The 53,554-nt window shown below is 72.9% G+C and carries 64 protein-coding genes (2 of these 64 only partly in view); 39 read left to right on the top strand and 25 right to left on the bottom strand.

What is annotated here, in order from left to right; all coding sequences use genetic code 11:
- Positions 1-256, top strand: partial view of a ribonuclease domain-containing protein gene (locus tag ACZ7OH_RS42345; RefSeq protein WP_400890394.1) — the 3' portion only. It extends 149 nt beyond the left edge of the window; only the last 256 of its 405 coding nucleotides appear in the window; the start codon falls outside the window, past its left edge; the stop codon is at positions 254-256.
- Positions 257-286: 30 nt separating this feature from the next.
- On the opposite strand, the gene ACZ7OH_RS42340 is transcribed toward ACZ7OH_RS42345, so the two are convergent.
- On the bottom strand, positions 287-790 hold the full coding sequence (locus tag ACZ7OH_RS42340) for a MarR family winged helix-turn-helix transcriptional regulator (protein WP_470286062.1): 504 nt from the start codon (positions 788-790) through the stop codon (positions 287-289).
- Positions 791-874: 84 nt separating this feature from the next.
- Here ACZ7OH_RS42340 and ACZ7OH_RS42335 point away from each other — a divergent pair, with 84 nt between their 5' ends.
- Together ACZ7OH_RS42335 and ACZ7OH_RS42330 are read left to right on the top strand one after the other, a co-directional pair.
- On the top strand, positions 875-1,246 hold the full coding sequence (locus ACZ7OH_RS42335) for a DoxX family protein (protein WP_470286061.1): 372 nt from the start codon (positions 875-877) through the stop codon (positions 1,244-1,246).
- A gap of 31 nt (positions 1,247-1,277) precedes the next feature.
- Positions 1,278-1,973 (top strand): SDR family NAD(P)-dependent oxidoreductase, encoded by a 696-nt coding sequence (locus ACZ7OH_RS42330; RefSeq protein WP_470286060.1) that lies wholly within the window; start codon positions 1,278-1,280, stop codon positions 1,971-1,973.
- A 3-nt stretch (positions 1,974-1,976) separates the two neighbouring features.
- On the opposite strand, the gene ACZ7OH_RS42325 is transcribed toward ACZ7OH_RS42330, so the two are convergent.
- Positions 1,977-2,594 carry a TetR/AcrR family transcriptional regulator gene (locus ACZ7OH_RS42325; protein WP_470286059.1) on the bottom strand — a complete coding sequence of 206 codons (618 nt, stop codon included), beginning with the start codon at positions 2,592-2,594 and terminating at the stop codon, positions 1,977-1,979.
- Positions 2,595-2,651: 57 nt separating this feature from the next.
- Here ACZ7OH_RS42325 and ACZ7OH_RS42320 point away from each other — a divergent pair, with 57 nt between their 5' ends.
- A complete protein-coding gene (locus ACZ7OH_RS42320) occupies positions 2,652-3,533 on the top strand; it encodes an alpha/beta fold hydrolase (RefSeq protein WP_470286058.1) in 882 nt (293 codons plus the stop codon).
- Here the strand turns inward: ACZ7OH_RS42320 and ACZ7OH_RS42315 are convergent.
- The 4 genes from ACZ7OH_RS42315 to ACZ7OH_RS42300 are packed head-to-tail and all read right to left on the bottom strand — an operon-like array spanning position 3,518 to position 7,395.
- Complete coding sequence (locus ACZ7OH_RS42315; protein ID WP_470286057.1) at positions 3,518-4,537, bottom strand: MBL fold metallo-hydrolase; 1,020 nt, start codon at positions 4,535-4,537, stop codon at positions 3,518-3,520. The two genes, ACZ7OH_RS42320 and ACZ7OH_RS42315, sit on opposite strands and share 16 nt — an antisense overlap.
- Entirely contained in the window at positions 4,534-5,280 is a 747-nt protein-coding gene (locus tag ACZ7OH_RS42310) for an SDR family NAD(P)-dependent oxidoreductase (protein WP_470286056.1), read from the bottom strand. Before ACZ7OH_RS42310 ends, ACZ7OH_RS42315 begins: the two co-directional genes overlap by 4 nt.
- 22 nt (positions 5,281-5,302) lie before the next feature.
- Positions 5,303-6,061 (bottom strand): SDR family NAD(P)-dependent oxidoreductase, encoded by a 759-nt coding sequence (locus ACZ7OH_RS42305; RefSeq protein ID WP_470286055.1) that lies wholly within the window; start codon positions 6,059-6,061, stop codon positions 5,303-5,305.
- Positions 6,058-7,395: an MFS transporter gene (locus ACZ7OH_RS42300; protein WP_470286054.1), complete on the bottom strand. Its 1,338-nt coding sequence runs from the start codon at positions 7,393-7,395 to the stop codon at positions 6,058-6,060. The genes ACZ7OH_RS42305 and ACZ7OH_RS42300 overlap by 4 nt, the downstream gene beginning before the upstream one ends.
- A gap of 201 nt (positions 7,396-7,596) precedes the next feature.
- On the opposite strand from ACZ7OH_RS42300, the gene ACZ7OH_RS42295 reads away from it, so the two are divergent.
- From ACZ7OH_RS42295 to ACZ7OH_RS42210, 18 genes are all read left to right on the top strand, one after another.
- Positions 7,597-8,385 (top strand): enoyl-CoA hydratase/isomerase family protein, encoded by a 789-nt coding sequence (locus ACZ7OH_RS42295; protein WP_470286053.1) that lies wholly within the window; start codon positions 7,597-7,599, stop codon positions 8,383-8,385.
- 22 nt (positions 8,386-8,407) lie between these two features.
- On the top strand, positions 8,408-9,400 hold the full coding sequence (locus ACZ7OH_RS42290) for a phosphotransferase family protein (RefSeq protein ID WP_470286052.1): 993 nt from the start codon (positions 8,408-8,410) through the stop codon (positions 9,398-9,400).
- Positions 9,397-10,164 (top strand): SDR family NAD(P)-dependent oxidoreductase, encoded by a 768-nt coding sequence (locus tag ACZ7OH_RS42285; RefSeq protein WP_470286051.1) that lies wholly within the window; start codon positions 9,397-9,399, stop codon positions 10,162-10,164. The genes ACZ7OH_RS42290 and ACZ7OH_RS42285 overlap by 4 nt, the downstream gene beginning before the upstream one ends.
- Positions 10,161-11,351: an acyl-CoA dehydrogenase family protein gene (locus ACZ7OH_RS42280; RefSeq protein ID WP_470286050.1), complete on the top strand. Its 1,191-nt coding sequence runs from the start codon at positions 10,161-10,163 to the stop codon at positions 11,349-11,351. The genes ACZ7OH_RS42285 and ACZ7OH_RS42280 overlap by 4 nt, the downstream gene beginning before the upstream one ends.
- On the top strand, positions 11,348-12,139 hold the full coding sequence (locus tag ACZ7OH_RS42275; protein WP_470286049.1) for an SDR family NAD(P)-dependent oxidoreductase: 792 nt from the start codon (positions 11,348-11,350) through the stop codon (positions 12,137-12,139). The genes ACZ7OH_RS42280 and ACZ7OH_RS42275 overlap by 4 nt, the downstream gene beginning before the upstream one ends.
- Positions 12,136-12,549 (top strand): Zn-ribbon domain-containing OB-fold protein, encoded by a 414-nt coding sequence (locus tag ACZ7OH_RS42270; protein WP_470286048.1) that lies wholly within the window; start codon positions 12,136-12,138, stop codon positions 12,547-12,549. The genes ACZ7OH_RS42275 and ACZ7OH_RS42270 overlap by 4 nt, the downstream gene beginning before the upstream one ends.
- Positions 12,542-13,687, top strand: a complete 1,146-nt coding sequence (locus ACZ7OH_RS42265) for a thiolase family protein (RefSeq protein WP_470286047.1) — start codon at positions 12,542-12,544, stop codon at positions 13,685-13,687. Before ACZ7OH_RS42270 ends, ACZ7OH_RS42265 begins: the two co-directional genes overlap by 8 nt.
- 9 nt (positions 13,688-13,696) lie before the next feature.
- Positions 13,697-14,986, top strand: a complete 1,290-nt coding sequence (locus ACZ7OH_RS42260; RefSeq protein ID WP_470286046.1) for an acyl-CoA dehydrogenase family protein — start codon at positions 13,697-13,699, stop codon at positions 14,984-14,986.
- The gene (locus ACZ7OH_RS42255; protein ID WP_470286045.1) at positions 14,983-16,041 is read left to right on the top strand and encodes an acyl-CoA dehydrogenase family protein; all 1,059 of its coding nucleotides are present in this window, start codon (positions 14,983-14,985) and stop codon (positions 16,039-16,041) included. The genes ACZ7OH_RS42260 and ACZ7OH_RS42255 overlap by 4 nt, the downstream gene beginning before the upstream one ends.
- 1 nt (position 16,042) lies before the next feature.
- Positions 16,043-17,359, top strand: a complete 1,317-nt coding sequence (locus tag ACZ7OH_RS42250) for an FAD-dependent oxidoreductase (protein WP_470286044.1) — start codon at positions 16,043-16,045, stop codon at positions 17,357-17,359.
- Between the two features lie 58 nt (positions 17,360-17,417).
- Positions 17,418-18,059, top strand: a complete 642-nt coding sequence (locus ACZ7OH_RS42245) for a TetR/AcrR family transcriptional regulator (RefSeq protein ID WP_470286043.1) — start codon at positions 17,418-17,420, stop codon at positions 18,057-18,059.
- Positions 18,060-18,136: 77 nt separating this feature from the next.
- A complete protein-coding gene (locus ACZ7OH_RS42240) occupies positions 18,137-18,529 on the top strand; it encodes a nuclear transport factor 2 family protein (RefSeq protein ID WP_470286042.1) in 393 nt (130 codons plus the stop codon).
- On the top strand, positions 18,526-18,897 hold the full coding sequence (locus ACZ7OH_RS42235; protein ID WP_470286041.1) for a hypothetical protein: 372 nt from the start codon (positions 18,526-18,528) through the stop codon (positions 18,895-18,897). The genes ACZ7OH_RS42240 and ACZ7OH_RS42235 overlap by 4 nt, the downstream gene beginning before the upstream one ends.
- Before the next feature lie 26 nt (positions 18,898-18,923).
- Positions 18,924-19,244, top strand: a complete 321-nt coding sequence (locus ACZ7OH_RS42230; protein WP_470286040.1) for an EthD family reductase — start codon at positions 18,924-18,926, stop codon at positions 19,242-19,244.
- Positions 19,241-20,740 (top strand): class I adenylate-forming enzyme family protein, encoded by a 1,500-nt coding sequence (locus ACZ7OH_RS42225; protein ID WP_470286039.1) that lies wholly within the window; start codon positions 19,241-19,243, stop codon positions 20,738-20,740. The genes ACZ7OH_RS42230 and ACZ7OH_RS42225 overlap by 4 nt, the downstream gene beginning before the upstream one ends.
- Positions 20,722-21,756, top strand: coding sequence for an alcohol dehydrogenase catalytic domain-containing protein (locus tag ACZ7OH_RS42220; RefSeq protein WP_470286038.1), 1,035 nt, complete (start codon positions 20,722-20,724; stop codon positions 21,754-21,756). The genes ACZ7OH_RS42225 and ACZ7OH_RS42220 overlap by 19 nt, the downstream gene beginning before the upstream one ends.
- An 18-nt stretch (positions 21,757-21,774) precedes the next feature.
- On the top strand, positions 21,775-22,467 hold the full coding sequence (locus tag ACZ7OH_RS42215; protein ID WP_470286037.1) for a nitroreductase family protein: 693 nt from the start codon (positions 21,775-21,777) through the stop codon (positions 22,465-22,467).
- A gap of 85 nt (positions 22,468-22,552) precedes the next feature.
- The gene (locus ACZ7OH_RS42210; RefSeq protein WP_470286036.1) at positions 22,553-22,954 is read left to right on the top strand and encodes an ATP-binding protein; all 402 of its coding nucleotides are present in this window, start codon (positions 22,553-22,555) and stop codon (positions 22,952-22,954) included.
- Between the two features lie 61 nt (positions 22,955-23,015).
- Here the strand turns inward: ACZ7OH_RS42210 and ACZ7OH_RS42205 are convergent, their stop codons facing one another.
- The 3 genes from ACZ7OH_RS42205 to ACZ7OH_RS42195 form a co-directional block, all read right to left on the bottom strand.
- Positions 23,016-23,171, bottom strand: coding sequence for a hypothetical protein (locus ACZ7OH_RS42205; RefSeq protein WP_400890448.1), 156 nt, complete (start codon positions 23,169-23,171; stop codon positions 23,016-23,018).
- A gap of 125 nt (positions 23,172-23,296) precedes the next feature.
- The gene (locus tag ACZ7OH_RS42200; RefSeq protein ID WP_400890450.1) at positions 23,297-24,562 is read right to left on the bottom strand and encodes a fatty acid desaturase family protein; all 1,266 of its coding nucleotides are present in this window, start codon (positions 24,560-24,562) and stop codon (positions 23,297-23,299) included.
- Between the two features lie 16 nt (positions 24,563-24,578).
- Entirely contained in the window at positions 24,579-25,676 is a 1,098-nt protein-coding gene (locus tag ACZ7OH_RS42195; protein ID WP_470286035.1) for a ferredoxin reductase, read from the bottom strand.
- 168 nt (positions 25,677-25,844) lie between these two features.
- Here ACZ7OH_RS42195 and ACZ7OH_RS42190 point away from each other — a divergent pair, with 168 nt between their 5' ends.
- Positions 25,845-25,994 (top strand): hypothetical protein, encoded by a 150-nt coding sequence (locus ACZ7OH_RS42190; protein ID WP_400890456.1) that lies wholly within the window; start codon positions 25,845-25,847, stop codon positions 25,992-25,994.
- A 96-nt stretch (positions 25,995-26,090) separates the two neighbouring features.
- On the opposite strand, the gene ACZ7OH_RS42185 is transcribed toward ACZ7OH_RS42190, so the two are convergent.
- The 4 genes from ACZ7OH_RS42185 to ACZ7OH_RS42170 are packed head-to-tail and all read right to left on the bottom strand — an operon-like array spanning position 26,091 to position 29,231.
- Positions 26,091-27,020: a DODA-type extradiol aromatic ring-opening family dioxygenase gene (locus ACZ7OH_RS42185; protein ID WP_470286034.1), complete on the bottom strand. Its 930-nt coding sequence runs from the start codon at positions 27,018-27,020 to the stop codon at positions 26,091-26,093.
- On the bottom strand, positions 27,020-27,931 hold the full coding sequence (locus ACZ7OH_RS42180) for an alpha/beta fold hydrolase (protein WP_470286033.1): 912 nt from the start codon (positions 27,929-27,931) through the stop codon (positions 27,020-27,022). Before ACZ7OH_RS42180 ends, ACZ7OH_RS42185 begins: the two co-directional genes overlap by 1 nt.
- Positions 27,928-28,428 (bottom strand): cupin domain-containing protein, encoded by a 501-nt coding sequence (locus ACZ7OH_RS42175; RefSeq protein ID WP_470286032.1) that lies wholly within the window; start codon positions 28,426-28,428, stop codon positions 27,928-27,930. The genes ACZ7OH_RS42180 and ACZ7OH_RS42175 overlap by 4 nt, the downstream gene beginning before the upstream one ends.
- A gap of 11 nt (positions 28,429-28,439) precedes the next feature.
- Complete coding sequence (locus ACZ7OH_RS42170) at positions 28,440-29,231, bottom strand: SDR family oxidoreductase (protein WP_470286031.1); 792 nt, start codon at positions 29,229-29,231, stop codon at positions 28,440-28,442.
- Positions 29,232-29,272: 41 nt separating this feature from the next.
- Here ACZ7OH_RS42170 and ACZ7OH_RS42165 point away from each other — a divergent pair, with 41 nt between their 5' ends.
- From ACZ7OH_RS42165 to ACZ7OH_RS42150, 4 genes are all read left to right on the top strand, one after another.
- Entirely contained in the window at positions 29,273-30,070 is a 798-nt protein-coding gene (locus tag ACZ7OH_RS42165; RefSeq protein WP_470286030.1) for an IclR family transcriptional regulator, read from the top strand.
- Positions 30,071-30,169: 99 nt separating this feature from the next.
- Positions 30,170-31,660, top strand: a complete 1,491-nt coding sequence (locus tag ACZ7OH_RS42160) for a flavin-containing monooxygenase (protein ID WP_470286029.1) — start codon at positions 30,170-30,172, stop codon at positions 31,658-31,660.
- 13 nt (positions 31,661-31,673) lie between these two features.
- Complete coding sequence (locus tag ACZ7OH_RS42155) at positions 31,674-32,117, top strand: cupin domain-containing protein (RefSeq protein ID WP_470286028.1); 444 nt, start codon at positions 31,674-31,676, stop codon at positions 32,115-32,117.
- Entirely contained in the window at positions 32,114-32,488 is a 375-nt protein-coding gene (locus ACZ7OH_RS42150; RefSeq protein WP_470286027.1) for a nuclear transport factor 2 family protein, read from the top strand. The genes ACZ7OH_RS42155 and ACZ7OH_RS42150 overlap by 4 nt, the downstream gene beginning before the upstream one ends.
- A 25-nt stretch (positions 32,489-32,513) precedes the next feature.
- Here the strand turns inward: ACZ7OH_RS42150 and ACZ7OH_RS42145 are convergent, their stop codons facing one another.
- The 4 genes from ACZ7OH_RS42145 to ACZ7OH_RS42130 are packed head-to-tail and all read right to left on the bottom strand — an operon-like array spanning position 32,514 to position 37,301.
- The gene (locus ACZ7OH_RS42145; protein ID WP_470286026.1) at positions 32,514-34,496 is read right to left on the bottom strand and encodes a glycosyltransferase family 4 protein; all 1,983 of its coding nucleotides are present in this window, start codon (positions 34,494-34,496) and stop codon (positions 32,514-32,516) included.
- Positions 34,493-35,167 carry a DUF998 domain-containing protein gene (locus tag ACZ7OH_RS42140; RefSeq protein ID WP_470286025.1) on the bottom strand — a complete coding sequence of 225 codons (675 nt, stop codon included), beginning with the start codon at positions 35,165-35,167 and terminating at the stop codon, positions 34,493-34,495. Before ACZ7OH_RS42140 ends, ACZ7OH_RS42145 begins: the two co-directional genes overlap by 4 nt.
- Before the next feature lie 56 nt (positions 35,168-35,223).
- Positions 35,224-36,609, bottom strand: a complete 1,386-nt coding sequence (locus ACZ7OH_RS42135) for a HAMP domain-containing sensor histidine kinase (protein ID WP_470286024.1) — start codon at positions 36,607-36,609, stop codon at positions 35,224-35,226.
- Positions 36,606-37,301: a response regulator transcription factor gene (locus tag ACZ7OH_RS42130; RefSeq protein WP_470286023.1), complete on the bottom strand. Its 696-nt coding sequence runs from the start codon at positions 37,299-37,301 to the stop codon at positions 36,606-36,608. The genes ACZ7OH_RS42135 and ACZ7OH_RS42130 overlap by 4 nt, the downstream gene beginning before the upstream one ends.
- A 160-nt stretch (positions 37,302-37,461) precedes the next feature.
- Here ACZ7OH_RS42130 and ACZ7OH_RS42125 point away from each other — a divergent pair, with 160 nt between their 5' ends.
- A complete protein-coding gene (locus ACZ7OH_RS42125) occupies positions 37,462-37,920 on the top strand; it encodes a DUF1707 SHOCT-like domain-containing protein (protein WP_470286022.1) in 459 nt (152 codons plus the stop codon).
- A 9-nt stretch (positions 37,921-37,929) separates the two neighbouring features.
- Here the strand turns inward: ACZ7OH_RS42125 and ACZ7OH_RS42120 are convergent, their stop codons facing one another.
- Both ACZ7OH_RS42120 and ACZ7OH_RS42115 read right to left on the bottom strand, forming a co-directional pair.
- Positions 37,930-38,364: a DUF6640 family protein gene (locus ACZ7OH_RS42120; protein WP_470286021.1), complete on the bottom strand. Its 435-nt coding sequence runs from the start codon at positions 38,362-38,364 to the stop codon at positions 37,930-37,932.
- On the bottom strand, positions 38,361-39,197 hold the full coding sequence (locus ACZ7OH_RS42115; protein ID WP_470286020.1) for an NAD(P)H-binding protein: 837 nt from the start codon (positions 39,195-39,197) through the stop codon (positions 38,361-38,363). Before ACZ7OH_RS42115 ends, ACZ7OH_RS42120 begins: the two co-directional genes overlap by 4 nt.
- Positions 39,198-39,321: 124 nt before the next feature.
- Here ACZ7OH_RS42115 and ACZ7OH_RS42110 point away from each other — a divergent pair, with 124 nt between their 5' ends.
- Genes ACZ7OH_RS42110 through ACZ7OH_RS42090 form a run of 5 tightly spaced genes read left to right on the top strand, consistent with a single transcriptional unit; the run spans position 39,322 to position 43,162 of the window.
- Positions 39,322-40,305, top strand: a complete 984-nt coding sequence (locus tag ACZ7OH_RS42110; protein WP_470286019.1) for an Lrp/AsnC family transcriptional regulator — start codon at positions 39,322-39,324, stop codon at positions 40,303-40,305.
- A gap of 59 nt (positions 40,306-40,364) precedes the next feature.
- Positions 40,365-41,564 (top strand): FAD-dependent monooxygenase, encoded by a 1,200-nt coding sequence (locus ACZ7OH_RS42105; protein ID WP_470286018.1) that lies wholly within the window; start codon positions 40,365-40,367, stop codon positions 41,562-41,564.
- Between the two features lie 44 nt (positions 41,565-41,608).
- Positions 41,609-41,884: a hypothetical protein gene (locus tag ACZ7OH_RS42100; protein WP_470286017.1), complete on the top strand. Its 276-nt coding sequence runs from the start codon at positions 41,609-41,611 to the stop codon at positions 41,882-41,884.
- Positions 41,866-42,582: an NAD(+)/NADH kinase gene (locus ACZ7OH_RS42095; protein ID WP_470286016.1), complete on the top strand. Its 717-nt coding sequence runs from the start codon at positions 41,866-41,868 to the stop codon at positions 42,580-42,582. The genes ACZ7OH_RS42100 and ACZ7OH_RS42095 overlap by 19 nt, the downstream gene beginning before the upstream one ends.
- Positions 42,583-42,616: 34 nt before the next feature.
- On the top strand, positions 42,617-43,162 hold the full coding sequence (locus ACZ7OH_RS42090; protein ID WP_470286015.1) for a DUF6328 family protein: 546 nt from the start codon (positions 42,617-42,619) through the stop codon (positions 43,160-43,162).
- A gap of 2 nt (positions 43,163-43,164) precedes the next feature.
- On the opposite strand, the gene ACZ7OH_RS42085 is transcribed toward ACZ7OH_RS42090, so the two are convergent.
- Complete coding sequence (locus ACZ7OH_RS42085; RefSeq protein WP_470286014.1) at positions 43,165-45,972, bottom strand: helix-turn-helix transcriptional regulator; 2,808 nt, start codon at positions 45,970-45,972, stop codon at positions 43,165-43,167.
- A gap of 253 nt (positions 45,973-46,225) precedes the next feature.
- Here ACZ7OH_RS42085 and ACZ7OH_RS42080 point away from each other — a divergent pair, with 253 nt between their 5' ends.
- Positions 46,226-46,405 carry a hypothetical protein gene (locus ACZ7OH_RS42080; RefSeq protein ID WP_470286013.1) on the top strand — a complete coding sequence of 60 codons (180 nt, stop codon included), beginning with the start codon at positions 46,226-46,228 and terminating at the stop codon, positions 46,403-46,405.
- A gap of 398 nt (positions 46,406-46,803) precedes the next feature.
- Entirely contained in the window at positions 46,804-47,238 is a 435-nt protein-coding gene (locus ACZ7OH_RS42075; protein WP_470286012.1) for a hypothetical protein, read from the top strand.
- Here ACZ7OH_RS42075 and ACZ7OH_RS42070 read toward each other — a convergent pair.
- Positions 47,184-47,396, bottom strand: a complete 213-nt coding sequence (locus tag ACZ7OH_RS42070) for a three-helix bundle dimerization domain-containing protein (RefSeq protein WP_470286011.1) — start codon at positions 47,394-47,396, stop codon at positions 47,184-47,186. The two genes, ACZ7OH_RS42075 and ACZ7OH_RS42070, sit on opposite strands and share 55 nt — an antisense overlap.
- 119 nt (positions 47,397-47,515) lie before the next feature.
- Positions 47,516-47,809 carry a hypothetical protein gene (locus tag ACZ7OH_RS42065; protein ID WP_400890500.1) on the bottom strand — a complete coding sequence of 98 codons (294 nt, stop codon included), beginning with the start codon at positions 47,807-47,809 and terminating at the stop codon, positions 47,516-47,518.
- Positions 47,810-47,939: 130 nt separating this feature from the next.
- Here ACZ7OH_RS42065 and ACZ7OH_RS42060 point away from each other — a divergent pair, with 130 nt between their 5' ends.
- From ACZ7OH_RS42060 to ACZ7OH_RS42050, 3 genes are all read left to right on the top strand, one after another.
- A complete protein-coding gene (locus ACZ7OH_RS42060; RefSeq protein WP_470286010.1) occupies positions 47,940-48,350 on the top strand; it encodes a hypothetical protein in 411 nt (136 codons plus the stop codon).
- Positions 48,351-48,418: 68 nt separating this feature from the next.
- Positions 48,419-49,054 carry a GntR family transcriptional regulator gene (locus tag ACZ7OH_RS42055; protein WP_470286009.1) on the top strand — a complete coding sequence of 212 codons (636 nt, stop codon included), beginning with the start codon at positions 48,419-48,421 and terminating at the stop codon, positions 49,052-49,054.
- A gap of 25 nt (positions 49,055-49,079) precedes the next feature.
- Complete coding sequence (locus tag ACZ7OH_RS42050; protein ID WP_470286008.1) at positions 49,080-49,802, top strand: haloacid dehalogenase type II; 723 nt, start codon at positions 49,080-49,082, stop codon at positions 49,800-49,802.
- 4 nt (positions 49,803-49,806) lie between these two features.
- On the opposite strand, the gene ACZ7OH_RS42045 is transcribed toward ACZ7OH_RS42050, so the two are convergent.
- The 3 genes from ACZ7OH_RS42045 to ACZ7OH_RS42035 all read right to left on the bottom strand — a co-directional run bounded on the left by ACZ7OH_RS42045 (position 49,807) and on the right by ACZ7OH_RS42035 (position 53,283).
- A complete protein-coding gene (locus ACZ7OH_RS42045) occupies positions 49,807-51,375 on the bottom strand; it encodes a long-chain-fatty-acid--CoA ligase (protein WP_470286007.1) in 1,569 nt (522 codons plus the stop codon).
- Positions 51,376-51,484: 109 nt separating this feature from the next.
- Positions 51,485-52,042 carry a G/U mismatch-specific DNA glycosylase gene (mug, locus tag ACZ7OH_RS42040; RefSeq protein WP_470286006.1) on the bottom strand — a complete coding sequence of 186 codons (558 nt, stop codon included), beginning with the start codon at positions 52,040-52,042 and terminating at the stop codon, positions 51,485-51,487.
- A gap of 35 nt (positions 52,043-52,077) precedes the next feature.
- Positions 52,078-53,283, bottom strand: coding sequence for a cytochrome P450 (locus ACZ7OH_RS42035; RefSeq protein ID WP_470286005.1), 1,206 nt, complete (start codon positions 53,281-53,283; stop codon positions 52,078-52,080).
- 110 nt (positions 53,284-53,393) lie between these two features.
- On the opposite strand from ACZ7OH_RS42035, the gene ACZ7OH_RS42030 reads away from it, so the two are divergent.
- A protein-coding gene (locus tag ACZ7OH_RS42030; RefSeq protein WP_470286004.1) for a TetR/AcrR family transcriptional regulator crosses the window boundary here: on the top strand, positions 53,394-53,554 show its beginning. It continues 406 nt past the right edge of the window; 161 of the gene's 567 nt are visible here — the first part of the coding sequence; the start codon lies at positions 53,394-53,396; the stop codon falls past the right edge of the window.

Genomic DNA, 53,554 nt, shown 5'->3' with positions numbered 1-53,554 from the left:
CAACTCGACCTGGCAGGCCAAGGGCTACCCGGGTACCCGCGGCTGGTACGACTGGCCCGGCGGCAAGTGCAGCTACGCGGGCGGTACCTACCAGAACCGCGAAGGCGAGCTCCCGGCCGGCCACTCGTTCCGCGAGTTCGACGTCTACCCGCGCACCTGCGGGGCGGCCCGCGACGCGTACCGGATCATCGTCGACCTGACCACCGGCGTGGTCTGGTTCTCGCCGAACCACTACACGGACTTCTACAAGATCTGAGCCCGCGGGCGAAAGCCTCGCGCCGGAAGGTCAGCCCCGGAGACGGCAGTCTTCGGGGTTTTCCCCTTCTTGGTGGGCGGTCCGCGCGACCCGCTCCAGCAACGTCCGCAGCTGCTGTTGATCGGCCGGCTCCAGATCGGCCAGCAGCTGCGCCTCCGCCTTGCCGAGGCGCTCCCGGGCCTCCTTCAGCGCCCGCGTTCCCTTCTCCGTGATGAGCACCTGACGCGCCCGGCGGTCGACGGGGTCCTGCTGCCGCTTGAGCAACCCCTCGGCTTCCAGGTCGTCGAGCAGGTAGGTCATCACTGTCTTGTTCAGCGTCAGTTGCTGGGCGAGCGCGAGCTGCGAACGGGGTGGCCCGGACACGACCGCCATCAGCACCAGGTACCCCCGGGGACCGCCGGGCAAGGCGGCGACGGAGCTCGTGGCGGTCCGGCGGAACGCGCCGGACACCACCCGCAGCGCCCACCCCAGGTCGCTGTCCAGGCCGAGGGGTTCATCGGCCGGCGGCTTGCGCTCGGAAGCTCGGGGCGTCACCCCCGTGATGGTAGGTGGCGGCCGAGATGACTTGCAAGACAGATGAGTTGTCAAGCAGATCGTCTGCTCAGTAGACTATCTGTCGTGAACATCGTTCTGTGGTTCCTGGCCGGTCTGGTCGCCGCCGGTTTCCTGTTTTCCGGCGCGTACAAGCTCGCCTTACCGCACGAGAAGTACGTCGCGGCGCAGGCTTGGGCCGCCGACGCGCCGCCCTGGGCCCCGCACGCGATCGGCGTGCTGGAGGTGCTCGGCGCACTGGGCCTGGTCCTGCCCGCCGTGCTCGGCGTCGCGCCGATCCTGGTCCCGTTCGCTGCGACCGGCCTGGCGCTGGTGATGGCCGGCGCCGTCGTGCTGCACCTGCGGCGGCGTGAGTTCCCGGCGCTGGTGCCGAGCGGGGTGCTGCTGGTCCTGGCGGCGGTGGTGGCGTGGGGCCGGTTTGGGCCGTATGCGTTCTGATCCGCATTTCGTTGCCATGAAAGGGAATTCCTTGCCCATCGCGCTGGTGACCGGGGCCAACCGCGGCCTCGGCTTTGAAACCGCCCAGCAGCTCGCCGCCGCCGGGTTCTACCTCTACCTCGCTGCCCGTGACGAAGGCAAAGCCACCGAAGCTGCGGCGAAGCTGGGGGCGCGGGCCCTCGTCCTCGACGTCACCGACGACGACTCCGTCGCCGCGGCGGCCGCGCTCGTCGAGCGCGAACAGGGTCACCTCGACGTGCTCGTCAACAACGCTGCCATCCGGCCGGAGCTGAAGCCGGTGGCGGAGGTGACCGCCGCCTACGCGCGGACGGTCTTCGACACCAACACCACCGGCGTCATCCGGGTCATGCACGCCTTCCTGCCCCTGCTGGAGAAGGCGGCCCACGGCGTCGTCGTCAACGTCGGCAGCGGCACCGGATCGTTCGGCCGCGTCCACGACCCGGACCGGCTGGAGTCTCGGCTCGTCGAGATCCCTTATACGGCGTCGAAAGCGGCCCTCTCGATGCTGACGGTGCAGTACGCCAAGGCGTACCCGGGCCTGCGGATCAACGTCGTCGACCCCGGCCCCACGGCGACCGGTATGAACTCGCTCCCCGGCGTGCAGCCCGTCGAAGCCGGCGCGGCACCGATCGTGCGGGCCGCGCGGTTCACCGCGGCGGATCCGACCGGCCGGTTCCTCGACGCCACCGGGATTTCGCCGTGGTGACCCTCAGGACGACGGTGGTACACGCCGTTCAACGGCCGGCCACAGGGCGTCGAGTGCCGCGTCCACCAGCCTGACGCGCGGCACCGCGGGGTGGTCGTGCCACCAGAGCGCGAGGGCGCGCAGGGAGGCGGCAATGATCTCGATCAGCATTTCCGTGCCGAGTTCGTCCACTTCGGACTCGGCCGAGGCCAGGACGTCGGTGACGAAGGGGGCCAGCGCCGCCCGGCTCGCGCGCGTGGCGTCGACCTGCGCCTGACGGGCGCCTTCGTCGGCGGTGGCGACCTGGAACAGCACGGGGATCGACTTCCGGCGCTGCTCGACGTGCGCGAACCAGGCGTCGAGCGCGGCGGCGAACCGCTGCCGCAGCGGCTCCGGGGCGGCGAAGGTGACTTGCCAGGCGGCGCGCAGCCGGGCGTACTCGGCGGCGAGCACTTCCCGGAACAGCGCGAGCTTCGACGGGAAGTGGTCGTACAGCACCGGCGCCGAGATCCCCGCACGCCGGGCGATCTCGTCGATCGGCGCACCGTCGTACCCGCGTTCGGCGAACACCTCGGTCGCGCTCTCGACGATCACCTCGCGCCGCTTCGCCGCGGACATCCGCCGCTTCGGTTCCCTTGACATCCGCCCGGCTCCCGTCCGATCCTTAACCTAACGATCGCTAGGTTAGTGGGTGAAGCCGTGACCGACCAGCTGACGGAATGGCACCGGCGGGGCGTGACGACCACGGTGCCGGTCCGGGGCGTGCCCCGCGCGGTGTTCCACCGGGTGTCGGGAAGCGGAAGCCCGGTGGTGTTCCTGCACGGCTTCCCGGCGTCGTCGTTCGAGTGGGCACGGGTGGAGCCGCTCGCGGCGCGCCGGCACACCGTCGTGACGTTCGACTTCCTCGGCTTCGGCGCGTCCGAGAAGCCCCGCAAGCACCGCTACAGCGTCTTCGAGCAAGCCGACCTCACCCAGGCGCTGATCGAGTCGCTCGGCTTGGAGAAGGTCACCCTGGTGGCCTACGACTACGGCGCCATCGTGGCTTCGGAGCTCCTCGCCCGCGACCTGCCGTTCGCGATCGGCCGGTGCGTGTTCCTGAACGCGGGGCTGTACGCCGACCAGTACCGGCCCCGGCTGATCCAGCGGGCGTCGCTGTGGCCGGTGCTCGGGAGCCTGCTCGCCCGCTCCCTGACCGAGCGGCAGTTCACCCGGTCCTGGTCCCGGATCTTCTCTCCCGGGCACCCGTTGGACCCCGAGCTGGCCGCACTGCACTACCGCGCGTTGCGCGCGGGCCACCCCGACCCGGACCTGACGGCGCGGCTGCTGCACTACATCCCCGAGCGCGCGGCCCACCGCGACCGCTTCGAGCCGGTTTTCGCGGAATCGCCGGTGCCCTTGTCGTTCCTGTGGGGGATGCGTGATCCCGTGTCCGGGCCGAGGGTGGCGCGGGAGCTGCGGAGCCGCAGGCCGGACGCCGACCTGGTCGAGTACCCCGACGTCGGCCACTGCCCGCACCTCGAAGTCCCCGAGCGGGTGGCCGCGGACATCCTCGCCAGAACAAGCGATCAGGCGCACCGGTAGTAGCGGACGCCGTCGATCTCGGTGGCCGTGAGCCTGCCCTGTGCGGTCAGCACGTCCAGGTGCGCTCCCGTCTCCAAGACCGCCAGCATCCGGTTGAACGGGTCCAGCTCCGGCAGCTTGCGCGCCCGGCGGGTCCAGCCGATCCGCAGCGCGGTCTCGAACGCCGTCGTGGCTCCGGCGGCGACCAGTGCGAGGATCGAGTCCAGCCGTTCCCGGTGGTGGGTCAGGAGTTCGTCGACGCGGGCGTGGACGCTTTCGGTGACCGGTCCGTGGGCCGGCAGCAGCCGGCGGTCCGGCAGCTCCCGCACCACGCGCAGGGAGCCGAGGTAGTCCTTCAGCGGCAGTTCGGTGGCCGCGGCCTGGAACCCGATGGACGGCGTGATGTGGGGGAGCACGTGGTCGCCCGAGAACAGCAGGTTCGCCTTGCCGTCCACGAAAACGACGTGCCCGTCGGTGTGGCCCGGGGTGGCGACGACCTCGAGCTCCCGGCCAGGAAGCACCGAACGCCGGCCTGGGGTCAGCCACTCGTCGGGTGGTTCCCAGATTTCCGGTTCCTCGTCCGAAAGCTCCTCGGAAAGCCCGGCGATCAGTTCCGCGCCTCCGCCCAGCCGGACGCCGTCGAGCTGGGCCTGGAGCGGGTCGAGGCCGGGGTCGGCGACCAGGCGCAAACTGGGGCGTTCGCCCGCGCCCAAGGAGACCTTGGTGCCGAACTCCCGTCTCAGCGCCACCGCCTGCGTGTAGTGGTCGCGGTGGATGTGGGTGACCAGGAACTCCCGGACGTCGCCGAGCTCCGCGCCGAGGGTCGCGAGCGCCTCGGCGAGCAGCTTGCGCGACTCGGCGAGCGCCCAGCCCGAGTCGATGAGCACCAGGTCGGCGCCGTCGGTCAGCGCGTAGACGTTGATCGCGCGCAGGGCGTCGTTCGGCAGGGGGAGCGGGATCCGGTACACGCCTTCGGCCACTTCGTGGCAGCCGGGCTCGCTCCACTGTGGACTCACGGCGGTCACCGGGCGCTCCAGCCGCCGTCGACGTACAGATCGGACCCGGTGGTGTAGCCGGAATCGTCGCTGGCCAGGTAAGCGACCGCGGCGGCGACCTCTTCCGGGCGGCCCAGCCGGCCCATCGGCGTGTTCGCCAGCATCGCGGTGTGGCGCTCGGTGTTCGCGAAGCGGTCCAGCAGCTGCCGCGTGCCGATGAAGCCGGGGACCACGGAATTGACCCGGACGCCGGACGTGGCCCAGTGCAGGGCGGCGTTCATGGTCATCGACCGCACCGCGCCTTTGGCCGCCGCGTAGGAGAAGCTGTTCGCGAGGCCGCCCGTCCGGCCGAGGATCGAGCCCACGTTCACGATCGCGCCGCCGCCCGCCCGCGCGATCGCGGGCCCCGCGTGTTTCATGCCGAGCCAGGTGCCGAGCTGGTCGACCGCGACGACCTGGTCCCACCGGTGCCGCTCTTCGGTCTCGACGGTGCCGGTGCTGCCGATGCCGGCGTTGTTCACGAGGACGTGGAGCGCGCCCCACCGTTCGCGCACGACCTCCAGGGCCGCCGGCCAGTCGGCTTCGGCGGCGACGTCGAGCTTGACCGGTACCGCGTCGCCGCCGAGGCGGTCCGCCAAGTCCTTGCACGCGGCTTCGTCGACATCGCTGAGCGCGAGGGACGCCCCTTCCGCGGCCAGGCGGGTGGCGATGGCCGTGCCCAGGCCGCCGGTCGCGCCGGTCAGCAGCACGCGCCGGTTCTCGAATCGGTGCACTCGGTCTCCTTCGGTGGTGCGGTCAGACGGCGGTGTAGCCGCCGTCGGCGGCGAGGCAGGCGCCGTTGACGAACGAAGCGTCCGCCGACAGCGCGAACGCGATGACGGCCGCGATCTCCGCCGGATCGGCCGCCCGCTCGGCCGGCGGCCGCACCCGGCCCGCGACGGTCGGGCGGACGTCCGGCCGCAGGCCCGCGGCGTCCGCGACGCTGTTGGCCGCCAGGCCCGTCGCGACGAGCCCGGGGCAGACGCAGTTCGCGCGCAGCCCGCGGCCGGCGTACTCGACCGCGATGCTGCGGGTGAGCGCCAGGACGCCGCCCTTGGTCGCGTCGTAGGCCGCCGACCTCCCGGCCGCCACGAGCGCGCCCACCGAACCGATCGTGACGATCGCGCTTTCGGCGTTCTCGAGCAGGCGGGGGATGGCTTGGCGGAGGCAGAGGAAGGTGCCGGTGAGGTTCACGCCGACCAGGCGCTCCCACGCGGAGAGCGGCGTTTCCTCCACCGAGGACCCGTGGGTCGCGCCGGCGCACGTGACGATCCCGTCGATGCCGCCCATCCGCGACCCGGCGTCCTCGATGGCCGCGGCCACGGACTCCGGCGAGGCGACGTCACACGCCACGCTGAACGGCCCGGGAACCGCGTCGAGGGTGGCCCGGTCGAGCACGGTGACGGTCGCGCCGTCGGCGAGGAGCCGGCGCGCGGTGGCCAGGCCGATCCCGCCGGCGCCGCCGGTCACCACCAGGCGGCGACCGGCGAGCCGGCCGTTCGGGGTACGGGTCATGATCGCGACGTCGACCTCTCCGAGACGGTGTCTTCGCCTTCACGGCCCGAAAGCTTGGCGGACGCGGTCTCCCGCATGGTCGCGACCACGATCAGGCCCACGATCGCGGCGAAGATGATGTAGAACGCCGGGGCGAGGGTGATCCCGGTCGTGGAGACGAGCCAGGTCGTCACGACCGAGACGATCCCGGTGCCCACCACGCCACCGATGTTGAAGCCGAGGGACACGCCCGTGTAGCGCACCCGCGTCGGGAAGAGCTCGGCGTACTGGGCGTAGATGACGCCTTGCTGGACGCTGAAGGGCACGTTCAGCACGAGCGCGGCGACGATGGCCAGCGCGAGCGAACCCTGCTGCATGAGCCAGAAGCACGGCACGGCCAGCACCACGAACCCCGTCATGGCCCCGGCGAGGATGCGCCGCCGGCCGAAGCGGTCGCTGAGCGAGCCCGACCACGGGATCAGCGCGAGCGGCATCAGGACGATGAGGACGATCAGCCACAGCGCGCCGGTCAGCGGGTAGTGCAGGACCGCGGAGAGGTGGACGAGGAGGTAGACCGAGGCGATGCCGCCGGTGGTCTGCGTCGAGTAGGCGATGCCGACCACGCGCAGGAGGCCCGCCTTGTGCCGGCGCAGCACCTCGGTGACCGGCGCCTTCGGCGGGGCTTGTTCCCGCACCATCCGGAGGAACAGCGGGGAGTCCTCGACGCGCATGCGGTAGAGGACGGCGAGGACCAGCAGCGGCGCGGCGAGGAGGAAGGGGATGCGCCAGCCCCAGCTGCTCAGCTGCTGCGTGCTGGTCACGGCGCTCAACGTGCCCACCGAGGCGGCGGCCGTGGCGAGGCCGAGGGAGATGCCGATCGCGGTCGCGGAGCCGAACAGGCCCCGGCTGCGCGTCGGCGCCGACTCCGTGGACAGCGACGCGGCGCCGCCGATCTCGCCGCCGGCGGAAAGTCCTTGCAGGATGCGGAGCGCGGTCAGCAGGATCGGGGCGGCGATCCCCGCGGTGTGGTAGGTCGGCAGCAGGCCGGTGAGCGTGGTGGCGATGCCCATGAGGGTCACCGTCGCCATGAGGACGGTCTTGCGCCCGCGGCGGTCCCCGAGCCGCCCGAAGATGAGCCCGCCGATCGGCCGGGCGAGGAAGCCGCTGGAGACGACGCCGAGCGTGCTGAGCACGCCGAGCAGTCCGTGCTGGCCGGGGAAGAACAGCGGGGCCAGCACGACGGCCAGGTAGCCGTAGATGGCGAAGTCGTAGTACTCGATGGCGGTTCCGACCGCGGCGGCGATACCCGCTCTGCGGGCGACTCGATCCTGGTCGGGAAGCGACGGTGTCGGCATCTGCGCTCCTTTGCGCTTGCGCGGATCGGCTGTCGCGGGGGTCAGCCGCCGCGACGGGCTCACCCTAGATCTGAACTGAGGTCAGTTCAAGTACGCGACTCTGCGTGGACTGATCGCTACCGGTTTTCAGCAGGAACGGCCTTGACGCCGCTTCGGTCGGCGTGCAAGCTGAGTTGAAGTCAGTTCAGTTTGGGAGGATTCATGGCAGTCGAGGACGACATCCAGTTCGAGCGGGACGGGCACATCGCGCGGATCTGGTTCAACCGGCCGCACAAGCGCAACTGCATCACGGTGCCGATGCTGCACCGGCTCGACGAGATCATCACCGAGATCGAAGCCGACGCGGAGCTGCGCGTCGTGGTCGTGCGCGGCCGCGAAAACACCTTCTCCTCGGGGTTCGACCTCGACAGCCTGCAGGCCGACTACATCGGCACGAGCACCGCGATGGACGTCGCGGTCGTCTCGGCGAAGGTCTGCGACCGGCTCTACAACATGTCGAAGCCGTCCGTGGCGGTCCTGGAGGGGTACGTCACCGCCGGCGGGTTCGAAGTCATGATCTCGTGCGACTTCGCGATCGCCGACGAGGCCGCGAAGATCGGCGACTTCCACATCCGCCGCGCTCTCTTCGGCGGCGCCGGGCCGATCTACCGGCTCCCGCGCATGCTCGGCATCCGGAAGACGAAGGAGCTCATGCTCACCGGCAAGCTCCTGTCCGGCAAGGAAGCGGACGAGTTCGACCTGGTCAACGCGAGCGCGCCGGCCGCGGAGCTGGACGCGACGGTCGACGAGTTCATCAGCCACCTCACCGACAAGAGCCCGTTCCAGCTCAAGCTGACCAAGATGGCGATCGACCGCGGGCTGGACGCCGACATCGCGTCCCTCATGGTCCTCGAGCACCTCGCGGTCGGCGTCACGCTGAACTCCGACGACGCCGCCGAGGGGGTCGCCGCCTTCCTCGAGAAGCGCGAACCCAAGTGGACCGGTCGCTGACGCCGAGATGAGGACATCCACCGTGGAGACGGACGCCGACCCGGAGCTCGGCGCCCGCGTGCGCACCGCGCTCGGCCTCGCGTCCGCCGAGCCGTTGACGGTGCTGGAAGGCGGCCGCTCGGGGCTGACCTACGCCCTCCGGGGCCCAGCGGCCGGGTACGTCGTCAAGGCGGTGCCCCCGGGGCGGAAGGCCGCCGGGCGCAACGACGTGCTGCGGCAGGCCGCGATCCTCGACGCGGTGGCGGGGACGGGCGTGCCCGTCCCCGCCGTGCGGGCCGTGGACGCGGAGGAACCGGCGTGGTTCGCGATGGACCTCGCCCCCGGGGAAGCCGTCGAGCCGGTGCTCGAGCCGGGCCGGGCGCTCGATCCGGAGCTGGCCCACGCGCGGATGCTCACGGCCGCCGAGATGCTGGGCGCACTCCACTCGGTTCCCGTCGGGAAGATCGAGCGTTCGGTGGCCGCGAGTGGCCGTCCGGTCCCCGAGGCGACCATGCTCGAAGCGGAGATCGAGAAGTGGGCACGCACCATGCACGCCGTGCCGGAGGACCTCCGGCCACAGGGCGCGGAGCTGATCACCGAGCTTGTCGCCGACGTCCCCGGCGCGGTCGAGCCCGTCCTCGTGCACGGGGACTTCCGCCTCGGCAACGTGCTGTTCGACGGCCTCGAACCCACCGCGCTCATCGACTGGGAGATCTGGAGCATCGGCGACCCGCGGGTCGACCTCGGCTGGTTCGGGGTGTTCACCGACGGCACGCTGTTCCCCGGTGCCGGGCAGGCGGTCGACGGTCTGCCGGCCGAGGAGCTGCTGCTCCAGGCGTATGGCAAGGCGGGCGACGATCGCGACGCGGCGTGGTTCGGTGCCCTGAGCCGGATGAAGATGGCGGCGATCATGGGCCACAACCTCGTGCGGCACCGCAGCGGAGCGCACCACGACCCGGTGCAGGAACAGCTGCCGCCGACGATCGCCAAGATGATTTCGGACGCCCGCGGGCTGCTGGCCGGGGGGCGACGATGAAGGTCCCGACCCCGGGCGAGCTCTTCGACCTGACGGGCCGCGTCGCGATCGTGACAGGCGCGTCTTCCGGGCTGGGCGAACGGTTCGCCCGCGTGCTCGCGGCGGCGGGGGCGACGGTGTGGGCGTCCGCGCGCCGCAAGGAGCGGCTCGACCGGCTCGCCGCCGAAGTGCCCGGCGTGCGGCCGGTGCCGTGCGACGTCTCGCTGGCCACGGAGCGCGCGGCGATGGTCGAGCGGGTCGTGGCGCGGGAGGGCCGCGTCGACATCCTGGTCAACAACGCGGGCACCGGCAGCAAAGCGCGCCCGCACGAAGAAACTCCCGAGGCGTTCGCCGACGTGCTCGGTACCAACCTGGTCGGCCCGTTCCACCTCGCCCAGCTCGTCGCCGCGGCCGCGGCCGGGCAGCCGGTCTCGATCGTCAACGTGAGTTCGATCGTCGGCGTCGTCTCGACGGCACCGCGCGGCGGAGCGAGCTACGCGGCCGGGAAAGCCGGGCTCATCGGCTTGACCAGGCAGCTCGCCGGGCACTGGGGCCGCGACGGAGTCCGGGCCAACGCGCTGGCGCCGGGGTGGTTCCGCACGGAGATGAACGACGCGATGTTCGACGACGAGGCGTCCCTGCGCTGGATCGAGCGGAACACCATGGTGCGCCGCCCGGGCGAGCCGGCCGAACTCGACGGCGCCTTGCTGTTCCTGGCTTCGGCGGCCTCGACGTACTGCACCGGCCAGGTGCTGGCCGTCGACGGAGGGTGGACCGCGCGATGAACGAAGAGCTGGACGAGTTCACCGAGGACGCCCGCGCCTGGCTGTCCGAACGGCTGCCCCGGCGCGACGGTGCGCCTCGACGCTCGGTGGCGGTGTTCCACGACCTTCCCCACGACGAAGAACGTGCTCTCATCGAGCGCATCCAAGCCTGGCAGCGCACGAAGTTCGACGCCGGCTACGGGGGAGCCGGGCTCACCCCGCTCCACGACGAAGCGTTCGCCGAAGTGGAGCGGGAGTTCGAGACGCCGGGGCAGCACGAGCTGACCTCGGTGAGCACGGCGCTGATCGCCCCCACCGTGCAGATGTTCGGTACCGCGGAACAGAAAGAGCTTCTGGTCCGGCCACTGTTGCGCGGCGATGCCTTGGCCTGTCAGCTGTTCTCCGAACCGTCCGCCGGGTCCGACCTCGCCGGCCTGGGGACCCGCGCGGTGCGCGACGGCGACGGGTGGGTCGTGACCGGGCAGAAGGTCTGGAGCTCGGGCGCCCAGTTCGCCGGGTGGGGTGAGCTGATCACCCGGACCGACCCCGAGGTGCCGAAACACCGCGGGCTGACGGCTTTCCTGCTGCCGATGGACTCACCGGGCGTCGAGGTGCGGCCGTTGCGGCAGATGTCGGGCGGGTCGTCGTTCTGCGAAGTCTTCCTCGACGAGGTGCGGATCCCCGACACCCTGCGCCTGGGCGACGTCGGCGGCGGCTGGGCCGTGACGCTCGCGACCCTGGGGTTCGAGCGCGGCCACTCCGGGGCCAACGCGGACCTCGGCGGCGGGTTCGCCGAACTGCTGGACGACGCCCGCCGGCTCGGCCGCGTCAACAACCCGGAAGTCCGGCGGCTGCTGGCGGAGGTGTGGGCGGCGGAAAAAGTGGCCGTCGTGTCCGCCCAGCGCGACCGCGAGTCGCGGCTGGCCGGCCGGGAACCCGGGCCCCTCGGCTCCCTGCGCAAACTGGCGTGGGCCCAGCGGCTCAAGCTGGTCTCCGAAGCCGCCGCGGCGGTCCTGGGGCCGCGGCTCGTCGCCGACTTCGGCGACGGCAGCTACCGCTGGACCGAGCACGTGCTCGGCGCACCCGGCTACCGCATCGCCGGCGGCTCGGACGAAGTGCAGCGCACGATCATCGCCGAGCGCCTGCTCGGCCTCCCCCCGGAACCGCGCGCCGATCGCGGCGTCGCCTGGAAGGACATCCCGAAGTGAACACGACGGAAGCCGTCGCCAGGGTGCGGATGGGCGGTCAGCCGCTCGAAGGCCGCACCGCCCTGGTCACCGGCGGATCGCGCGGCCTCGGCCGGGAAATCGCCATCGCCTTCGCGGCGGCCGGCGCCGACGTCGCCGTGGTGTCCCGCAAACGGGACAACTGCGTCGCCCTCGCCGACGAGCTCGCCGCGGCGACCGGGCGGAAGATCACCGCGCACGCCGCGCACGTCGGCGACTGGAACCGGCTCGACGGGCTGCTGGACGAGGTCGAGGAGGCGCTCGGCCCGGTCGACGTCCTGGTCAACAACGCCGGGATGGCGCCGCTCTACCCCAGCCTGGCCGAAGTCGGGGAAACCCTGTTCGACAAGGTCGTCGCGGTCAACTTCAAGGGGCCGTTCCGCTTGCTGGCCCTCGCGGGCGCGCGCATGGCCGGACGCGGCGGCGGGGTGATGCTGAACATCTCCTCGATGGCCACCGGCCGCCCGACGGCCCACGACCTCGTCTACGCCGCCGCGAAGTCCGCGCTCAACACGCTGACGGCCGGGTTCGCCCAGGAATACGGCCCGTCCGTCCGGGTCAACACCATCGTCGCGGGTCCCTTCCTCACCGACATCAGCAAGGCCTGGGACATGGCCGCCGTCGACGAGCTGGCCAAGGCCTGGCCGTCCGGCCGGGTCGGGCGGCCCGAAGAGATCGTCGGCGCGGCGCTGTACCTGTGCGGGCCCCACGCGAGCTACACCACCGGCGCGCTGCTGGCGGTCGACGGCGGAAGGCTGGCGGCGCCGTGAACTTCGTCGACGACACGCTCCTGATCGAGACCCCCGAGGGCCCCGCGCTGCGCGGGAGCCGGTGCCGGGACTGCGGGGCCCACACCTTCCCCCAGCAGGACGGCTGTCCCCGGTGCACCGGGTCGGAAATGAACGACGTCGCCCTCGCGCGGCGCGGGACGCTCTGGTCGTGGACCGTCCAGGGGTTCCGCCCGAAACCGCCGTACACGGGATCCGAGGCGTACGAGCCCTACGGGGTCGGTTACGTCGCCCTGCCCGGCCAGCTGATCGTCGAGGCCCGGCTGGCCGCGGCCGACCCCGCCGAGCTCACGATCGGAACGGAGATGGAGCTGATGTTCGTGCCCTTCCGCGACGACGCCGACGGGCGTCCGGTCTACACCTTCGGTTTCGTGGCGGCCGACCATGTCTGAGGTCGCCGTCGTCGGGATCGGCATGCACCGCTTCGGCCGCACGGACGGGGTGTCCGGCCGCGCCCAGGCCGTGCACGCGGCGCGCGAGGCCCTGCGTGACGCGGGCCTGAAGTTCTCCGACATGCAGTTCGGCTTCGGCGGCTCGCATTCGGCGGGGGACGCGGACACGCTGGTGTCCGAGCTGGGTCTGACGGGGCTGCCGTTCATCAACGTCGCCAACGGGTGCGCGACCGGCGGCAGCGCCCTGATCGCCGCCGAGGCCGCCATCCGGTCCGGGCAGCACGACGTCGGCATCGTGATCGGGTTCGACAAGCACCCCCGGGGCGCGTTCGACACCGACCCGGCCGAACACGGGATCGGGTCCTGGTACGGCGAAACCGGCCTGATGGTGACGACCCAGTTCTTCGGCATGAAGATCCGGCGCTACCTGCACGACCACGGCATCGACCCGGCCGTGCTGGCGCTGATCGCCGAGAAGTCCTTCCGCAACGGCGCCCGCAACCCGATGGCGTGGCGGCGCAAGGAGCTGAGCGCGGCCGAGATCGCCGCCGCGCCGATGATCTCGCACCCGCTGACGCAGTACATGTACTGCTCACCCGGGGAAGGCGCGGTGGCGCTGGTGCTGTGCCGGGCGGAGCGGGCCCGGACCTTCACCGACCGCCCGGTGTTCCTGGCCGCCGCCGAGTTCCGCAGCCGGCGCTACGGCTCGTTCGAAGTCTTCGCCCCCTGGATCGCCTCCGAACGCGCTCAGTCGCCCACCGTCGAAGCCTCGGCGGCGGTCTTCGAGCGGGCGGGCATCGGACCGTCCGAAGTGGACATCGCGCAGATCCAGGACACCGAAGCGGGCGCGGAACTGATGCACCTCGCGGAAACCGGGCTCTGCGAAGACGGCGAACAGGAGAGCCTGATCCGGGCCGGGGCCACCGGGATCGGCGGCGCGCTGCCGGTCAACACCGACGGCGGCTGCATCGCCAACGGCGAGCCCATCGGGGCGTCCGGGCTGCGGCAGGTCTTCGAGAACGTGCTCCAGCTGCGCGGTGACGCGGGCGGGCACCAGGTCCCGGGTGACCCGCGGGTCGGGTTCACCCACGTCTACGGCGCACCGGGCATCTCCGCCTGCACGGTGCTGAAGCGTTAGGAGCGGCCCATGAGCTGGGGATTCGAAACCGATCCCGAGGTCCAGGCGGAACTGGACTGGGTCGAGGACTTCGTCCGGACCGAGGTCGAACCGGTCGACCAGGTCGTCGAGCACGCCTGGAACCCGCGCGACCCGGTGCGCAACGCGCTCATCAAGCCGTTGCAGCAACGCGTGCGCGACCGGAACCTGTGGGCGGCGCACCTCGGCCCGGAGCTCGGCGGCAAGGGGTTCGGGCAGCTGCGGCTGGCCCTGCTGAACGAGAAGCTCGGCCGGACCCACTCCGGCCCGGTGGTGTTCGGCTGCCAGGCGCCCGATTCGGGCAACGCCGAGATCCTGGCGCACTACGGCAGCGAGCACCTGAAGGCGACGTACCTGAAACCGCTCGTCGACGGCGAGATCGTGTCGTGCTTCTCGATGACCGAGCCGCACGGCGGATCCGACCCGACCGGCTTCCGCACGACCGCGCGCCTCGACGGCGACAGCTGGGTGATCAACGGCGAGAAGTGGTTCTCCAGCCACGCCTTGTTCGCCGAGTTCCTCATCGTCATGGCGGTGACCGAACCCGAGGCGCCGCCGCACAAGTCGATGTCGATGTTCGTCGTCCCGACCGGTGCACCGGGGATCGAGCGCGTCCGCGACGTCTCCGTCTGGGGCCACGAGGAGCCGGTCGGCACCCACCAGTACCTGCGCTACACCGACGTGCGGATCCCGGCCGAGAACCTGCTCGGCGGCCGGGGCGAGGCCTTCGCGGTCGCCCAGACCCGGCTGGGCGGCGGCCGGATCCACCACGCCATGCGCACGGTCGGGCTCGTGCAGGCCGCCTTCGACATGATGAAGCGCCGGGCCGTCTCCCGGACCTCGAGGGGCGGCCGGCTCGCCGACAAGCAGCTGGTCCAGGAGATGATCGCCGACTCGTGGATCCAGCTGGAGCAGTTCCGGCTGCTGGTGCTGCGCACCGCGTGGCGGATCGACCGGTTCGACGACTACAAGAAGGTGCGCGCCGACATCTCCGCGGTGAAGGCCGCGATGCCGAAGGTGCTGGCGGACATCGCCGGGCGGGCGATCCAGATCCACGGGTCGCTCGGGATCTCGAAGGAGCTCCCGTTCGGCAAGTGGGTCATGGAGTCCTTCCACATGGGACTGGCCGACGGCGCCACCGAGGTGCACAAGGTCAACCTCGCCCAGGCGCTGTTGCGCGGCACGGAACCCGACGACGGCTTGTTCCCGCCCTACACACTGCCGAACCGGCAGGCCGAAGCCCGCCGCCGCTTCGCCGACGTTCTCGAGGAGCACGCATGAGCCCGCGCCTCACCCCGGACGCCGACGCCGAAGAGCTGCGGACGGTCGTGCGGGAGTTCCTGCTCAAGCACGTCGAACCCACGCGCGACCCCAATCACGGCTGGGACCCCGCGACCTGGCGGCGGCTGGCCGGCGAGCTCGGCCTGGTGGGGCTGGACGTCCCCGAAGAGCACGGCGGAGCGGGCGCGGGGTTCCGCGAGGTCGCGGTGGTCGCGGAGGAGCTGGGCCGATCCCTGGCGCGGCTGCCGTGGTTCACCACGGCGGTGCTCGGTGTCGGCGTCCTGCTGCACGTCCCCGGTACGGACCTGCTCCCGTCGTTGCTCGACGGCACGACGACCGCGACGCTCGCTTACCGCGAGCACAGCCAGACCCGCGCGGTCGCGGACGCGCGCGGGGACTGGTTCGTCTCGGGGGAGAAGATCCTCGTGCTGGAGGGCGCGACGGCGGACCTGGTGTTCGTCACGGCGGAAACCGCCGACGGCCCCTCGATGTTCGCGGTCGAGGCCGCGCTCCCGGAAGTCAGCCGCCGTCCGTCGCCGGCCATCGATCCGAACCGGCAGCTTGCGACCGTGGCCTTCGACAGCGCACCGGCGGTCCTGCTGGGTCCGGCCGCGCCCGTCCTCGAACGGGTGTTGCTCCGGGCGTCGGCCGCCTTGGCTTGCGAACAGACCGGCGGGGCCGCCGCGGCGATGGAGGCCGCGGTGGGCCACGCGGCCACCCGGCTGCAGTTCGGCCGGCCCATCGCCACGTTCCAGGCGATCAAGCACCGGTGCGCCGACATGGCCGTCCAGGTCGAAGCGGCTCGGTCGGCGTCCCTGTGGGCGGCCGCCGAGCTCGCCGAAGGAACGCCGGAGGCGGCCCGGGCGGTCGCGACGGCGGGGCTCGTGTGCGGGCAGGCGTACCGCTGGGTCGCCGACGAGAACGTCCAGGTGCACGGCGGGATCGGCTTCACCTGGGAGCATTCGGCCCACCTGCACGTCCGGCGCGCGCTCAGCAGCGCGGTCCTCTTCGAAGGGAGTCACGGCGATGCCCTCCTCGACGCCATCGGGGTCTGACGTGGACGTCGTCGACCTGCTCGTGCTCGGCGGCGGCATGGCCGGTCTCAGCGCGGCCGCGCGGGCGGCCGCGCTCGGGTCGCGGGTGCTGCTGGTCGAGCGCGCGCCCCGGCTCGGCGGGTCGGCGCTGCACGCGGGTTACCTGTGGACGGGGGTGACGGCCGAGGCGATGCACGCGCTGAACCCGGACGGCAACCCGGCGCTGACCGCCGCGGTCGTCGACGGCTTCCCGGCGGCGCTGGCCCTGCTCGACGACCTCGGGGTGCCGTACGGGCCGCCGGTCACCGTGCTGCGCCACGGCACCGGGCACCAGTTCGACACGGCGTCGTTCATCGACGCCTGCCGCCGCCGGGTGGCGGCCGCCGGCGAGATCGTGACCGGCACGCGGACGGACCGGCTGCTGACCGGGCCGGACGGCGAGGTCACCGGCGCGGACGTGACGCTCGCCGACGGCACGCGCCGGGAGGTGCGCGCGGCCGCGACCGTGCTGGCCACCGGCGGGTTCCAGGCCGATCCCGGGCTGCGCGCGGAGCTGGTCCACCCGGAGGCCGAGCGGATCGAGCTGAGGTCCAACCCGTGGAGCCGGGGCGACGGGCTCCGGCTCGCCCGGGAAGCCGGCGGGCGGGTCGTCAACCGCGGCGGGGGCTTCTACGGGCACCTGGTCCCGGCCGGCGTCCGGCTCGACCCGGACCTCTTCGTGGAGCTGGCCCTCTACTACAGCGAACACGCCGTGCTCTTCAACCTGAAGGGCGAGCGCTTCGTCGACGAGACCGTGGGCGACCACCTGACCACGATGGCCCTGCTCGACCAACCGGAAGCCCGGGGCCTGCTGGTCACCGACGCCCGCGGGTACCGCGAATGGGGTGTCGGCGCGTACGTCCAGGGCGGCCCGGCCACGGACAAGTTCGCGCTGGCCCGCCGGCGTGGCGGGCGGTGCGTCGTGGCCGAGTCCGCCGGCGACTTCGCGGAGATGCCACCGGAGTGGGGCTACGCGGGCGACGTCGTCGCCCGAGAGCTGACGCGGATCGCGGCCGGTGACGTCCCCGAGGGTCCCGGCCGCCGGTTCGACCCGCGGCCGCTCGACGAGCCGCCGTACTACGTCATCGAGGTCGCCCCCGCCATCACGTTCCCCTTCGCCGGGATCGAGGTGGACGCGTCCGGCCGCGTGCTGGGCGACGGCGAGGCCCCGGTGACCGGTTTGTACGCGGCGGGCTCCGACATCGGCGGCCTCTACGTGCGCGCCTACGCCGGTGGTCTCGCGCCCGCGGTCGTCTTCGGGATCGCGGCGGCGGAACACGCCGCCCGGCGAATGACCTGAATCCGGTTCAGGAGGTCGGGCTAAAGTGGGGTCGGTCGCCGCACCAGGGAGAGCCATCGTGAGCATTGAGTCCTTGACCGAAGCCGAGGACGGTCCGCGCTCCAAGCGGCCGGCCATCCTGGCGGTCGCCGTCGAGTGCTTCGGCGAGGTGGGCTACGAGGCCACCAAGTGGGCCGAGATCGCCGACCGGGTCGGGATCGGGCACACGGCGCTCTACCACTACTTCGAGTCCAAGGCGCACTGCCTGCTCACGATCATGCGGCTCGGGCTGCGCAACTCCGACCGGGCGTTCCGCGAGGCGACCGAGGGCACGCCCACCGCGCTGGCGGCGCTGCGCGCGGCGGTGGCCGCCGCCTGCGCGATCCCGCCGTCGGAGGTGCAGCAGAACCGGATCCTGCAGGCCAACATCGCTTTGCTGGCCAACGAACGGGCGTCGAAGCGCGAAGAAGACGAACGGCTGGCGTGCCGCGCCCTCGTCGTGAAGATCGAACACAACTGGGCGGAGCTGCTCGAGCGCGGCATCGCCGCCGGCGAGTTCCCGGACCGCGATCCGCTGCTCATGGCGCGCAGCATCCTGGGGATGATCGTCGGGGTGTGGCGCTGGTACCGGCCGGGCGGGACGCTCGAGCTCGACGCCATCGCCGGGTTCATCGAAGGGTGCTGCGTGCGGATGGTCGCCGAGGCCGATCCGGCCGCCTGAGCGCGGCCGGAAGTCCTTGCTCTCCAGTTCAAGGCTGTTTAGAGTCGAAAGAACAGAACTGACTTCAGGTCAGTTCGATGCCCGTCAAGGAGGCCGGTGCGGTGATCATCGAGGACTACTACGCGCGGCTGGACGGTCCTGAGCCGCTGAGCGCGCTCGAACTGGTGGAACCGCGGGTCGAGTTCCTGATCGCGTTGCCGGGCAACGAGGTCCGCGGGACCGGCCTGGCCGACCTGACGGCCTACATCACCGCCCGGCCCGACGTCGGTCGGCGGCACAACGTCCGCCGCCGCGGGGTCGACGGCGAGCTGGAGATGGTCTACGGCCTCATCACCGAAGGCGACGGCCGGGGAACCGGCTCGTTCTCCGCGGCCGCCGAGATCTCGCCGGCCGGGCGCGTTGCGCGCTACCAGGTCTTCTTCCACCCGGAGTTCAGCATTTTCCCCCTGCCGGAAGGTGGTCCCGCATGAGTGACGCCCCGACGCTGGAGCGCTGGTTCGCCGCGATCGACTCGGCCCGGCCCGAAGGCATCCTCGACATGATCGCCCCGGGCTTCCGGTTTTCGATCGTCTTCGGCACCGGGGGCGGCGCGGCGACCGACTTCGCGGGCGGCCGCGCGGCCATGGAGGGATACCTGGCCCAGCGGGAGAAGGGCGTGCTCACCCACCACGTCCTGACCGGCTCGGCGCGCGGCCGGGACGAGCTGGTCCTGGGCCAGACCCGCCGCGGCGAAGAGTTCGAATCCACCTTCGTCGCGGCCGCGAGGCTCGACGAAGACGGCAACGTCGTCTCGCTGATGATCGGCCGGTCCCCGGAACTGGAGATCGGCGCGGCCTGACGCAGGCGCACCCGACGGAGGCTGCGATGTTCAACCTTGTCCTGCTCGCCGCTCGCCCACCCGAGTGGACCCACGAGCGGTTCATCGAGTGGTGGCGCGGCGAGCACGCCGAACTGACCTACCCGCTGCCCGGCCTGCGCGCCTGGCGGCACACCGCCGTGTCGAGCGCGCTCGAGCCCCGCTCGGAAGGCTGGGACGGCCTGTCCGTGCTCACCTTCGACGACGAAGCCGCGGCCCGGGCCGCGCTCGCCAGCCCGGAGTGGGACGCCGCGGTGCGCCACGTCGGCGCCATGCGGGGCAAGCGCATCGCCTTGCTCGGCGACGAGCGCGAGATGTTCCCGCGATGAGGGAACTGGTCGCGGAACTCGATGCGCGGGCGGCCACCGAACCCGACGCGGTGGTGGCGATCGACGCCGACGGTCCGCACACGCTCGCCACCCTCCTGGGGGCGGCGGACGACTTCGCGAAGGTACTGGCCGAAGTGGCCGGACCCGGCGTCACGCTGCTCATCCAGGCCGACAACACCTGGCGCACGGTCGTCGGCGCGCTGGCCGCCGGCCGGCTCGGCGGCACCCTCGCGCTGATCAACCGGCACAGCACGCGCGAGGAGTTCGCCGCCGCGCGCGAGGACATCGCCCCGGACGTCGTCGTCGCGTCCGCCGCGGCACTGTCCACTTGGGACACCGAACCGGCCGGCGGCCCGGTCCTCGACGGCTGGCGCCTCGCCGTCGGCGAGCGGGGCGCGCCGGACCGGTGGGCGGGCGGCGTGGTCATCGGGCTGACGTCCGGCTCGACCGGCCGCGCCAAGGGCGTGGTGCAGAGCGAGGCCGCGCTCCGCTACGCGAGCCGCTGCACGATCGACGCGGTCGGGCTCCGGCCCGGCGACGCGGTCGGCGCGCTGGTGCCGCTGTCGTCGGCCGCGGCGGTCTGCTTCGGCCTGTACCTGCCGCTCCTGCTCGGCGGCCCGGTGCTCCTGCTGGAGAAGTGGGAACCGGGCGCCGCGGTCCGGCTGCTGGCCGGGCACGACGCCCGGTGGACGATGTGCGTCCCCACCATGGCGCTGCAGATGGGCGCGGCGGACGGCGTCGAAGGCGCGCTCGCGGGGATGACCGCGATGACGGTCGGCGGCGGCCCGATGGACGCCGGCGCGCTCGGCCGGGCCGAACGCCGGCTGGGCACGCGGTTCCTGCGGGTGTTCGGCATGTCCGAGTGCCTGGGGCACACCACACCGGCGCCTTCGGACCCGGCGGAGCAGCGGCTGGGAACGGACGGAAAGCCGTTCCCCGGCACGGATCTCCGCGTCGTCGACGAGACCGGCGCCCCGCTGGCCGCGGGGGTCACGGGGCACGCCCAGGTCCGCGGTCCCTCGCTGTTCCTGGGGTACGCGCGCCAGGGGACGGTCGAGCGTCCGCGGCTGACCGAAGACGGCTTCCTGGCCACCGGCGACCTGATGGAGCTCCGGCCCGACGGCTCGGTGATCGTTAAGGGGCGCGAGAAGGACATCATCATCCGCGGCGGGCGCAACATCGACATCACCGAGGTCGAGAGCGCGATCGCGCGGCACCCGGAGATCGAGCAGGTCTGCGTGGTTCCGGTCACCGACGAGGTGCTGGGCGAGCGCGTCGCGGCGCTCCTGGTGACCGCGCGCGAAGACCTGGACGTTCCCGCGCTGCAGGACCACCTCCACCGCGAAGGCCTGACGAAGGGCAAGTGGCCGGAGTACGTCTTCCGCGTCGACGCGCTTCCGCAGAACCGCGTCGGCAAGCTCGCGCGGCGGGAAGCGGCGGCGATCGCGGATCGCCTGCGCGGTGAGGAGGACCGGGTATGCGGGCGTTCCGGCTGACCGGCCCGGGAGCCGCGCGGCTGGAGGAGGTCGCCACCCCCGTGCCGGGCCCCGGGCAGGTGCGGCTCGACGTGCTCGCGGCCGGCGTGTGCCGGTCCGATCTGGCGGTCCTCGAGCGCGTGGAGGCACTCGGCTACCCCCTCCCGTTCACCTTCGGCCACGAGATCTGCGGACGCGTGGCCGCGGTCGGCCCCGGCGTGCCCGAGTTCGCGCCCGGGGACGAGGTGGTGGTGCACGCGCCGGTCGGCTGCGGGCGGTGTGACCGGTGCGCCCGCGGGGAGACGAACTACTGCGACGACGGCCACGAGAGCGGGGCCACGGGCTTCGGGCTGGGCTTGGACGGCGGCATGGCGGACGCCGTCGTCGTCGACGCCGCCCGGCTGGTGCCGAGCGCGGGCCTGGACCCCGCGCGCGCCGCTGTCCTGGCGGACGCGGGGTTGACGTCGTACCACGCCGTCGCCGGGTCGCTGTCGCGCTTGGCCGGCCCGGACGCGGTGGCCGTCGTGATCGGCGTCGGCGGCCTGGGCCACGTCGCCGTGAGCATCCTGCGGGCCCGGACGCGGGCGACCGTGGTGGCCGTCGACATCCGGGAGCCGGCCCTCGAACTGGCCCGGACGCTGGGCGCCGACCGCACCGCGACCCTCGGCTCCGGCGCCGGGGAGGTCCGCGCCGCGACCGCCGGCCGCGGCGCGGACGTCGTGTTCGACTTCGCCGCCGCGCAGAGCACCGCGGACCTCGCGCCGTCCTTGCTGCGCAAGGGCGGGGACCTGGTGATCGTCGGCAGCGGGGGCGGAGTCGTGCCCGTGACGAAGCCCGGTCCGCTGCCGGCCGGTAGCCGGGTGCGGCTGCCGTTCTGGGGATCGCGGGACGAACTGGCCGAGGTGGTGGCGCTCGCTCGCGAGGGGCTGCTGCCGGTGCGTACCGAAGAGTTCGGCCTGGCGGCCGCGCCCGAGGTGTTCGACCGGCTGCGGGCCGGGGAGATCGTCGGCCGCGCGGTGCTCGCCCCAGCCCTTTGACAGGAGAGTGGTCACCCCATGGACGCCGACGAAATGCTGTCCACGACCCGTGCCGTGCGCAAGCGGCTCGACCCCGACCGCGAGGTGCCCGAGAGCCTCATCCGCGAGTGCGTCACCCTCGCCCTGCAGGCGCCGGCGGGGTCCAACCTGCCGCGCACGAGGTTCGTGGTGGTGCGGGACCCGGCCCGGCGGGCGGCGGTGGCGGAGATCTACTCCGACATCTACCTCAGCTCCTACCGCGCCTCCGCCGGCTACATCGGCCGGGTCGAGGTCGCGGGCGAGGAAGCCGCCGACGTCCAGCGTCGCACGGCGGGATCGGCCGATGCCCTGGAGCGGGCCCTGCACGAGGTCGGCACGATCGTGATCGCCTGCCTCGACGGCGTCCGCCTGGACGGCAGCCCGGCGTTCACGAGCGCGTCGATGCTCGGCGGTGTGCTCCCGGCGACGTGGAGCTTCATGCTCGCGGCGCGGGCGCGCGGCCTCGGCACCTGCTGGACGACGATGCACCTGGCGCGGGAGAAGGACGTCGCCGAGGTGCTGGGCATTCCCTACGAGAGCGTGCAGCAGGTGTGCCTGACGCCGCTGGCGTTCACGCGCGGGGAGAAGTTCGGCCCGGCCCAGCGCCCGGAGGCGGAGCAGGTCATCCACTGGGACGGCTGGGACGCCACGAAACCGGCCGCACCGCCGTTGAGCGGTATCGCCGCGTCTTGACGCCGCGTGTTCGCGACGGGTCCGCGGGGTAATACCCCCTCGGGCGGAACCGCCCGCCGTGGACCACGACGAAAGGCGACCGCCGATGACGACGCACCAACTCACCGCTCCGGACGAGCAGCTCCGGGTCGTCGCGCTGGAGGTGGCCGACGACCTCGGGGAGGTGGCCGCCGTGCGTGCCTGGGCCGACCGCCTCCTCGCGGACCTGCCGGACGAACGGCGGCGCGTCGTCGTGTGGGTCGTCGAAGAGCTGGTCACCAACGCCCTGCGCCACGGTGAGCCGCCGCGGCAGGTCCGGTTGCTGCGCCGGCCCGGGTGGCTGTGCGTCGAAGTCGACGACGGCTGCCTGGACACCGCGTGCGTGCGCCGGGCCGGTGGCGGCGGGGGACTGCGCGGGGTCGCCGGCGTGAGCTTGTCCTGGGGGCAGTGGCAGCGCAGCACCGGGAAGACCGTCTGGGCGGAAATCGTCCTCGGCGCCGGTCATTGACCACCGCGCACAGCGGCCGGCCCGTCGAGTGACGGGCCGGCCGCTGTTTTGCCGCGGTGGCTCAGAACCAGTGCGCGCGACCGCCGATCTTGCGCCCGGTTCCGCCCAGGATGGCCAGCACGACGCCCGCGATCGCGAGCACGATGCCGATCGTGTACAGCACGGGGATGCCGATCACGAAACCGAGGATGATCAGGATGACGCCGAGGATGATCACGGTGGGGTTGCTCCTTTTCCGAGAGGCCGGCACCCGGGGTCGGTGCCGGCTCGACTCGGCCCCGGAGTGCCCACGACGGCCTCCGGCCAAACATGCGTTCTCACCCGGATGAGACCGACCAGCGCTCAGGCGGCGCGTCCCAGCTCCTCGTCACCTTGGTAGGGGCCGGGCTTCGGGCGCGGCTTCCCGCCCGGGAACGCCAGCCGCAGGATCGTGCGGTGCACCGTGCCGAGCTGGCGGGACAGCGGGCCTGTGTTGTACGGCAAGCCGTAGCGCCGGCAGATGTCCCGGACCCGCGGCGCGATCTCGGCGTAGCGGCTGCTGGGCATGTCCGGGAACAGGTGGTGCTCGACCTGGTAGCCGAGGTTGCCGCTGAGCAGGTGGAACAGCGGGGAGCCGGTGATGTTCGCGGCGCCGACGAGCTGCCGGACGTACCAGCCGCCGCGGGTTTCGTCGCGGACCTCCTCCTGGCTGAACGTGTAGGTCTGGTCGGGGAAGTGGCCGCAGAAGATGATCGAGTGCGCCCACAGGTTGCGGATGATGTTCGCGGTGAAGTCCGCCCAGAACGTCGCCGCGAACGTGCCGCCGCCCTCCTTCCGGACGGCCGCGAGCTGAGCCCGCACCGCGCCCTTGAACCCGCGGCCGCGGGCGCGGTCGGCCAGGACCCGGCGCCGCGAGCGGGGTTCGGGTTTGACGAGCCGGCCCACGGCGGTCGCGGCGAGCGCGCTCACCAGCGGCCAGCCGACGTAGTCCTTGAGGATCTGGTCGCGGGCCTTGCCGGAGATGCCCTTGAGGTCGTGCCACACGTCCTTCATCGGCTTCTCGCCGGCGCGGATGGCTTCGACGTCCAGGTCGTGCACCGCGACGCCCCACTCGAAGAAAGCCATCAGGAGCAAGTTGTACAGCGGCTGCGCCAGGTACGCGGGGTGCCACTTCTGGTGCGGGTCGATGCGCATGATCTCGTAGCCGAGATCTTTGTCCTTGCCGCGGATGTTGGTGTAGGTGTGGTGGATGTAGTTGTGCGAGTGCTTCCACGCCGCGGCCGTCGAGGCGGTGTCCCAGTCCCAAGTGGACGAATGGATGGCGGGGTCGTTCATCCAGTCCCACTGGCCGTGCAGGACGTTGTGCCCGATCTCCATGTTCTCCAGGATCTTGGCGAGCGCCAGGCAGCCGGTGCCCGCCGTCCAGGCCGCTTTGGACCGGGAGCCGAGCAGCAGGGCCCGGCCGGCCACCGCGATCTGGCGGTGCAGCCGGATGACGCCCTTGATGTACCGGCGGTCGCGCTCGCCCAGGTCGGCGCGCACCTCGTCGTGGATGGCGTCGAACTCGCGGGCGAGCTCGTCGAGCTGGTCCGCGCTCAGGTGGGCGAACGGGTGCGTTGTGGGGGACATGGGTTCCTTTCTCCGTTCAGAGGTCGACCGTGACCCGGCCTTCGGCGCCGTGCACGCAGGTGCGCACGATCTCGTTCTGCTTCCGGCTGACGACGTTCGTGCGCAGATCGCGGATCCGGCCCTCCCGGATCGGCAGCACGCACGTGTGGCAGACCCCCACCCGGCAGCCGAACGGCATGTCGACGCCCGCTTCCTCGCCGGCGACGAGGATGGGGGTGCCGGGCGGGCAGTCCGCGTCGACGTTGCGGTGGGCGAAGTGCACCGTCCCGCCGGCTCCTTCGGCGCCTTCGCCGCCGACGATCGGCTGGAACCGTTCGTGGTGGAGCCGGTCGAGGTCGCCGTGCTGCTTCCAGTGCGCCCGCAGGGCGTCGAGGAGCTCGCCGGGGCCGCAGGCGTAGGTGTCCCGCTCCGGCCAGTCCGGGCACAGGGTGGCCAGGTCGGCGGGGGTGAACCGGCCGTCCTGGCCGGTGATGCGCAGCTCGAGCCGGAAGCCTTCGTGCTGCTTTTCGAGCGCGGCCAGCTCTTCGCCGAAGATGACGCCGTCCGCCTCGCGCGCCGAGTGGACGTGCACGACGTCGCGCAGTCCCGGACCCGGCGCCAGGTGCCGCAGCATGCTCATGACCGGCGTGATGCCGCTGCCGGCCGTGACGAACAGCAGGCCGCGGTCGAGCCGCTCCGGCAGGGTGAACGACCCTTCGACCTCGCCGAGCCGGACGAGCTCGCCGGGCCGGGCCCGGTCGACGAGGTAGGGCGAGACGACCCCGCCGTCGACCTTCTTCGGCGTGATCGAGATCAGCCCGTCGGCGCGGTCCGGGCTGGACGTCAGCGAGTACGCCCGCCAGTGGTGGACGCCGTCGATGACCACGCCCAGGCGCACGTACTGGCCCGGCCGGTGCCCGACCCAGTCGTAGCCCGGCCGGATCAGCACGGTGGCCGCGCCGCCGCGTTCGGGCTCGACCCGTTCGACGCGTCCGCGCAGCTCACGGGTCGACCACAGGGGGTTGATCAGTTCGAGGTAGTCATCCGCCCGCAGCGGGGTGAAGAGCCAGCGCACCGCGCGCAGGGCCCGGCGCCGCAGCGGCGACGCCGGGGGACGCATCCCGACTTCGGCCATCACGCACCACCCGGGGCGCGGCCGGCTTGGATAGTGGACATGCCCATTGAGTGTACAGGCGTGCACTCAACTCGCAGGATGAGGCGCGCGCCACAGGTGCTCTTGACCACTGTTCAAGGCGGTGGGGCCGGGGTAATCACCAGGCTGGAAGCAGTCGAAAGGACCGCCGTGAACGAGAACTCCACCCCGCGCCTCGTCGCCAACCCGAACCGCACCCAGGTGCGGACCGAAGCGGACCTCCACCGCGGCGCCCCGCCCGCGAAGCTCGACGCCGAACCGGCGGCCGAGCAGGACCGGCGGCCCGCGATCCCGGCGTGACCGGTGCGGGTGCGTCCGTCCGGGGCCGCCGCGACCTCGGCCGCCGGTCGCCGACGGTGACAGCGGTCGAGCAGGGGGTCGACCGCTCCGGCCTGCTCAGCCAACCGGGAACGTGGTGCCGATGCCCATGCCCGTGATCCACTCCGGCACCGGCTCGTAGCTCGTCCACACCAACGGCGCCCCCGCCGCCACCTGGCCGATCAGCCAGCAGCGGACCTCGTGGCCGCCGCTGCCCGCCGCCTCCTCCAGCGCCTCGTGGCCCAGCTCCGCCACTGAGCCGGCGTCGTCCGCGGAGAGCCGGTCCAGGAACCAGCGGTCCCACTCCGTGTTCACGCGGGCGGCCGGGTCGCCGCCCATGGCCCGGACCCGGGGTTCGCGCGCCGCCGCGAACGCGCGGACGTCCGCTCTCCCGTGGATCAACGACTCGCGGCGCTCGCCCGCCACCTCGCGCGGGTCGTTGGACGGCAGCCAATGCGACAGCCCGCCGCTCGCCGCCACCAGGACCCGGCCGGGAGACGTGGCCGAACGCAGTGCCGAGCCCAACGCGCGGCCCAGCGCGACGCACCGCCGCAGCGACGGCAAAGGCGGGGCCGCCGTGTTGACGACCAAGGGCACCATCGGCAGCGTCGTGCTGCCGGTCAGCATCTCGTACGTCTGCACGATCCCGTGGTCGACCGTCAGCGAATACGACAGCGACACGTCGAAGCCCGCCTCGGTCAGTCCGTTGTGGACAGACCACGCCAGCGGACCCGCCACCGGCAGCGGACCCTCCGTGCTGCCGAAGTCCCCGAAGCCCGCCGCCTGCTCGACGCCGAGGACGAACGGCGGCATCACGTCGTAGAAGTTGCCGTGGAAGTGGTCGGGGCCGAGCACGACGATCGCGTCCGGGGCCAGCTCCTCCACCGCGCGGCGCACCACGGACGCGTCCGCGAGGAACTTCGCACCCGGCCCACCCGCGGCGGGCGGCGGCAGCAGTGTCGCGAAAGGACTGTGGGACATCCCGGCGAACCCCGCGATCTCGGCCATCAGGACGGGTCCTTCCCGGTCAGCAGCCACGTGCGGTGGACGTCGAGGAACTCGCCGGCCTTCTCCCACTGCGGCCAGTGGCCGGCGTCGTCGATGACGTGCAGACGCGCGTCCGGCAGCCAGCCCAGCAGCAGCTCGGCCTCGTCGAGCCCGCCGGTCGGGTCGTGACTGGTCCACAGCAGCAACGTCGGCGCCGTCACGCGCGACACCCACGCCGGGTCCCAGGCGAAGTCCTTGCGCACCGCGGGATCCTGCAGCACCAGTGTGTTCGTGATCGCCCGGACGAACCCGGGCCGGGAGTACACCCGGCGGCGCAGGTTCACCAGCTCGTCGGTGACCATCTCCTTGTGGTGGAACAGGAATTCGACGCGGCGGCGGACCGTCTCGTCGCTGGGGTCGAGCACCGCCGCCATCGTGCTGTCGCGCATCCGCGCCATCACCTCGGGCCTGTTCGCGATGTTGCCCGGGGTGTTCAGCACGAGCCGTTCGACGCGGCCCGGGTGGTGCGCGGCGGTCCAGGCGACCACCCAGCCGCCGAGTGACTCCCCGGACAGGTGCGTCCGTTCGATGCCGAGAACGTCCAAAAGGGACACCAGGTGGGCCGAGAGGACGTCGATCGTGTACGGCCGGTCCGGCAGGTCCGACCAGCCGTGGCCGACCATGTCGTAGGCCGTGACGCGGAAGTCGCGCGCCAGTCCGGCCAGGTCGCGGGCGTAGGCCTCGAGGTGCCCGCCGGTGCCGTGCAGCAGCACCAGGTCCGGCCCGCTCCCCGCCTGCAGCACCCGCGTCCGCACCGGCTGCCCGTCCAGCGGTACTTCGACGTAGCGCAGGGTGTGTTCGAGCTCGCCCAGTTCGCCCCAGATCCCGACGTGGTCGGGGATCGGCGGCGCGGCGCGTTCGGTGGTCGTCACTGGTCCTCCCGGTGCCCGGCGCGGGCTTCGGCCATGCTCGCCAGGCCCGCGCTCTGGCGGCGGCCGAGCCCGAACAGGCCCAGCAGCCGCGAGTTTTCGATGGTCAGGAACTCGACCGGCCGCGACGCCGAGTCGTTGTAGTGGCGGTGCCACGTCCACGGCGGGGTGTAGACGAACGAGCCGGTCGTCCACGACACGGTTTCGTCCTCGATTTCGCTGTGCCCGTCGCCCGACAGGACGAAGTGGACGGTCTCGTGGTGGTGGCGCTGCATGTCCGAGCTTTCGCCGGCCGGGATGACCTGCCGGAAGAGCTCGAACGTCGCGGTCGGCAGCTTCCCGGCGATCCGCAGCGACGTCGGGTTCGGGACGGCGCCGGGCGGGATCTCCTCGAGCTCGCCGTCGTGCACGACGAGCGGCCGCTGCTCGCCGGGGCGGACGGCGTGGCCGATGCTCGCGAGGAAGTCGGGCATCGCGAAGCCGGGTCCGGACGTGGTCATGGGCGCACCTTTCAGGCTGGGCATTCCGTGCGGCCGCCGTCGACCGTCAGCACCGTTCCGTTGACGTACCCCGCTTCGGGGGACGCGAGGAACGCGACCGCGGCCGCGATCTCGCGGGGTGCCGCGGCCCGGCCGGCGGGGATGGCGGCGAGGTCTTCGGCCATCGCCTTCGCGACGTCGATCCCGGCCGCGCCGGCCCGGTTGCGCACCACCTCGAGGCGCCGCTCGGTGAGCGTCGCACCGACGGCGACGCAGTTGACGGTGACACCCCGGTCGGCGTACTCGAGCGCGGCCAGCTTCGCCGCCGACGTCGTCGCCGAGCGCAGCACGGTCGACGCGGCGAGCCCGGGCTGCGGCTGGCGCACCGCCGTCGAGGTCAGCACGACGACGCGGCCGAACCCGCGTTCGGCCATGGCGGGCAGCGCGGCCCGCAGCAGCGCCAGGGGGCCGAGGACCAGCAGGTCGAGGTCGTGGTGCCACTGCCCGGCGGGGACGTCGAACACCGGGCCCGGCGCGGGACCGCCCGCGTTGGCGACCAGGACGTCGAGCGTGCCGTGCCGCTCGCGCACGCGCTCCACGGCGTCGGCCGCCGCGGGCGGGTCCGCGAGGTCGCACACGACGTAGTCGGCGCCGGGGCCGAGTTCGAGCGCGGTCTCGGCGAGCGTGGACTCCGTGCGCCCGGCGAGGACCACGCGGTGGCCGCTCGCGTGCAGCGCGGCCGCGCAGGCCGAGCCGATGCCGCCGGCGCCACCGCCGACGAGCGCGACGCGGCGCCGCTTCGCGAAGGACTGGTTGGTCTCCATGATGTGTCCTACATTCGGCGCATGACCCCCGGCGACCAAGGATGAGTCCCACTGCCCGGGACTGGAACGACAAAGCAGGCGCGCTCGAACGGGCGGCCGCGCTGCTGGACGCGTTCGACGCGACCCACCGCGAGCTCACCCTCGCCCGGCTCGTCGAACGCTCGGGCCTGCCGCGCTCGACCGTGCACCGCACCGCGGCCCGGATGATCGAGCTCGGATGGCTGGACAAGCCGGGGGAGAAGTACCGGATCGGCAACCGCCTGTTCGAGCTGTCCGGCCTGGTGCCGGTGCGCCACGAGCTGCGCGAAGCCGTGCTGCCCTACCTCCAGGACCTCTACGCGGCGGCCAAGACGACCGTGCAGCTCGGCGTGCTCGAGGGCACGCGGATCCTGGTCGTCGAGAAGATCAGCGGGCACCGCGCGCTGCCGATGCTCGACCAGGTCGGCGGCTTCATCCCGGCGCACTGCTCGGGCCTCGGCCGGGCGATCCTCGCGTGGGCGGACGCGGAGACGGTCGACGCCGTCGTCGCGGCCGGGCTGGCCCGGCGGACCCCGCGCACGATCACCACCGCGGACGCGCTGGCCCGCGAGCTCGCCGTCGTCCACGAGCGCGGCTGGGCCTGCGACCGCGAAGAGGGCAACCCCGGCATCAGCTGCGTCGCGGCGCCGATCTTCGACTTCACCGGCAACGTCACGGCCGCGCTGTCGGTCACCGGGCCGAGCGCCGCCGTGCAGCCGGACCGGATCGCGCCGGCGGTGCGGATGGCGGCCGCCGCGGCCAGCCGCGCCTACTCCGCGCGGCGGTGGGCGGTCCCGCGGCCGGAGCCGCGGTCCCAGTGACTAGGACTCCGGATTGGCCCGGGGCGGTCCGCTGATGAACGCTGTGGCGCACGCCGAGCCGGGCACGCCGCCCGGAGGCCTCGACGAGGAGGAGCAGGCATGCGCGTCGCGATCATCGGGGCCGGGCTCGCCGGGCTGACGACGGCCAAGGTGCTGCTGCGGGCCGGCCACGACGTCGAGGTGTTCGACAAGGCCCCGGACGTCGGCGGGGTGTGGAGCCGGACCCGCCGCTACCCGGGGCTGACCACGCAGAGCCCGAAGGCGCAATACTCCTTTTCGGACTTCCCGATGCCGCGGGAGTTCCCGGAATGGCCGACGGGCGCGCAGATCCAGGAGTACCTCGCCGCCTACGCCGACCAACACGGCGTCACACCGCACCTGCGGCTCGGCACCGAGGTGACATCGGTGGTGCCCGACGGCGGCCGGTGGGTGGTGACCACCGCGGCGCAGGGGGCCGCGGGGTTCGACCGGGTGGTGGTCGCGAACGGCGTGTTCTGCGAGCCGGCGCTCCCCGACTACCCCGGCCGCGCGGAGTTCGAGGCGGCCGGCGGGCGGCTGCTGGCCGGCTCGGACTTCCACGACGTCGAGGACGCGCGGGGCAAGCACGCGCTCGTCGTCGGCTACGGCAAGTCCGCCTGCGACGTGACCGTCGCGATCAGCGGCGTCGCCGCGAGCACCGACGTCATCGCCCGGCAGCTGCTGTGGAAGGTGCCGCGCAAGATCGCCGGGTTCCTCAACTTCAAGATGCTGCTGCTGACGCGCTTGGGCGAGGCGCTGTTCCGCTACCGGTGGCTGCGCGGCTTCGAGAAGTTCTTGCACGGCCCGGGAAACCGGCTGCGGCGGGCGATGCTGAACTCCATCGGGTCGGTGTCGGTGCGGCAGTTCGGCCTCGCCCGGCACGACCTGGTGCCGCGCGGGCGGATGGAGGACATCGTCAAGAACGCGATCGGCCTGGCCACCGAGGGGTTCTTCGAAGGCGTGGCCGACGGCTCGATCCGCGTCCACCGCGACCAGGTGATCGACCGGCTCGCCGCCGACGGCGGCCACCCGGTGGCGCACCTGGCGGACGGGACCGTGCTGCCCGCCGACCTGGTCGTCTGCGCGACCGGGTTCACCCAGGGCGTGCCGTTCCTGCCGGCGGCCGTCCAGGAGCGGCTGTTCGACGACCGCCGGAACTTCCTGCTGTACCGGCAGATCCAGCCGATCGGTGTGCCTGGGCTGTACTTCAACGGCTACAACTCGTCGTTCTTCAGCCCGCTCAACGCCGAAATGGCGGCGCTGTGGATCGCGGCCGACCTCGGCGGGGCGCTGACCCTGCCGGCCGAGGCCGCGCGGCGCGAAGACGTCGTCGCGCAGCTGGCGTTCCTGGACGTCGCGACCGGCGCGCACCACTGCCGCGGCACCAAGATCATCCCGTTTTCCATCCACAACGTCGACGAGGTGCTCGGCGACCTCGGCGTCCAGCTCGGCCGGTTCACCCGCTTCACACACTGGCTGAACCCGGTCGCGCCGGCGGCGTACCGGTCGCTGACGCCGAAAGTGCTGGCACGCCTGGAAAAGACCCCCGAATCCGCCAAGGCCCCGCTGTAGGAAGGAGTCCCGAATGGACACCACGACCGGCGTCATCCACCCCGGCGACGGAACGAACCTCGGCGCGATCGGGCTGGGCATCCACGCCCGGCTCACCGGCGCCGACACGAAAGGCGCGTACTCGCTGTTCGAATACGTGGTGCCGCCCGGCCTCGGCGGCCCGCCGACCCACATCCACAGCCGCGAGGACGAGCTGTTCACGTGCGTGCGGGGCCGCGTCGAGGTCGAGCTCGACGGCGTCCGGCACGTCCTCGGCCCGGGCGATTCGCTGCTGATGCCGCGCGGGGTGCCGCACGTGTTCCGCAACCCGTTCGACGAGGAGACGCGCGTCATCGCGGTGGTTTCCCCGCCGGGGCTGGAGAACTACTACCGCGAGCTGTCCGAGCTGCCGCCGGGCCGCGACATGAAGCTGGTGGCGGAAGTGATGACCCGCTACGGCCTGGCGCTGCAGAAGTGAACCACGAACACATGGTCCGCGAGATGTGCGCGGCGGTCGACGCGGGGGACGCGCCGGCCTTCGCGTCGTGGTTCGCCGAGGACGCCACGTACGTGTTCGCCAACGACGAGCCGCTGACCGGCCGCGCCGCGATCACCGCGGCGACGGCCGGCGCGGCGGGGGCCCTGCCGTGGGTGCGGCACGTCGTCGACCAGGTGGCGCTCGTGGGGGAGGACCAGCTGTTCTGCCGCTTCACGATCGAAACGGAGTCCCCGGCGGGCAAGCCGCTGGCCCTGCCGTGCGTGACGGTGCTGTGGCTGTCGGGCGAGCAGGTCGTCGACTACCGCGTCCACCTGGACCTCACCCCGGCGCTGGCACCTTGCCGAGTATGAACGCCTCCCCCGGATAGATGGTCGGTTACGCCGCCTGGTCGGCGGTGGCCGTCGCGGGGAGCCCGACCAGGATCCGGTACTGCGCCTCGAAAGTCGCGAGCGCGCCGGCGATGTCGTGCCCGGCGATGATCGTCCGGGACGCCTCGCCCATGCGTGCGCGTGCGGCCGGGTCGGCGGCCAGGTCGGCGATCCACCGGGAGATCGTCGTGATCGCGCCGGGGGTGAACAGGTAGCCGTTTTCGCCGTGGTGGACCAGGTGGGGCAGGGCGAGCGCGTCGGCGGCGATGACCGGGAGGCCCGCGGCCATGGCCTCCATCGTGGCGAGGCTCTGCAGCTCGGCGGTCCCCGGCATGCAGAAGACGTCGGCCGCGGCGTAGCGGTGCACGAGCTCGGCGTCGGGGACGAACCCGTGGAACGTCACGCGCCCGGCGACGCCCAGCTCGGCGGCGAGGTCTTCGAGCTCGCGGCGGCGGGTGCCGTCCCCGACGAGGTCCGCGCGGACGTGCGGCAGCGGCGCGAGGGCGCGCAGCAGCTGGTCGATGTTCTTCTCCGCGTCGAGCCGGCCGACGAACAGGACCGACATCGGCCGGTCGGCCGGGCGGGCCGGCGCGGCGTAGTGGGCGAGGTCGATGCCGCACGACACGACCTGGGCCGGCCGGTCGAGGCCGATCCCCGCGAGGACTGCGGCCGCGCGCGGGGTCGGCGTGGTGATGATGCGGGCGTCGCGGTAGACGCGCACGAGGTCCTTCCAGGCCCAGCGGGCGAGCGCGTCCTTGACGCGCCGGGGGAACGGCGTGTAGCCGAGGAGGTTGTCCGGCATGAAGTGGTTGGTGGCCATGCCGGGGACAGCGCGTTCGGCGGCGGCCTCGAGCAGGGCGCGGCCGACGCCGAAGTGGGCTTGGACGTGGACGACGTCCGGGCGGACCTGGTCCAGGATCTCGCCGACCGCCGGCCGGGCGCCGCCGGGCGTGCAGAACCGGTAGTTGCCGTGGAAGGGGATGGCGCGCGAGCGGAGCCGGTGGATCGTGTAGCCGTCGCGCGGCTGGGTGCGGGCCGGGCCGTCGTCGGACGGGCAGACGACGTGGACGTCGTGGCCGCGGCCGGCGAGGCCGCGGGCCAGGCGCTCGGCGAAGAACGCGGCGCCGTTGATGTCGGGCGGGAACGTGTCGGCGCCGATCAGAACGCGAAGGCCGGTCGGGTGCACGGGGTTCTCCTCGGATTTCGATGGGACGTGCGGAACGGCGCCGGCGAGCACGCGCACACCGGCGAGAGCGACGACCGCGGCGAGCGCGGCCGCGGGCTGGGGAACCTCGCCGTAGGCCAGCGCGGCCACGGCGACGGCGGTGAGCGGATCGAGCACGGTCGTCGTGCCGACGACGACGGCGGTGGACCCGGCGGCGTAGGCGCGGTGCAGGAGCACGCCACCGGCGCCGAGCAGCAGCAGGGCCTGGCCACCGAGGAGGACCGCGGTCGCGAGCGGTTGCGACGCGGCGGCGTGCACGACCGACGACCCGAGTCCGAAGAGGACGGCCGCGGCGGCGGCGAGCGCGGCGCACCCGGCCCGGGCGAACCAGGCGAGCCCCGCGACGGCGAACCCGGTGACCGCAACGGCTTCCGCCGTTCCCGCGCTGATGGTCGTGGCGGGGGTGGCCGACGCCGAGAGGGCCACGAACCCGGCAATGCCCGCCACGACGAGCACGACCGCGGCGACGACCCGGCGGTTGCGGGCGCGCCGTCCGAAAAGGACGGTCAGGACCAGGCTGAACACCCCGAGCGGCTGGACGACCGGGAGCGGCGCCAGCGAGAGCGCGACGACGTGGAGGAGGCTGCCGCCGACGGCCAGGCCGGTACCGGCCCACCAGCCGGGGGAGCGCAGTAGCCGGGCAAGGGCACGCAGGCCGGGAGTGCCGTCGACGGCGAGCTCGGTGACTTCGGCGTGCTGCCGGGTAGCGGCGACGGCGAAAAGCACGGCAGCGACGAGGGCGCAAGCGATGGCGAGGGCGGTCATCGGACGGCCCGCCGAGGTTCGGCGACTGCGGGATCGATCGGCGCCTCGACCGGACCAACCGCCCCCGCCGCGCGGCGCAAAGCGATCGCCATCGTGGCGACGATCAAGAACTCCGCCAGCAGCGCCGCCCGTTCGAGCAAGCCGGCCGGGAGCCACTCGATCACCTGCGCCGCCCCGAACGCGGCCGCCGTCACGACTCCGGCCAGTGCGCCGCGCCGGAGGGTCGGGGCCGCGCCCGACCAGCGGGGCTCAGCTCGCAACCGTGTGCTCAACGTCCACGCCGCGAGCGGCAAGCTGGCGAACAGCAGCGCCCCGCCGGCGCGGTGGATCTCGCCGGACACCGTCGGTTCCGCCGCGCTGACGTTGCTCCGGAAGACCAGCACCACCGCGATCCCGGCCGCCCACAGCAGGAACAGCGTGCTCACCAGCGGGCTGCGGGGCAGGGCGGCCCCCCGAGCGGCGATCGCCAGCGCGGCCGCGGCGGCGAGCAGCAGCAGGATGGCGACCGTGAACAACGGCCGGCCGCCGCGGTGCCAGGCGTAGTCGCTCACCGGGTCGCGCCACGGGCTGACGTCGCCCGCGAACCCGAACGTCAACCCCGCGATGATCGCCTGCGCGACCGCGGCCATGACCAGCGTCAGCGTCGGGGCGAGCGCGATCCGTGTCGTCACCCTTCAGACAGTGCTGACCGTCCATGAGAGTTCGATGAAGATCGCGCGGGGTTTCCTTAAGAAGCGGCCAGCGGGAAGACGAGGTCGAACCGGGCGCCCCCGCCGTCGGCCCGGGAGGCCGTGGCCCGCCCGCCGTGCTGGGTGACGACCTGCTCGACGATGGCCAGCCCGAGCCCGGAACCCGGGAGCGCGCGGGCGGCGTCGGCCCGGTAGAACCGCTCGAACACGTGCGCCAGATCCGCCTCCGGGATGCCCGGGCCTTCGTCGTCGACCCGGACGCGCACCGCCTCGCCCTCGACCGACATGGTCACCCGCACTTTTCCCCCGGCCGGCGACCACTTGGCGGCGTTGTCGAGCACGTTCAGCACCGCTCGCTCGAGCGCGGCCGGCCGGGCGAGCACGTCGGCCTCGGCCAGCTCGGCCTCGAACACGACGTTCGGCCACCGCGACCGGGTGCGTTCGACGGCCGCGGTGACGACGTCGGCCAGGGCCAGGTGCTCCTCGGCTTCGCTCGGCCGTTCGCCGGTGGACAGCTCGACCAGCTCGCCGATCAACGCGGTCAGCTCGACGGCCTGGGTGTCGAGGTCGGTCAGCAGCCGGGAGCGGTCGTCGGCCGAAAGCTGCCGCTGCGGGTTCGCGTCCGCGTGGATCAGCAGCTCGATGTTGTTGCGCAGGCTCGTCAACGGCGTCCGCAGCTCGTGCCCGGCGTCCTCGGCCAGCCGCCGCTGCTCGTCGCGGGAGCGGCTCAGCGCGGAGAGCATCGCGTTGAACGACGTCGCCAGCCGCCCGATCTCGCCGGACGCGGTGACGTCGATCGCCGCCGACAGCTCCTGCGTGCGAGCCACGTTCTCGGCGGCGGAGGAGAGGTCGTCGACCGGCTGGAGCGCCGAGCGGGCGACCGCCCGGCCGACCACCGTGGCGCCGAGCACGCCGGCGGCCGACACCACGAGCAGCCAGAAACCCAGCCGGCCCAGCGCGTCCTCGACGTCTTCGGAGTCCTGGGCGACCTGGACCGTGCCCCCGTCGGCCCGCGGACCCGACCAGATGCGGAACCGGTCGCCCTCGTCGCGGTGGACGTTGACCGCCCGGCTGACGGAGTACGGCGCTTCCGGCGGCGGGAGCGGGAGCCGCGGGATCGCGCCCGCGGTTCCGATGACCGTGCCGGCGGCCGAGTCGAACTGGACGGTCAGGCCGTTGTGCCGGTCGGGCCCGGGCTTGGCGGTGGTGGCAATCAGGGTCGAGAGCGCTTCCTCCGGCGTGGCGGCTTTCGCGGCGAGCTGGGTGTAGGACTGCAGCCGGGCGTCGAACTGGTCGTAGAGGTCGGCCCGGGTGATGCCCCAGGAGATCGCCGAGACCGTCACCACGGTGAGCGCGACCGCGGCGGCCACCAGGACGCCGAGCCGGGCGCGCAGGGACAGCGCCTTCCAGCGGGGCCGCCTCACAGCGGCTCCTCGCGCAGCACGTAGCCGACGCCGCGCACCGTGTGCAGCAGGCGGGACCGGCCGTCGGCTTCCAGCTTGCGGCGCAGGTAGCTGACGTAGACGTCGAGCCCGTTGGACGCGGCCCCGAAGTCGTAGCCCCAGACGTTCTCGAACATCACCGAGCGGGTGAGCACGATCCGGGGGTGGCGGAGGAACGTTTCGAGCATCGCGAACTCGGTGCGGGTCAGGTGCAGCGCGCGGTCGCCGCGGAAGACCTCCCGGGTCGCCGGGTCGAGGGTGACGTCGGCGAACCGCAGCAATGCGGGCGCGGGCGGCGCGGGCGGGACGTGGTACTCGGTGCGCCGCAGCAGCGCGCGGACCCGGGCCAGCAGTTCCTGCAGGGCGAACGGCTTGACGAGGTAGTCGTCGGCGCCCGCGTCGAGGCCGGCGACCCGGTCGGTGACGGCGGTCCGCGCGGTCAGCATGAGGACCGGCACGGTGTTGCCTTCCGCGCGCAGCACCCGGCACACCTCGAGGCCGCCGAGCACCGGCATCGTGACGTCGAGCAGCACGCCGTCGGGGTTCTCGTCGCGGATCATGGTGAGCCCGGCGGCGCCGTCGCCCGCGGTGGCGACCGTGTAGCCCTCGAACCGCAGCGTGCGCGACAGCGAGTCCTGCACGGCCGTCTCGTCGTCGACGATCACCAAGTGCACCCGGCGTCCCTTCGTCCCGCTGCTGATGACACACGGTAACTGTAGTTGAGGTTCTCGCCGGGCAGCCGAACTCTCATCGAAGATTAACGATCGCCGGGACCCGTTCCGGTTTTCCGCGGTTAGCCTCGGGAGGGTCCATTTCGAAGCGGAGGAGGAAATCATGAGCGAGAACGCGCCGGGAACCACCGCGCCCGAAGGGATCCGCTGCTCGGATGCGGAACGTGAGCAGGTCCGGGCCGCCCTCTGCGCGGCGGCCGGGGAAGGCCGGCTGACGATGGCCGAGGTCGAGGAGCGCCTGGGCCGGCTGGAAGAGCTGCGCTACCGGCACGAACTGGCCGCGGTGACCGCCGACCTGCCCGCGCCCGAGCAGCGCTCCCTCACGGGGTGGCGGCAGATCCTCGCCGCCGCGGGCGCGGCGCTCGCCGCCGAGTTCGCCGTGCTGCGCGGCCGGTCCCCGGAACCCACGCCCGGCCGCCGCCGGCTGCTGATCATCGCCACCGTCCTCATCGGACTCTTCGTCACCGCGGCGATCGTCCTCAGCGCCGTGCACGGTTTCGGGCCGGACGGCTTCGAAGGCCACGACCCGGGCGCGGCCTTCGAACACGCCCACGGCGGCTGACCTCCGGCCTCACGAACCGAGCCGGCGGCGTTCGAGGGCGTACGACAGCGCGTTGACCACCAAGGCCGCGCCGGCCACCGCCGTCTGCGGTCCGCGCCAGCGAGGTGGCTCGGTTTCCCCGGTGGCCGGGCGGGCCCGGTCGAACAACGCCGTGCCCGGGTACAGCGTGGCCGACAGCTGCGTGACCCAGTAGACCGACGCCGCCGCCGTCGCCACCTGCAGGCGCGCCTTCGTCCACGGGCCGCGGCCCCACAGCGAGTACGTCGCGGCCGCGCCGAGGACCGCCCCCGTGCTCATCGTCTGCGCGTTGTGGAACTTGGCGTGCGGCGGCCAGTCCGGGTTGTGGATGTGGGTTTCGTTCCAGTCGAAGCGGTACGAGCCGCACGCCGACCACACCGCGCTGACCGTGAGCAGGACCTTGCCCGTGCTGACGCGCGTGCTCATGCGAACGCCCCGGCGTGCTCGGCCGCCCACTGCGCGAACGACCGCGGCTCGCGGCCCAGAACCCGGTGCGCCGTCGAGGTTGCCGGTGACTCGCCGCGCGCCGACGCGGTGATGAACTCGACGATGGACTTCGCGACCTCGGGCGGCCGGAAGCGCTCGAAGTGCTGCTGGGCTTGGGCGGGCGTGAGCTCCTCGACCCGGATGGGCCGGCCGGCGGCCTCGGCGAGGAGTTCGACCTGACGCCGTTGGGAGATCAGCTCGCCGCCGGTCAGCAGGTCGGTGACGCCCTCGGTGCCGGGGTCGAGCAGCGCCGCGACCGCGACCGCGGCGATGTCGCGCTCGTGGATCGGCGCGGTGACCGCGTCCGGGTGCAGCAGCCGGACGATGCCGGTCTCGCGGACCGGACGCGCCCAGCCGAGCGCGTTGTTCGCCAGCACCAGCGGCCGGATCGGCGTCCACTTCAGCCCGGACGTCCCGAAGATCCGCTCGGTGCCGCGGTGGTGCTCGGTCACCGCGTTCCCGCGGGCGGACGGCAGCAGCACACTGCCGGAGGACAGGAGCACCACGTGCTCGACCCCGGCCGCGAGCGCCGCTTCGGCGAAGGCCGCCGTCCCTTCCGCGGTGGCGTACAAGAACACCTGCCGCACGCCGGCCAGCGCCGCGCGCAGCGTCTCCGGTGCGGCGAGGTCGGCGGCGACCACCGGGACGCCGGCCGGCAGCCCGGCCGCGGCGGGGTCGCGCACCGAGGCGCGGACCGGCTCGCCGGCGTCCCGCAGCTGGTCCAGGACGTGGCGCCCGATGCTCCCGCGGGCGCCGATCACGAGTGTGGTCACGAGGTTTTCTCCTTGTCCGAGGTGTCTTCGGCCAGCATGCGCGGCCACGGCTCGCTGCATCCATCCGGAAGCTGGAAACCGCGATTTATCGCCAAAGCGACCTCGGCTGTGCGACCATTCCTCCATGGTCGACCGGATCGACACGCAAGTCCTCCACGCGCTGCAGTGTCATCCGCGGGTCACCTTCCGGCGCCTGGCGCAGCTGATCGGGGTGTCCGAGCAGACGGTCGCCCGCCGCTACCAGGCGCTGCGCCGGGACGGCGTGCTACGGGTGCTCGGGCGGGTCGCGCCGGCCTCGCGGCGGCACGACGAGTGGGTGGCCCGGATCCGGTGCCGCCCCGACCGCGTCGACGCCGTCGCCGACGCGCTCGCCCGGCGCTCCGACGTCTCGTTCGCCCACGTCACCTCCGGCGGCGCGGAGGTCATGTGCCTGGTCCGGGCCGGCGCCGGCACCGACGTCCTGCTGCAGCGGCTGCCGAAGTCCGTCTCCGTCCTCGGGGTGCGGATCGACCTGCTGCTGCACCGGTTCGGGCCGCCCGGCACCTCGGACTGGACCGGCTACGACGACCGCCTGACCCCGGAGCAGGAGCAGGTTCTGCGCGCCGAGCTCCCGCCGGTCACCGGGCCGCCGGTCGAGCCGGCCGCGGAGGACGCGCCGCTGCTGGCGATGCTGGCCCAGGACGGCCGGGCCGCCCACTCGCGGCTCGCCCGCGAGACGGGGTGGACGCAGACCCGGGTGGCGCGCCGCCTGGAGGTCCTGGAGTCCTCCGGCACGCTGTACTACGACGTCGACCTGCTGCCCGAACGGCTCGGCTACCACTCCCACGCCACCGTGTGGATCCGCGTCGCCCCACGGCACCTGGAGGAGGTCGGCGAGGAGCTCGCGCGGCACGACGAAGTCGCCGTGACGCTCGCGGTCAGCGGACCGGACAACCTGATGGCCGTCGTGATCTGCCGGGATTCCGACGGTCTCTACCGCTACCTGACCACGCGCATCGCGAAGCTGCGGGCCATCGAGGGGTACGAGGTCAGCGTCCGGGTCCGGCCGCTGAAACAGGCGGGTTCCCTCATCGCCGGCGGCCGCCTGTTCGCCGGAACCGCCGGCTGAAGCCGTCGACCGCTATACGATCCGGGCACTGATCCGGACCGATGAGCAGGGGGACGCACGTGACCGGAGTCAAGGTGCTGGTGGCCGGGGCGAGCATCGCGGGGCCCGCGCTGGCCCACTGGCTGCGCCGGCGGGGGGCCGAGGTCACCGTCGTGGAACGGGCTCCCGGGCTGCGTCCCGGTGGGCAGGCGGTGGACGCGCGCGGGGTGACCAGGGAGGTCATCCGGCGGATGGGGCTGGACGCGGCCGTGCGCGCGGCTCGCACCGAGACCGCCGGCGCGCACACCGTGGACGCGGACGGGACCGTGCTGGAGACCTTCAGCGCCGAGGACGACGGCGGCGACGGCTACATCTCGGAGATCGAAATCCTGCGCGGGGACCTGTCGCAGGTGCTCTACGACGACACGCGCGACGGCGTCGAGTACGTCTTCGACGACCGGGTCGCCGAGCTCACCCAGGACGCCGACGGCGTCGACGTGGTCTTCGCGGGCGGCGACCGGCGGCGCTTCGACCTGGTGGTCGGGGCGGACGGGCTGCACTCCGCGCTGCGGGGGATGGTCTTCGGGCCGCACGACGAGTGCGTCCGCCACCTGGGGCACGTGCTGGCCTTCTACAGCGTGCCCAACGAGTTCGGGCTCGACCGCCACGTGCTCGAGCACCAGGAGCCCGGGCGCTCGGCGATGCTGCGGCCGATCGGCGACGCCACCCGCGCGATGGCCATGTTCTCCTTCGTCTCGCCCGACTTCGCCGTCGACTACCGCGACGTCGAAGGGCAGAAGCGCCTGCTGCGCGAGCGGGTGGCCGGCCTGGGCTGGCTGACGCCGCAGCTGCTCGAGTACCTGGACGACAGCCCCGACTTCTACCTCGACCAGGTCGCCCAGGTCGTTTTGGACCGCTGGTCGGACGGCCGGGTGGCGCTGCTCGGGGACGCGGCGTTCAGCTCGTCGCCGCTGTCCGGGCAGGGCACCGGGCTGGCGCTGGTCGGCGCCTACCTGCTGGCCGGGGAGCTGGCCGTCGCCGGGTGGGACCCGGCGGTGGCGTTCGCCGCGTACGAAGAGCGGATGCGCCCGTTCGTCGAGGCGAACCAGGAGATCGGCCGGCTGCACGCGAAGATGCGGGGCATCCCCGACCCGGACGCCGAGCCGGCCCCGGAGCCCGACATGGCGGCGCTCACCGACCTGGTCGAGCGCGCGCTCAACGGCGTCGAGCTGCCGGACTACGCGGAGGCGCCGGACTCGGGGGCCGCGATCACTTCGTAGGCCCGCGGTCGCGCCGCGCACGTCCGGGCGGCCAGAATGATCGGGTGCCGGAACCCGAGATCACCCGTGTCGGCGTGGTGGCGCACCCGCGCAAGCCGGTGCGCGACTCCGTCGAAGTGCTCGTCTCCCACGCCGCGCGCCACGGGGTCGAGCTCGTGGCGCGGGAAACCGATGCCGCGCAGGTCGGGGCCGGCGTGGCGGTGGTGTCCGATGCCGCGTTCGCGGCCGGGGTGGACGCCATCGTCAGCCTCGGCGGGGACGGGACGATGCCGGCGCGCTGCGGCTGGCCGTGGACCGGCCGGTGCCGGTGCTCGGGGTGAACTACGGCAACGTCGGGTTCCTGGTCGAGATCACGCCGGCGGAGCTCGCGGGGGCCCTCGAACGGCTGCACGCCGGGGACTTCGAGGTCGAGCCGCACAGCTGCGTCGCGCTGGTGGCGGGCGACGCGGCGGTGGTCGCGTTCAACGACGTGGTCGTCGGCGGGGCCGAACCCGGGGCGACGGTGGAGGTCGACCTGCTGGTCGACGGGACGCAGTTCGGGTACTACCGCTGCGACGCGCTGATCCTGAGCACGCCGACCGGTTCGACCGCCTACAACTACGCGGCCGGCGGGCCGGTGATCTCCCCGGCGGCGGAGGTGCTGGCGGTGACGCCGGTCGCGTCGATGTCGGGCGTCAGCCGCTCGATCGTGCTGCCGGCCCGGGACGTCGTCACGCTGCGCGGAGTGGCCGGCAGCGCGCCGCCGATGCTGCGCGTCGACGGCAACGCGTGGCGGCCGCTGGAGCCGGCCACCCCGCTGACGGCGACCCTGCGCCCGGACGCGGCCCAGGTCGTGCGCCTGGATCCGGGCCGGCACGCCCAGCGCAGCCGCGTCAAGCTCAGCCTCCTCGACCTGCCGCTGCGGCCGGAACAGATGGCCGAGCTGCTGCCCGCGGAGGTGCGGGAGGACTTGGCCCGGCTCAGGAAACGCCGGCGGCTGCCGGCCGAACCCGGCTTCCCAGATCCTCAGATCGACTGATGTCTCGCGGGCGCGATCGCGGCACCGTTGCGGCATGAAGGTGAACGGGATCGAGAAGACCCACCCGGACCGGCTGCCGCTCGGCGAGGCTCCGGATGCCCACGACCAGTGGAACTTCGCGGCGCGCCGCGAAACCCCGACCCAGCGGCTGGACCGGAACTACGCCGAGATACTGCAGGAAGTGCGGGTGGCGCAGACCGGGGTGCAGCTGCTGCTCGCGTTCCTGCTCACCGTCGCCTTCACGCCGCGCTTCGCGACGCTGACCGAGTTCGAACGGCGCGTCTACGTGGCCGCGCTCGTGCTCGGGGCCGCCGCCACCGCGTTGCTGATCGCGCCGGCCGCGTTCCACCGGCTGGTGTTCCAGCGGCGGCTCAAGCGGCAGCTCGTGCACGCCTCCAGCCGGTTCGCCCTGTACGGGCTGACGCTGCTGATGCTGTCCATCGGTTCCGCGCTGCTGCTGATCCTCAGCGTCACGCTCGGGCCCGCGCTCGCCGGGTGGTTCACCGCCGGCGCACTGGGCTGGTTCGCGCTGTGGTGGTTCGTCGTGCCGCTGTGGAGCCGGATCCGGAACTCCCGCTGACCTCAGCCCGACGCCGACTTGCGGGTCGCTTCCCGCGCGATGTCGATGCGCGAGTGCACGCCGAGCTTGGCCAGGATGTGCGAGACGTGCGTGGCGACCGTGCGCGGGGACAGGAACAGCCGCGCCGCGATCTGCGGGTTCGACAGGCCTTCCACCACCAGTCCGGCGATCTTGGTCTCGGTCGGTGTGAGGCTGTCCCAGCCGTGTGTGGCCTGGCGGTGCTTCACCGTCGGGCCGCGCCGGATCCCCAGCGCCCGGAAGCGGGCGCGCAGCCGCGCCACGTCCCGCTGCGCGCCCAAGCCCTCGAACAGGCCCAGCGCGTGGGTGAACGCGGCACGCGCCGAACCCCGGTCGCCGGCGTCGGCGAACGCGGCCGCGGCGGCTTCCAGCGCCTGGGCGCGGGGGAGCGGACGGCCCGCGTCCCGGTAGCCGTCGGCCGCGCGCAGCAGCGCGGCGGCGTCCCGTTCCGTCATCCCCTGGCAGTAGAGCCGCAGCGCCTGCCGGTGCGGGACTTCCGCACCGGCGGTGAATGCGTGGACCCGGGCCCCGATCTCGGCCGCGGTCGTGGTGTCGCCGGCTTCCACAGCCAGCCGGACGGCGTCCGCGAGCAGGCCCTCGCCTTCGTCCTCGCCCGCGAGCGCGGCGGTCAACGCGGCGAGCGCCCGGTCCGGTTCGCCGGCCTGCTCGAACGCGTGGCCGCGCGCCAGCGTCAGCGATTCGACCACCCGGCCGCCGATCCGCTCCGCGCACGGGGCCGCCGCGTCCAGGTGCCGGTGCGCCGCGGCCGTTTCGCCGCGGTGGAAGTGGATGATCGCGGCCACGCCGTGGTCGCAGCACGCCACGCTCGGATCCTTGAGGTCGTCGGGGACGACGTCCACCTCGGCCAGGGCGTCGTCCCACCGGCCGCTGCCCAGCAGCAGCTGGCCGAGCGCGCTCTGGGCCTGGGTCAGCCGCACGACGCTGCCGGCGCGGTCCGCCCGTTCGCGAGCCCGTTCGGCCGCGGCGAGCGCCTCCGGGTAGCGGTCGAGCGCGCCGAAGGTGACCGCCTGGTTGATGCGCAGCAGCAGGCCGAGGTCGGTGAGCGCGGGATCGTCCGCGGCGGTGGCCATCGCGCGATCGAACAGCGGCAGCGCCTCGGCCCACTCGCCGCGCATCATCGCCACCAGGCTCAGCACGTGCAGGGCCCAGCCGGTCGCCCAAGGGTCGTCGCCCGCTTCGGTCAGCGCGGCGGCGGCGACCTTCGCGGCGGTGTCGACCTGCCCGAGGTCGCGGTGCGTCCGCGCGGTGAGCACCAGCAGCCGGGCCCGGTGCCGCGCGAGCAGGCCCGGGGTACGCGCGGCTTCTCCCAGTGCGGCAAGGGATTCGGCGGAGCGGCCGGTCATCGCGCGGCACTGCGTGACCGTGGTGTGCAGGTCGACGAGCAGCTCGGGGTCGGCGGTCCGGGGCAGGGCGCGGGTGGCGACGCGCTCGGCGTCGGCGAAGTCGCCCACGCGGTAAAGGGCCTCGGCGAGCCGGCAGCTCAGCGCGCCCGCCGCGGAGTCGCCGTCCCGCACCGCGCGGCGCAGCAGCGCGACCGCGACCTCCGGCGCCTGGCCGATCAACGGGGTGGCCGCCTCGCGCATCCAGCCGGCGACCCACCCGGGCACCGGTTCGCCGGGCGCCGGGTCGGCCACCGACGGCAGCAGCTGCCGGGCCACCCGCTCGACCGGGGCACCGGCCTCGGCCAGGGCCCGCGCGGCGGCCCGGTGCCAGACGACCCGGACGCCCGGCGGCAGCTCGTCGTACAAGGCTTGGCGGATCAAGGGATGCCGGAACGCGAGGTCGTCGCCGGCGGTCATCAGGACGCCGGCCGCCCGGGCTTCGTCGAGCGCGGGCAGGAGCGCGGCCAGTTCGGCGTCCGCCACGACCGTCAGGTCCGCGACCGAGAAGCCGACGCCCAGCAGCGCGGCCGTCCGCAGCACGGTCCGCGTCGGTTCCGACAGGAAGCCGAGCCGGTCGGCGATCGCCTCCGGCAGCGAGTCGGGGATGGGGCCGCCGGTCAGCTCGGCGATCCCCGCATCGTCGACGTCCAGGCAGGTGCCCCGGGTCAGCGCGTCGAGCAGTTCCGTGAGGTACAAGGGGTTTCCGGCGGCCCCGTCGGCCAGCCGCTCCAGCCGGTCGCCCGGCTTGCCGCCGGCGAGCTTCGCCACCAGCTCCAGTGCCGCCGGTTCGGTGAGCCGCCCGACGCGCAGCCGTTCGGCGGGCCCGACGATCCGCCGCAGCGCCCGCAGGTCGTCGCGGCGCGGTACCGGCCGCAGCACGCCGATCAGGAGCAGCGGCAGCTGCCGGACCGAGCGGGCGAGCCGGCCCCAGACGGCCACCGTCGCGCGGTCGGCCCACTGCAGCTCGTCGACGACCAAGACCACCGGACCGGCGTGGCAGAGCTCGTCCACCAGGGTGAGCAGCTGCTCGGCGGCCGCGGCGGCGAGGTCGGCGCCCTTGCCCGGCGCGGTGTCGCCGCGCAGGAGCCCGGCGATGGCGCCGCGGCGGGGATCCGGTGCGGCGGCGGTGATCCGCAACGCGTCCAGCAGGGGGAGCAGGGGCAGCGCCTGGCCCAGTTCGTCACCGGCGCCCCGGTAGACCTGGCACCCCGCCCGCGCGGCGACCGCGGCGGCGGCTTGGACGAGGGCCGACTTGCCGATGCCCGGCTCCCCGTCCACCAGGACGGCGCGTCCGCGGCCGGCCGCCACGTCGTGCACCCAGCCCGCCAGCCGGGACAGCTCACCGTCCCGGCCGATCAGGAGGTCAGCACCGTCCGTGAGCGGTTGCACACGGTCGATAATAGAAGACGAACAGATGCTGAACAAGAGGTATACGCGACGTAACCGTCCCGCTGGTCGGTCATCTGTCATTCCGATTTCGGAAACATCCGGTTCGGCCATTGTTCGGAAATGCGCCGGGATGTGATATGGCCGCCTGCCGTTGGCGGGTCCTTAACCGTCCGTTGTCCGCCGGTTGTGCCGGCTCTGGGAACGTCCGCCTCGCCCGAAAGCCAGTTTCGCCCGATTGACCACCGGAGGAATGATGCGGGTTCGCCGAGCGGTCGCCACGGTCGCGTTGACCCTTTTCGCGGCTGGTGTCCTGGGTACTTCCGCCGCCTTCGCCGTCGCCGCCGGGAGCGCGGCTTCGACGGCGGTGCTCGCCGACCACCCCGCCGAGATGGGGTACAACGGCGTGGCACCCGACGAAATGGGCTACAACTAAGGGGTACGCCGACCCTGCGGCCGCGACCGGACACCATTCCGGGCGCGGCCGTTCCGGTTGTTCCGGCGAATTCCGGTAATGAACGAACGGGCTCGGCGGACTTTCCCGGGAGAAACGTCCGCTTCCCGCGGCGTTGCCGCTCGGACGTCTGATTCGGTGACGACCGAGAGCCCCACCATGGAAGAGCCGCACCTCACCGTCCGGCCCCGTCGGCCTGGTGACCTTGCTGGTGTCCGGCACCCTCGTCGTTCCGTTCGAGCGGACCCTGGACCTGTCCGGGAACTCCTGATGCGCCACCACATCCGCGTGCACGTGACCCGCACCGGCTCCCGGGACGTCGCCACCCGCGACCTCGACCGGCGGGCGAAGGCGCGGGGGAGCAGAAGAAGAGCGAAGAGGTGTTCAGCCGCTACATCGAACGCGCCGAGCCGATCACCGTCATCGGCATGGTCATGGAGGTCTTGGAGAAGCGGGACGACATCGTCTACGTCAACCTCGTCAAGCGGGAGCTGGTGCAGAACAAGGCCCTGGTCACCGCGCTCGGCTGGGCGGACGGGCCGGGCAACACGCGGCTGCGGACGGCACGGCGGCGCGGGATCGACGCGTTCGTGTCGATGCGCGGCCTGTTCCGCCGGGTCCGCTCCGGCGAACCCGGCTACACGACGTTCATCGCCGCCTACGGCGACCCGGCCGACCCCGTGGCCGGGCCGCGGGTGCGCTTCCGTCGAGGACTGGGACCCGCACCGCGGGGAGCCGGTCGTGCACCCCATCGCGATCTTCAAGTAGCCGCCAGCGCCGCCCGGACCGCCCGCTCGACCAGGATCGGCACGTAGGCGTGGATGCGCGCGCCGGCGAACCGCGCGCGTTCGTGGTCGACCGGCGCGTGCAGCCGGGTCCGGGTGACGTCCGCGTAGTCGTGGCCCAAGCGGTCTTCGAGCTGGGCGAAGTGGGTGTCGAGCTGCTCGGAGGCCATGGTGTCCAAAGTGCTCATCGTGCACCTTCCGGTCGGCCGGGGATCGGAGAACCTCCTTATGAGACGACCGGGACATGAACTGGAGGTGAACGAAAAGAATCACCGACTGCGGGTCGGTTCCGGTATCGGTTCCCGCGTCACCGGTTCCCGGCGAGGAACTCCGCGGCCCACCGGTGGGCGGTCGCGCAGGCGTCCGCTTCGGTGGTCCTGAGGTGCTCGACGACCTCGCCGTCGGCCCACAGCATGAGCGCGACGGCGCCCGGCCGGATCGGGGTCAGCCCGATGAGGCGGCGGTGCCCGTCGCGCTCGAGGGCGCGCTCGGCGGTGAGCCACTGCCCGGTCGTGCCGGTGCGGGTGACCGTCCAGGCGGGATCGGCGCCGAGCTCGGTCACCGACCGGGGAACGAGCTCCACCGGCTGTTCGTCGTGCACGCCCACCACCCTCGTACGGCTTCCCCCTCCGGTGATCCGGAGATGAATCTCAGGTTAACAACGCCCGGTCCAGGAGGCATGATCCACTACGCTGGTCCGGACCTGGGGGCCACGACCGCAGGGAGCAGGCATGCCGACCCTCACCACGGTGGCCGACTGGACGATCACGGCGTCCGGCGACACGGCGACGTTCACGCACGCCTCCGGCGGCTTCTGGGCCCCGAGGGTGTGGAGCGGCCGCGGGCTGGCGATCGCCGAGGCCGACCTCCCGTCGTTCGACAAGGCGCTGGGCGAGGTGCTGAAGCTCCCGGTCTACTGGCTGGCCCGGGCCCGGCGCGCGGACAGCGGAGCCGGGGAAGCGGCGGTGTGGTCGGAGCCGCGGTACGACGGCGACGACGAGTTCGTGTACGTGGCGGGCCCGTGCCGCACCGAGGACGCACCGGGGTACCGCCCGGCGTCGAAGTTCGTCATCGACCTGGTTCACCTGCGCGGGCTGCGGATCCGGATCGCCGCGTACCGGGTGGCTTCCGGCCGGGGCTGAGCCACGTTCGCGGCCGGGCCGTCGGGCACGTGCCAGACTGGGGGCCGGCTTGTGGGAAAGGGGACCGCGTGACCGTGCCTCTGCGTGGCATCAGCACGCGCGACGCCCTTGTCGGCGAGATCCGGCGGCACATCCTCGGCGGGGAGCTCAAGCCGGGGGAGCCGCTCACCGAGGTCGGGCTGGCGAGCATGTTCGGCGTCGCGCGCCCGACCGTGCGCTCGGCCCTGCAGGAGCTGCTCGCCCGCAACCTCGCCGAACGGTCCACCGGGCGCTCGCTGCGCGTGCCGGTGTTCACCGCCGACGACGTGCGGGACCTGTTCTTCGTCCGCACCCCGCTCGAGCTCGAGGCGGTCCGGCGGATCGTCACCGAGCGGCGGCCGGTCGCCGCCGCCGAGGCCGGGCTCGCCGCCATGGAAGCCCTCGCGCCGAGCGCGAGCTGGGGCGAGCGGGTCGACGCGCACACGGCGTTCCACGTCGTGCTCATCGGCTGCGCAGGCAGCCCGCGCCTCGACCGGATCTACCCGGCGATGCAGGAGGAGATGCAGCTCTGCCTGGCCCAGCTCAGCGACTCCTACCCGCGGGCGGGCGACCTCGCCGCCGAGCACCGGGCACTGCTGGACGCGGTGCGCTCCGGCGACGAAGAACGCGCGGTCACGGCGATGCGCGACCACCTGCAGCACGCGTTGGACGGCCTGGTCGACTGACTGCCATTGTTATACTGTCATACACATGACGGACCTGACGAGCTTCAAGGCGCTGAGCTTCGACTGCTACGGCACCCTGATCGACTGGGAGGCCGGCATCGCCGCCGTCCTCTCGCCGTGGGCCGCCGAGCGGGGCCTCGGTCTCTCCGAAGAGGACCTGCTGGTCGCGTACGCCGACCATGAGGCCGCCGTCGAACGGGAAGCGCCGGCCACGCGGTACCCGGACGTCCTGGCGGAAGCGTTCCGCCGCACGGGCGCCGGCCTCGGGGCTGCCGTGAGCGACGACTGGGCGGGCCGGCTGGCCGAGTCCGTGCCGGACTGGCCCGCGTTCCCCGACTCGGCCGAGGCCCTGGCGCGGCTCGCCGGGCACTACCGGCTGATCATCCTGTCGAACGTGCACCGCGACGGCTTCGCGGGCAGCAACAAGCGCTTGAACGGCACGTTCGCCGCGATCATCACGGCCGAGGACGTCGGCGCCTACAAGCCCGCCGGGAACCACTTCCGCGCGCTGGACGAGACGTTGCCGTCCTTGGGGGTGGCCCGCGCGGAACTGCTGCACGTGGCGCAGAGCCTGTTCCACGACCACGTGCCAGCGAAGCGCGAGGGCCTGCCGTCGGTGTGGATCAACCGCCGCCACGACCGGCCGGGCTGGGGCGCCACCCCTGAACCGGGCGGCGACTGGTCGTACGACCTGGAGTTCCCGTCGATGGGCGCCTTCGCCGACGCCGTCGACAAAGCTTTCGCCTGATCGCTCAGACCACAGTGGACAGAGCGGTGTAGGCGAGGTCCGGGCCCGTGCGCTCCCAAATCACGTCGGGGCAGTTCAGGCCTTCCGCCGAAAGCTGCCGCTTGACGACCTTGAACGTCGACGTCCGCGGCAGCTCGCCGACCGTGCGCACGTACTTCGGCACCTGCTTGGGCCCGAGATCCGGCTGACCGGCGAGAAAACGGCCGAACTCGGCGGGATCCAGAGGCGTGCCGCCGGTGACGACGGCGGCCATCACCTGGTCTCCGGTCACCGGGTCCGGCACCGCGTAGACCGCCGCGTCGGTGATCGCGGGATGCCGCAGCAGGATCCGCTCGATCGGGGCCGTGCCGAGGTTCTCGCCGTCGACGCGCAGCCAGTCGCCCAGGCGGCCGGCGAAGTAGCAGAACCCGGCCGCGTCCGCGTACGCGAGGTCGCCGGTGTGGAACCGGCCGTCGCGCAGGCGTTCCGCGTCCGCCGAGGGGTCTCGGTAGTACCCCGCGAACCAGCCGGCGCCCGCCGTGTTGACCAGCTCACCGACGGCTTCCTCGGCGTTGACCAGCCGGCCGTCGGCGTCGAACTCGGCCGGCGGGCACGGGCGGCCCGTGTGCGGGTGCAGGATGGCCACGTCGTCGGCCGGCCGGCCGAGTGAGCCGGGCGGGGTGTCGTCGGTGCGGGCGAAACCCACCCCGCCTTCGGTGGAGCCGAACGCGTCGACGACCTTGCAGCCGAAGCGCTTCTCGAACGCGGCCAAGTCGGCGCTCGCCCCTTCGTTCCCGTAGACGAGGCGCAGCGGGTTGTCGGCGTCGTCCGGCCGCTCGGGCGTGGCGACCACATAGGACAGTGGCTTGCCGACGTAGTTGGCGTAGGTCACGCCGAACTTCCGCACGTCGGAAAGGAAACCGGACGCGGAGAACCGGCGCCGCAGGGCGATGCCCGCGCCGGCCGCGAGCCCGACCGCCCAGCCGGCCATGACGGCGTTGGAGTGGAACATCGGCATGGCGACGTACACGGTGTCCGATGTGGACAACCGGAAGCGCTCGGCCAGCATCGCGCCGGGGAAGGCGATCTTGCCGTGGGTGCAGCGGACGGCCTTCGGGTCGCCGCTGGTGCCGGAGGTGAAGATCAGCATGAGCAGGTCGTCGGGCGACGCGGGGACCGGCTCGACCGGGTCCCCGGCCGGCGGCCACGACCCCAGGTCCCGCACGGGGATCCCGCCGAGGTCCAGGCCGGCGAGCAGGGGGCCGTACTTCGGCTCGGTGAGCACGACCTGGCAGTCGGCGAGCCGGACGTCCCTCGCGAGAGCGGCACCGCGCCGGGTCGGGTTGAGCCCGACCAGCACGGCCCCGGCGAACGCGCAGGCGCCGAGCAGGACGGAGAACGCCGGGACGTTGTCGGCCAAGACACCGACGTGGGGTGGTTTGTCCCAGTCCAGCGCTTCCCGGAGCCCGGCCGCGCGACGCGCCGAAGCCCGCACGTGCTCGGCCCACGACAGGGTCTCGTCCTCGAACCGCAGGCCGGGACGCTCGTCGCCGGCGCGGGCCAGGAGGAGCTCGGTCACGGTCGGGACGCTCATCCGGGCACCTCCGGTGGTCAGGAGTGAAACACGTTCTACTTCTACCACGGGGCCGGCGGCGCGGTCCACCGTGCGGCCGGGGTGTATCGCCCTCAGGTGAGCCGGAACTTCACGCGCGCTCGCCGAGGAGGCCGGAGCGGTCGGGCACGCCGGCGGCGGTGCGCAGCCGGGCGAACTCGGCCGCCAGGGCCTCGGGCGGGTAGTGCGCGTTGAGGCCGCTGGGGTTGGGCACGATCCACACCCGCGCCCCGCCGATCGGCTCGTCCTGGGGACCGAGCCGGGCGCGGGGTGCCCCGAACGCCGCCCGGTACCCGGTCACGCCCAGCATCGCCAGCCACTTCGGCCGGATCGCCCGGACCCGGTCGGCCAGGTCCCGGCCACCCGCGACGAGCTCCTCGCGCGACAGCTGCGCCGCGCGGGCCGTGGGGCGGCGCACGATGCTGGTGATGCCCAGCCCCCAATCCAACAAGAGCCGTTCCTCCTCCGCGCGCAGCCGCCGGGGTGTGAACCCGGAACGGTGCAGCGCGGGCCAGAACCGGTTGCCCGGCGTGTGGAAGCTGTGCCCGGCCGCCGCCGAGGAGAGGCCGGGGTTGATGCCGACGAACACCACCCGCAGCCCCTCGGCGAGCACGTCCGGCAAGGCCTGGACCGGTTCTGGTTCCCGCATCCCACCATCGAACACCACCGGTCAGCGGGACGCGCTCACCACGTCACCGGCAACGACGTCACGCCGTGGATCGGGGAGAAGGCGCGGAACTCGAGCTGCTCGACCGGAACCGCCAACCGCAGTGCCGGGAACCGGCGCAGCAGTGCGGGCAGCGCCGCCTTCAGCTCGATCCGGGCCAGCTGCTGACCGAGGCATTGGTGGGCGCCGAAGCCGAACGCCAAGTGCGCCACCGGTTTGCGGTGGACGTCGAGACCGGGATCACCGACGAAGGCGGGGTCGTGGTTGGCTGCCAGCGCTGAGAGCGACAGCCATTCGCCCGAGGCGATCCGGTGGCCGTCGACGTCCACGTCCGCCGTCGCGCGGCGGTCGAGGTAGGTGACGATCGACAGGTAGCGCAGCAGCTCCTCGATCGCCGGGGTCGCCACTTCGGGGTCGTCGCGGACGGCGGCGAGCTGGTCCGGATTCCTCAGCAGGGCCAGGGTGGCGAGCGCGATCATGTTCGACGTCGTTTCGTGGCCGGCGATGAGGAGCAGGTTGCCGAAGCCGACCAGTTCCTCGTCGGTGATTTCGTCGCCGTGCTCGACGATCACTTCGCCGAGCAAGCCGTCGCCCGGCTCGGCGCGCAGCCGGGCGACGAGCTCGGTCATGTACGCGTGCATCGCGGCGTAGTTGGCGAACTGCTCCTGCTCGGGGCGGATGGCGTCGAGCAGGACCGCGCTGCGGTGCTGGAAGTCGGCGCGGTCGGCGTAGGGGACGCCCAGCAGGTCGCAGATCACCAGCGACGGGATGGGCAGCGCGTACGCCGGCACGAGGTCCGCCCCTGGACCCGACGCATCCATCGCATCCATCGCGTCCAGGTGCTCGTCGACGATCTTCTCGATCGCCGGTCCCATTTCCCGCAGCCGGCGGACGGTGAACGCGCCCGCCAGCATCCGCCGCAGCCGCAGGTGCTCGGGCCCGTCGTAGCCGAGCAGGAAGCCGGGCTGGTTGAACAACGTGCGCGGCGCGTCCGGGTCGGCGTTCAGGTCCGCGCCGATGTCCTCGTGCGAGAACACCGCGCGGACGTCGGCGTACCGCGTGACGGCGCGCGCCTCCCGCTCCCCGAAGAACGGGTGGTAACGCGGGATGCGGGGCAGCCCGGGCCGCTCGCGCAACGCGGTCAGCTCGGCGGCCGGCTCGAACGGGCAGCGGTCCGCCCGGCGGCCGGTCGGCAGGACGGTGTGGTGCTGGGTGTCCGGCATGGTCTGCTCCCCACCTGTGAGACACCGTGTCTCACAGATGCCGACTGTGGCACGGCGTGATCTATGAGTCAACCTGTCTCGTAGATGGGGGTCGCTCGTATGCTGTGACGGTGAGTTACTCGACGGACCCGCGCGCGGCGCGTTCCCGGGAGGCGATCCTCGTCGCCGCCCGGGAGTTGCTGGCGAGCGAGGGACCCGGCGCGGTCACCCACCAGCGCGTTTCCCAGGAGGCCGGCGTCGGGCGGGCCACCGTCTACCGGCACTGGCCGCG

This window comes from Amycolatopsis sp. NPDC114478 (genome assembly GCF_055633805.1).
This window is presented reverse-complemented; position numbering and strand designations above follow the sequence as displayed.

Coding starts and splice junctions, on each gene's coding strand:
- ACZ7OH_RS42260 (WP_470286046.1), top strand. CDS start 13,697: ATGAGCTGGGGATTCGAAACCGATCCCGAGGTCCAGGCGGAACTGGAC.
- ACZ7OH_RS42160 (WP_470286029.1), top strand. CDS start 30,170: ATGCGCGTCGCGATCATCGGGGCCGGGCTCGCCGGGCTGACGACGGCC.
- ACZ7OH_RS42240 (WP_470286042.1), top strand. CDS start 18,137: ATGCCCGTCAAGGAGGCCGGTGCGGTGATCATCGAGGACTACTACGCG.
- ACZ7OH_RS42145 (WP_470286026.1), bottom strand. CDS start 34,496: ATGACCGCCCTCGCCATCGCTTGCGCCCTCGTCGCTGCCGTGCTTTTC.
- ACZ7OH_RS42045 (WP_470286007.1), bottom strand. CDS start 51,375: ATGAGCGTCCCGACCGTGACCGAGCTCCTCCTGGCCCGCGCCGGCGAC.
- ACZ7OH_RS42200 (WP_400890450.1), bottom strand. CDS start 24,562: ATGTCCCCCACAACGCACCCGTTCGCCCACCTGAGCGCGGACCAGCTC.
- ACZ7OH_RS42185 (WP_470286034.1), bottom strand. CDS start 27,020: ATGGCCGAGATCGCGGGGTTCGCCGGGATGTCCCACAGTCCTTTCGCG.
- ACZ7OH_RS42070 (WP_470286011.1), bottom strand. CDS start 47,396: ATGAGCACTTTGGACACCATGGCCTCCGAGCAGCTCGACACCCACTTC.
- ACZ7OH_RS42285 (WP_470286051.1), top strand. CDS start 9,397: ATGAAGGTCCCGACCCCGGGCGAGCTCTTCGACCTGACGGGCCGCGTC.
- ACZ7OH_RS42195 (WP_470286035.1), bottom strand. CDS start 25,676: ATGGCCGAAGTCGGGATGCGTCCCCCGGCGTCGCCGCTGCGGCGCCGG.
- ACZ7OH_RS42235 (WP_470286041.1), top strand. CDS start 18,526: ATGAGTGACGCCCCGACGCTGGAGCGCTGGTTCGCCGCGATCGACTCG.
- ACZ7OH_RS42255 (WP_470286045.1), top strand. CDS start 14,983: ATGAGCCCGCGCCTCACCCCGGACGCCGACGCCGAAGAGCTGCGGACG.
- ACZ7OH_RS42280 (WP_470286050.1), top strand. CDS start 10,161: ATGAACGAAGAGCTGGACGAGTTCACCGAGGACGCCCGCGCCTGGCTG.
- ACZ7OH_RS42155 (WP_470286028.1), top strand. CDS start 31,674: ATGGACACCACGACCGGCGTCATCCACCCCGGCGACGGAACGAACCTC.
- ACZ7OH_RS42080 (WP_470286013.1), top strand. CDS start 46,226: ATGCGGGTTCGCCGAGCGGTCGCCACGGTCGCGTTGACCCTTTTCGCG.
- ACZ7OH_RS42230 (WP_470286040.1), top strand. CDS start 18,924: ATGTTCAACCTTGTCCTGCTCGCCGCTCGCCCACCCGAGTGGACCCAC.
- ACZ7OH_RS42170 (WP_470286031.1), bottom strand. CDS start 29,231: ATGGAGACCAACCAGTCCTTCGCGAAGCGGCGCCGCGTCGCGCTCGTC.
- ACZ7OH_RS42035 (WP_470286005.1), bottom strand. CDS start 53,283: ATGCCGGACACCCAGCACCACACCGTCCTGCCGACCGGCCGCCGGGCG.
- ACZ7OH_RS42060 (WP_470286010.1), top strand. CDS start 47,940: ATGCCGACCCTCACCACGGTGGCCGACTGGACGATCACGGCGTCCGGC.
- ACZ7OH_RS42225 (WP_470286039.1), top strand. CDS start 19,241: ATGAGGGAACTGGTCGCGGAACTCGATGCGCGGGCGGCCACCGAACCC.
- ACZ7OH_RS42125 (WP_470286022.1), top strand. CDS start 37,462: ATGAGCGAGAACGCGCCGGGAACCACCGCGCCCGAAGGGATCCGCTGC.
- ACZ7OH_RS42325 (WP_470286059.1), bottom strand. CDS start 2,594: ATGTCAAGGGAACCGAAGCGGCGGATGTCCGCGGCGAAGCGGCGCGAG.
- ACZ7OH_RS42220 (WP_470286038.1), top strand. CDS start 20,722: ATGCGGGCGTTCCGGCTGACCGGCCCGGGAGCCGCGCGGCTGGAGGAG.
- ACZ7OH_RS42215 (WP_470286037.1), top strand. CDS start 21,775: ATGGACGCCGACGAAATGCTGTCCACGACCCGTGCCGTGCGCAAGCGG.
- ACZ7OH_RS42090 (WP_470286015.1), top strand. CDS start 42,617: ATGAAGGTGAACGGGATCGAGAAGACCCACCCGGACCGGCTGCCGCTC.
- ACZ7OH_RS42295 (WP_470286053.1), top strand. CDS start 7,597: ATGGCAGTCGAGGACGACATCCAGTTCGAGCGGGACGGGCACATCGCG.
- ACZ7OH_RS42175 (WP_470286032.1), bottom strand. CDS start 28,428: ATGACCACGTCCGGACCCGGCTTCGCGATGCCCGACTTCCTCGCGAGC.
- ACZ7OH_RS42110 (WP_470286019.1), top strand. CDS start 39,322: ATGGTCGACCGGATCGACACGCAAGTCCTCCACGCGCTGCAGTGTCAT.
- ACZ7OH_RS42305 (WP_470286055.1), bottom strand. CDS start 6,061: ATGACCCGTACCCCGAACGGCCGGCTCGCCGGTCGCCGCCTGGTGGTG.
- ACZ7OH_RS42300 (WP_470286054.1), bottom strand. CDS start 7,395: ATGCCGACACCGTCGCTTCCCGACCAGGATCGAGTCGCCCGCAGAGCG.
- ACZ7OH_RS42050 (WP_470286008.1), top strand. CDS start 49,080: ATGACGGACCTGACGAGCTTCAAGGCGCTGAGCTTCGACTGCTACGGC.
- ACZ7OH_RS42265 (WP_470286047.1), top strand. CDS start 12,542: ATGTCTGAGGTCGCCGTCGTCGGGATCGGCATGCACCGCTTCGGCCGC.
- ACZ7OH_RS42120 (WP_470286021.1), bottom strand. CDS start 38,364: ATGAGCACGCGCGTCAGCACGGGCAAGGTCCTGCTCACGGTCAGCGCG.
- mug (WP_470286006.1), bottom strand. CDS start 52,042: ATGCGGGAACCAGAACCGGTCCAGGCCTTGCCGGACGTGCTCGCCGAG.
- ACZ7OH_RS42165 (WP_470286030.1), top strand. CDS start 29,273: ATGAGTCCCACTGCCCGGGACTGGAACGACAAAGCAGGCGCGCTCGAA.
- ACZ7OH_RS42210 (WP_470286036.1), top strand. CDS start 22,553: ATGACGACGCACCAACTCACCGCTCCGGACGAGCAGCTCCGGGTCGTC.